The 57671-nt window shown below is 47.0% G+C and carries 59 protein-coding genes, 7 tRNA genes, 2 rRNA genes and 2 other annotated features (1 of these 70 running past the window's edge); of the genes, 4 read left to right on the top strand and 64 right to left on the bottom strand.

Annotation, left to right across the window (positions count from 1 at the left end; genetic code table 11):
- From rpsH to radA, 50 genes are all read right to left on the bottom strand, one after another.
- On the bottom strand, nt 1-142 hold the start of the coding sequence (gene rpsH / locus L7E55_RS04155; RefSeq protein WP_277442872.1) for a 30S ribosomal protein S8. Its footprint begins 257 nt before the window's first position; only the first 142 of its 399 coding nucleotides appear in the window; its start codon is at nt 140-142; its stop codon lies beyond the left edge, outside the window.
- Between the two features lie 21 nt (nt 143-163).
- Nucleotides 164-349 (bottom strand): type Z 30S ribosomal protein S14, encoded by a 186-nt coding sequence (locus L7E55_RS04150; RefSeq protein WP_277442785.1) that lies wholly within the window; start codon nt 347-349, stop codon nt 164-166.
- Between the two features lie 30 nt (nt 350-379).
- The gene (gene rplE / locus L7E55_RS04145; RefSeq protein ID WP_277442784.1) at nt 380-922 is read right to left on the bottom strand and encodes a 50S ribosomal protein L5; all 543 of its coding nucleotides are present in this window, start codon (nt 920-922) and stop codon (nt 380-382) included.
- A 77-nt stretch (nt 923-999) separates the two neighbouring features.
- Nucleotides 1000-1323, bottom strand: coding sequence for a 50S ribosomal protein L24 (gene rplX / locus L7E55_RS04140; RefSeq protein ID WP_277442783.1), 324 nt, complete (start codon nt 1321-1323; stop codon nt 1000-1002).
- A 52-nt stretch (nt 1324-1375) separates the two neighbouring features.
- Nucleotides 1376-1744, bottom strand: a complete 369-nt coding sequence (gene rplN / locus L7E55_RS04135; RefSeq protein WP_277442782.1) for a 50S ribosomal protein L14 — start codon at nt 1742-1744, stop codon at nt 1376-1378.
- Nucleotides 1745-1786: 42 nt separating this feature from the next.
- The gene (rpsQ, locus tag L7E55_RS04130; protein ID WP_277442781.1) at nt 1787-2050 is read right to left on the bottom strand and encodes a 30S ribosomal protein S17; all 264 of its coding nucleotides are present in this window, start codon (nt 2048-2050) and stop codon (nt 1787-1789) included.
- An 85-nt stretch (nt 2051-2135) separates the two neighbouring features.
- Entirely contained in the window at nt 2136-2339 is a 204-nt protein-coding gene (gene rpmC / locus L7E55_RS04125) for a 50S ribosomal protein L29 (protein ID WP_240083095.1), read from the bottom strand.
- A complete protein-coding gene (gene rplP / locus L7E55_RS04120) occupies nt 2329-2760 on the bottom strand; it encodes a 50S ribosomal protein L16 (RefSeq protein WP_277442780.1) in 432 nt (143 codons plus the stop codon). Before rplP ends, rpmC begins: the two co-directional genes overlap by 11 nt.
- Before the next feature lie 2 nt (nt 2761-2762).
- The gene (rpsC, locus tag L7E55_RS04115) at nt 2763-3458 is read right to left on the bottom strand and encodes a 30S ribosomal protein S3 (protein ID WP_277442779.1); all 696 of its coding nucleotides are present in this window, start codon (nt 3456-3458) and stop codon (nt 2763-2765) included.
- Nucleotides 3458-3805: a 50S ribosomal protein L22 gene (rplV, locus tag L7E55_RS04110; RefSeq protein WP_277442778.1), complete on the bottom strand. Its 348-nt coding sequence runs from the start codon at nt 3803-3805 to the stop codon at nt 3458-3460. The genes rpsC and rplV overlap by 1 nt, the downstream gene beginning before the upstream one ends.
- A 110-nt stretch (nt 3806-3915) precedes the next feature.
- Complete coding sequence (gene rpsS, locus L7E55_RS04105; protein ID WP_277442777.1) at nt 3916-4200, bottom strand: 30S ribosomal protein S19; 285 nt, start codon at nt 4198-4200, stop codon at nt 3916-3918.
- A 127-nt stretch (nt 4201-4327) separates the two neighbouring features.
- A complete protein-coding gene (gene rplB / locus L7E55_RS04100) occupies nt 4328-5152 on the bottom strand; it encodes a 50S ribosomal protein L2 (protein WP_277442776.1) in 825 nt (274 codons plus the stop codon).
- A 42-nt stretch (nt 5153-5194) separates the two neighbouring features.
- Nucleotides 5195-5482, bottom strand: a complete 288-nt coding sequence (rplW, locus tag L7E55_RS04095; RefSeq protein WP_277442775.1) for a 50S ribosomal protein L23 — start codon at nt 5480-5482, stop codon at nt 5195-5197.
- Nucleotides 5479-6102 (bottom strand): 50S ribosomal protein L4, encoded by a 624-nt coding sequence (rplD, locus tag L7E55_RS04090; protein WP_277442774.1) that lies wholly within the window; start codon nt 6100-6102, stop codon nt 5479-5481. The genes rplW and rplD overlap by 4 nt, the downstream gene beginning before the upstream one ends.
- An 85-nt stretch (nt 6103-6187) precedes the next feature.
- Entirely contained in the window at nt 6188-6823 is a 636-nt protein-coding gene (gene rplC / locus L7E55_RS04085) for a 50S ribosomal protein L3 (RefSeq protein ID WP_277442773.1), read from the bottom strand.
- Nucleotides 6824-6969: 146 nt separating this feature from the next.
- Entirely contained in the window at nt 6970-7278 is a 309-nt protein-coding gene (rpsJ, locus tag L7E55_RS04080) for a 30S ribosomal protein S10 (RefSeq protein WP_240083086.1), read from the bottom strand.
- A complete protein-coding gene (locus tag L7E55_RS04075) occupies nt 7238-7408 on the bottom strand; it encodes a hypothetical protein (RefSeq protein WP_277442772.1) in 171 nt (56 codons plus the stop codon). Before L7E55_RS04075 ends, rpsJ begins: the two co-directional genes overlap by 41 nt.
- A 117-nt stretch (nt 7409-7525) precedes the next feature.
- Nucleotides 7526-8728 (bottom strand): elongation factor Tu, encoded by a 1203-nt coding sequence (tuf, locus tag L7E55_RS04070; protein WP_277442771.1) that lies wholly within the window; start codon nt 8726-8728, stop codon nt 7526-7528.
- Nucleotides 8729-8816: 88 nt separating this feature from the next.
- A complete protein-coding gene (fusA, locus tag L7E55_RS04065; RefSeq protein WP_277442770.1) occupies nt 8817-10892 on the bottom strand; it encodes an elongation factor G in 2076 nt (691 codons plus the stop codon).
- A gap of 10 nt (nt 10893-10902) precedes the next feature.
- Nucleotides 10903-11373, bottom strand: coding sequence for a 30S ribosomal protein S7 (rpsG, locus tag L7E55_RS04060; protein WP_277442769.1), 471 nt, complete (start codon nt 11371-11373; stop codon nt 10903-10905).
- A 38-nt stretch (nt 11374-11411) separates the two neighbouring features.
- Nucleotides 11412-11786 (bottom strand): 30S ribosomal protein S12, encoded by a 375-nt coding sequence (gene rpsL / locus L7E55_RS04055; RefSeq protein ID WP_277442768.1) that lies wholly within the window; start codon nt 11784-11786, stop codon nt 11412-11414.
- Between the two features lie 39 nt (nt 11787-11825).
- Nucleotides 11826-12077: a L7Ae/L30e/S12e/Gadd45 family ribosomal protein gene (locus L7E55_RS04050; RefSeq protein ID WP_277442767.1), complete on the bottom strand. Its 252-nt coding sequence runs from the start codon at nt 12075-12077 to the stop codon at nt 11826-11828.
- A gap of 194 nt (nt 12078-12271) precedes the next feature.
- A complete protein-coding gene (gene rpoC, locus L7E55_RS04045; RefSeq protein ID WP_277442766.1) occupies nt 12272-15922 on the bottom strand; it encodes a DNA-directed RNA polymerase subunit beta' in 3651 nt (1216 codons plus the stop codon).
- Nucleotides 15923-15942: 20 nt separating this feature from the next.
- Nucleotides 15943-19737, bottom strand: a complete 3795-nt coding sequence (gene rpoB / locus L7E55_RS04040) for a DNA-directed RNA polymerase subunit beta (RefSeq protein WP_277442765.1) — start codon at nt 19735-19737, stop codon at nt 15943-15945.
- 519 nt (nt 19738-20256) lie between these two features.
- The gene (rplL, locus tag L7E55_RS04035; protein WP_277442764.1) at nt 20257-20637 is read right to left on the bottom strand and encodes a 50S ribosomal protein L7/L12; all 381 of its coding nucleotides are present in this window, start codon (nt 20635-20637) and stop codon (nt 20257-20259) included.
- Between the two features lie 52 nt (nt 20638-20689).
- Nucleotides 20690-21217 (bottom strand): 50S ribosomal protein L10, encoded by a 528-nt coding sequence (gene rplJ, locus L7E55_RS04030; RefSeq protein WP_277442763.1) that lies wholly within the window; start codon nt 21215-21217, stop codon nt 20690-20692.
- 112 nt (nt 21218-21329) lie between these two features.
- Nucleotides 21330-21469, bottom strand: a sequence feature (ribosomal protein L10 leader region).
- A gap of 104 nt (nt 21470-21573) precedes the next feature.
- Nucleotides 21574-22272 carry a 50S ribosomal protein L1 gene (gene rplA / locus L7E55_RS04025; protein ID WP_277442762.1) on the bottom strand — a complete coding sequence of 233 codons (699 nt, stop codon included), beginning with the start codon at nt 22270-22272 and terminating at the stop codon, nt 21574-21576.
- Between the two features lie 65 nt (nt 22273-22337).
- Entirely contained in the window at nt 22338-22766 is a 429-nt protein-coding gene (rplK, locus tag L7E55_RS04020) for a 50S ribosomal protein L11 (protein ID WP_277442761.1), read from the bottom strand.
- Nucleotides 22767-22791: 25 nt separating this feature from the next.
- A complete protein-coding gene (gene nusG, locus L7E55_RS04015; RefSeq protein ID WP_277442760.1) occupies nt 22792-23319 on the bottom strand; it encodes a transcription termination/antitermination protein NusG in 528 nt (175 codons plus the stop codon).
- 55 nt (nt 23320-23374) lie between these two features.
- Nucleotides 23375-23728, bottom strand: a complete 354-nt coding sequence (secE, locus tag L7E55_RS04010) for a preprotein translocase subunit SecE (protein WP_277442759.1) — start codon at nt 23726-23728, stop codon at nt 23375-23377.
- Nucleotides 23729-23834: 106 nt separating this feature from the next.
- Complete coding sequence (rpmG, locus tag L7E55_RS04005) at nt 23835-23984, bottom strand: 50S ribosomal protein L33 (RefSeq protein ID WP_240084340.1); 150 nt, start codon at nt 23982-23984, stop codon at nt 23835-23837.
- A gap of 277 nt (nt 23985-24261) precedes the next feature.
- Nucleotides 24262-24338 (bottom strand) — tRNA-Met (locus L7E55_RS04000).
- 112 nt (nt 24339-24450) lie between these two features.
- Nucleotides 24451-24526, bottom strand: a tRNA-Thr gene (locus L7E55_RS03995).
- 116 nt (nt 24527-24642) lie between these two features.
- Nucleotides 24643-25083, bottom strand: a complete 441-nt coding sequence (locus tag L7E55_RS03990; protein ID WP_277442758.1) for a Crp/Fnr family transcriptional regulator — start codon at nt 25081-25083, stop codon at nt 24643-24645.
- 59 nt (nt 25084-25142) lie between these two features.
- Nucleotides 25143-25218, bottom strand: a tRNA-Met gene (locus L7E55_RS03985).
- Nucleotides 25219-25246: 28 nt separating this feature from the next.
- Nucleotides 25247-25322: transfer RNA gene (locus L7E55_RS03980), tRNA-Thr, on the bottom strand.
- A gap of 168 nt (nt 25323-25490) precedes the next feature.
- Nucleotides 25491-26135 carry an RNA polymerase sporulation sigma factor SigH gene (sigH, locus tag L7E55_RS03975; RefSeq protein ID WP_240084342.1) on the bottom strand — a complete coding sequence of 215 codons (645 nt, stop codon included), beginning with the start codon at nt 26133-26135 and terminating at the stop codon, nt 25491-25493.
- Nucleotides 26136-26349: 214 nt separating this feature from the next.
- Nucleotides 26350-26862 carry an NYN domain-containing protein gene (locus tag L7E55_RS03970; protein ID WP_277442757.1) on the bottom strand — a complete coding sequence of 171 codons (513 nt, stop codon included), beginning with the start codon at nt 26860-26862 and terminating at the stop codon, nt 26350-26352.
- Nucleotides 26840-27601, bottom strand: coding sequence for a 23S rRNA (guanosine(2251)-2'-O)-methyltransferase RlmB (gene rlmB, locus L7E55_RS03965; protein ID WP_277442871.1), 762 nt, complete (start codon nt 27599-27601; stop codon nt 26840-26842). Before rlmB ends, L7E55_RS03970 begins: the two co-directional genes overlap by 23 nt.
- Nucleotides 27602-27710: 109 nt before the next feature.
- Nucleotides 27711-28535 (bottom strand): FAD-dependent thymidylate synthase, encoded by an 825-nt coding sequence (locus tag L7E55_RS03960; RefSeq protein ID WP_277442756.1) that lies wholly within the window; start codon nt 28533-28535, stop codon nt 27711-27713.
- Between the two features lie 2 nt (nt 28536-28537).
- A complete protein-coding gene (locus tag L7E55_RS03955) occupies nt 28538-28975 on the bottom strand; it encodes a Mini-ribonuclease 3 (protein WP_277442754.1) in 438 nt (145 codons plus the stop codon).
- A 2-nt stretch (nt 28976-28977) separates the two neighbouring features.
- Nucleotides 28978-30438, bottom strand: a complete 1461-nt coding sequence (gene cysS / locus L7E55_RS03950; RefSeq protein ID WP_277442752.1) for a cysteine--tRNA ligase — start codon at nt 30436-30438, stop codon at nt 28978-28980.
- 94 nt (nt 30439-30532) lie between these two features.
- Entirely contained in the window at nt 30533-30706 is a 174-nt protein-coding gene (locus L7E55_RS17665; RefSeq protein ID WP_420852005.1) for a four helix bundle protein, read from the bottom strand.
- 176 nt (nt 30707-30882) lie between these two features.
- Complete coding sequence (gene gltX, locus L7E55_RS03945) at nt 30883-32382, bottom strand: glutamate--tRNA ligase (RefSeq protein ID WP_277442751.1); 1500 nt, start codon at nt 32380-32382, stop codon at nt 30883-30885.
- 434 nt (nt 32383-32816) lie between these two features.
- Entirely contained in the window at nt 32817-33293 is a 477-nt protein-coding gene (gene ispF, locus L7E55_RS03940; protein ID WP_277442750.1) for a 2-C-methyl-D-erythritol 2,4-cyclodiphosphate synthase, read from the bottom strand.
- A gap of 306 nt (nt 33294-33599) precedes the next feature.
- A complete protein-coding gene (gene ispD / locus L7E55_RS03935) occupies nt 33600-34307 on the bottom strand; it encodes a 2-C-methyl-D-erythritol 4-phosphate cytidylyltransferase (protein ID WP_338091157.1) in 708 nt (235 codons plus the stop codon).
- On the bottom strand, nt 34294-35436 hold the full coding sequence (locus L7E55_RS03930; protein WP_277442749.1) for a PIN/TRAM domain-containing protein: 1143 nt from the start codon (nt 35434-35436) through the stop codon (nt 34294-34296). Before L7E55_RS03930 ends, ispD begins: the two co-directional genes overlap by 14 nt.
- A gap of 134 nt (nt 35437-35570) precedes the next feature.
- Nucleotides 35571-36047 carry a CarD family transcriptional regulator gene (locus tag L7E55_RS03925; RefSeq protein WP_277442748.1) on the bottom strand — a complete coding sequence of 159 codons (477 nt, stop codon included), beginning with the start codon at nt 36045-36047 and terminating at the stop codon, nt 35571-35573.
- Nucleotides 36048-36180: 133 nt separating this feature from the next.
- Nucleotides 36181-37260 (bottom strand): DNA integrity scanning diadenylate cyclase DisA, encoded by a 1080-nt coding sequence (gene disA, locus L7E55_RS03920; protein ID WP_277442869.1) that lies wholly within the window; start codon nt 37258-37260, stop codon nt 36181-36183.
- Between the two features lie 6 nt (nt 37261-37266).
- Nucleotides 37267-38616, bottom strand: coding sequence for a DNA repair protein RadA (gene radA / locus L7E55_RS03915; protein ID WP_277442747.1), 1350 nt, complete (start codon nt 38614-38616; stop codon nt 37267-37269).
- Between the two features lie 210 nt (nt 38617-38826).
- Between radA and L7E55_RS03910 the strand changes: the two genes are divergently transcribed.
- Nucleotides 38827-39021: a DUF6485 family protein gene (locus L7E55_RS03910; RefSeq protein ID WP_277442746.1), complete on the top strand. Its 195-nt coding sequence runs from the start codon at nt 38827-38829 to the stop codon at nt 39019-39021.
- 98 nt (nt 39022-39119) lie between these two features.
- Here the strand turns inward: L7E55_RS03910 and L7E55_RS03905 are convergent, their stop codons facing one another.
- Entirely contained in the window at nt 39120-39956 is an 837-nt protein-coding gene (locus L7E55_RS03905; RefSeq protein WP_277442745.1) for a DUF2889 domain-containing protein, read from the bottom strand.
- A gap of 275 nt (nt 39957-40231) precedes the next feature.
- On the opposite strand from L7E55_RS03905, the gene L7E55_RS03900 reads away from it, so the two are divergent.
- Entirely contained in the window at nt 40232-40384 is a 153-nt protein-coding gene (locus L7E55_RS03900) for a hypothetical protein (RefSeq protein ID WP_277442743.1), read from the top strand.
- A 243-nt stretch (nt 40385-40627) separates the two neighbouring features.
- Here L7E55_RS03900 and L7E55_RS03895 read toward each other — a convergent pair.
- Nucleotides 40628-40704 (bottom strand) — tRNA-Arg (locus tag L7E55_RS03895).
- Nucleotides 40705-40841: 137 nt separating this feature from the next.
- Here L7E55_RS03895 and L7E55_RS03890 point away from each other — a divergent pair.
- Together L7E55_RS03890 and L7E55_RS03885 are read left to right on the top strand one after the other, a co-directional pair.
- Nucleotides 40842-41747 carry a glycosyltransferase family 2 protein gene (locus L7E55_RS03890; RefSeq protein ID WP_277442742.1) on the top strand — a complete coding sequence of 302 codons (906 nt, stop codon included), beginning with the start codon at nt 40842-40844 and terminating at the stop codon, nt 41745-41747.
- 105 nt (nt 41748-41852) lie between these two features.
- Entirely contained in the window at nt 41853-43589 is a 1737-nt protein-coding gene (locus tag L7E55_RS03885; RefSeq protein ID WP_277442741.1) for a copper amine oxidase N-terminal domain-containing protein, read from the top strand.
- 119 nt (nt 43590-43708) lie between these two features.
- Here the strand turns inward: L7E55_RS03885 and L7E55_RS03880 are convergent, their stop codons facing one another.
- From L7E55_RS03880 to L7E55_RS03825, 12 genes are all read right to left on the bottom strand, one after another.
- A complete protein-coding gene (locus L7E55_RS03880; RefSeq protein ID WP_277442740.1) occupies nt 43709-44296 on the bottom strand; it encodes a transposase in 588 nt (195 codons plus the stop codon).
- A gap of 254 nt (nt 44297-44550) precedes the next feature.
- Complete coding sequence (locus tag L7E55_RS03875; protein WP_277442739.1) at nt 44551-45087, bottom strand: transposase; 537 nt, start codon at nt 45085-45087, stop codon at nt 44551-44553.
- Nucleotides 45088-45375: 288 nt separating this feature from the next.
- Nucleotides 45376-48729: a restriction endonuclease subunit S gene (locus L7E55_RS03870; RefSeq protein ID WP_277442738.1), complete on the bottom strand. Its 3354-nt coding sequence runs from the start codon at nt 48727-48729 to the stop codon at nt 45376-45378.
- A gap of 651 nt (nt 48730-49380) precedes the next feature.
- Nucleotides 49381-49474: transfer RNA gene (locus tag L7E55_RS03865), tRNA-Ser, on the bottom strand.
- A gap of 37 nt (nt 49475-49511) precedes the next feature.
- Nucleotides 49512-49601, bottom strand: a tRNA-Ser gene (locus L7E55_RS03860).
- A gap of 93 nt (nt 49602-49694) precedes the next feature.
- Nucleotides 49695-50963, bottom strand: a complete 1269-nt coding sequence (gene serS, locus L7E55_RS03855; RefSeq protein WP_277442737.1) for a serine--tRNA ligase — start codon at nt 50961-50963, stop codon at nt 49695-49697.
- 272 nt (nt 50964-51235) lie between these two features.
- Complete coding sequence (serA, locus tag L7E55_RS03850; protein WP_277442736.1) at nt 51236-52819, bottom strand: phosphoglycerate dehydrogenase; 1584 nt, start codon at nt 52817-52819, stop codon at nt 51236-51238.
- Nucleotides 52820-52822: 3 nt separating this feature from the next.
- The gene (locus L7E55_RS03845) at nt 52823-53974 is read right to left on the bottom strand and encodes a pyridoxal-phosphate-dependent aminotransferase family protein (RefSeq protein ID WP_277442735.1); all 1152 of its coding nucleotides are present in this window, start codon (nt 53972-53974) and stop codon (nt 52823-52825) included.
- 64 nt (nt 53975-54038) lie between these two features.
- Nucleotides 54039-54263 (bottom strand) — a binding site (T-box leader).
- 65 nt (nt 54264-54328) lie between these two features.
- Nucleotides 54329-54895 carry a pyridoxal 5'-phosphate synthase glutaminase subunit PdxT gene (pdxT, locus tag L7E55_RS03840; RefSeq protein WP_277442734.1) on the bottom strand — a complete coding sequence of 189 codons (567 nt, stop codon included), beginning with the start codon at nt 54893-54895 and terminating at the stop codon, nt 54329-54331.
- A gap of 56 nt (nt 54896-54951) precedes the next feature.
- The gene (pdxS, locus tag L7E55_RS03835; protein WP_277442733.1) at nt 54952-55836 is read right to left on the bottom strand and encodes a pyridoxal 5'-phosphate synthase lyase subunit PdxS; all 885 of its coding nucleotides are present in this window, start codon (nt 55834-55836) and stop codon (nt 54952-54954) included.
- Nucleotides 55837-56538: 702 nt separating this feature from the next.
- Nucleotides 56539-56653: ribosomal RNA gene (gene rrf / locus L7E55_RS03830) — 5S ribosomal RNA — on the bottom strand.
- Nucleotides 56654-56860: 207 nt separating this feature from the next.
- A 23S ribosomal RNA gene (locus L7E55_RS03825) occupies nt 56861-57671 on the bottom strand; the annotation flags it as partial.

Raw genomic sequence — 57671 nt, 5'->3', positions numbered from 1 at the left:
CTTTAACAAAGCCTTCGTCTTTCAGAATGTTGGCGATTGCTTTTTTAACCTTGGAAGCAGGCGCCTCTACTTTATCATGATAAAATGTATTGGCGTTCCGGATTCTGGTCAAGAAATCTGCAATAGGATCGGTCATAACCACGTGCAACTACCTCCTTCCTGATCACCAACTGGCTTTGCGGATTCCCGGAATTTCACCTTTGTATGAGAGCTCCCGAAAGCAAATCCGGCAAATCTCAAATTTCCGCATGTAGGCGTGCGGCCGCCCGCAGATTTTGCATCTATTGTGTTCGCGCACCGTGAACTTTGGCGCCCGCATAGCTCTCAAAACCATTGATTTTTTAGCCACCAACTTGCCTCCTTTTCGGTAGATAACTCATTATGCCGCCCGGAACGGCATACCCATCAATCCTAACAATTCCCTTGCCTCTTCGTCTGTTTTAGCCGAAGTTACAAAAATGATGTCCATACCGCGAATTTTATCTATCTTATCATACTCTATTTCCGGAAACATAAGCTGCTCACGAACACCCATGCTGTAATTGCCGCGTCCGTCAAATGACTTGGGCGAGATACCCCTGAAGTCACGAATTCTTGGCATAGCTATGTTAAAAAGTTTGTCGACAAACTCATACATACGTTCCCCACGCAAAGTAACCTTTGCGCCGATTGTCATGCCGGCACGCAGCTTAAAGGCCGCTATTGATTTCTTAGCTTTGGTCGTAACGGGTTTTTGTCCAGTGATGATCATCAGGTCGCTTAAGGCAGAGTCGATTGCTTTAGAGTTCTGAATCGCCTCACCCACGCCCATGCTTACAACTACTTTTTCCAATTTGGGAACCTGCATGATATTCTTGTACCCAAACTTTTTGAACAGGGCTGGTACCACATCATTCTTGTATTTATCTTTCAATCTGGACATCTTCACTACCTCCCTTCTCAGATGTCAGTCGTCAGACATCGGAAATCGGATAACCACCAACCGCTAACCGCCAACTACTAGATTGCTTCTCCACATTTTTTGCAGACGCGCTCTTTTTCCCCGTTTTCAAGGACTTTGTTGCTAATCCTGGTTGGGGTGTTACACTTATTGCAGAAAAGCATCGCATTCGAGCTGTGTATTGGGGCTTCTTTCTCCAATACGCCCCCTTGCGGTAGTTTCTGGGTAGGCTTGGTATGGCGTTTAACTATATTTACTCCTTCAACAACTATCTTGCTTTTACCCGGTATCACTTCAAGAACCTTGCCCTTTTTTCCCGCATTTTTACCAGTGACGACTAAAACTGTGTCTCCTTTACGGACGTGGACGCTGGGTTTTACCATATATTTTGTGTCACCTCCGAACTCACCGTCAATATTTTAAAGATATCCGGCGCTAGAGTACTTCCGGCGCCAGTGAGATAATCTTCATGAACTCACGGTCTCTCAATTCCCTGGCCACAGGCCCGAAAATACGCGTTCCCCGCGGACTCTTATCATCCTTGATGATCACAGCAGCGTTTTCGTCAAACTTGATGTAGGATCCGTCCGGGCGCCTTACTTCTTTTTTCGTGCGGACCACCACGGCCTTAACTACATCACCTTTCTTAACAACGCCGCCTGGCGTGGCTTCTTTAACGGAACAAACAACAATGTCGCCAACGCCTGCATAGCGCCGCAACGATCCACCCAAAACACGGATGCACATCAGCCTGCGAGCCCCGGTGTTGTCAGCCACGGTGAGCAAAGACTGTACCTGAATCAAAGCTGCAACCTCCTCACACTTCCTACTTACGACTATTAAACGCTAAATCTGTTCCGCCCGCTCCAGGATCTCAACCACGCGCCACCGTTTTTCTTTCGACAGCGGCCTGGTTTCCATTACTTTCACTTTATCGCCGATCCGGCAGGAGTTTTCTTCGTCATGCGCTTTAAACTTACGGGTGCGTCGAATGATGCGCTGGTACATTGGATGTTTGACCAGAGTTTCAACGGCCACAACCACAGTCTTTTCCATTTTGTCACTTACCACCCTGCCGGTAAGAACCTTGCGCATTCCACGTTCTTCCATTCACAATACTCCTTCCTAAACTAAGAGCATTTCTACCAGTTGATATCCCTTTATTAGCCTGGCACATTAAAGCCTGATGCTAGTCTTACGCCCGCTGGATCCCCAACTCACGCTCGCGAATTACCGTCTTGACACGCGCGATCCTGCGGCGGATTTCCTGCAGTTTCATCGGGTTATCCAACTGTCCGGTGGCCATTTGAAATCTCAATTTAAAGAGTTCATCCTTGGAGTCGTCCAGTTTCTTATATAGCTCGGAATCAGTCAACTCTCTAATATCCTTAGTTTTCAACGACCTCACCTACTTCCCCGCGTTTCACAAATTTTGTTTTAATCGGTAACTTGTGAGACGCCAAACGCATCGCTTCGCGAGCCACTTCTTCGGTAATGCCCGCTAACTCAAACATAATCCGGCCCGGTTTGACAACGGCAATCCAGTATTCAGGAGTACCCTTGCCTGAACCCATCCGGGTTTCAGCCGGCTTTGCAGTTATTGGCTTGTCAGGAAAAATTCTGATCCACACCTTGCCACCCCGCTTGATATAACGCGTCATGGCAATACGGGCCGCTTCTATTTGCCTGTTGGTAATCCAGGCCGACTCCAGAGCCTGAAGGCCAAACTCACCAAAACTGACTTCCTTGCCGCCTTTAGCCCTGCCAACTGTCCCAGGGCGGTGCTGTTTGCGGTATTTAACCCTTTTCGGTATAAGCATCCCTATACGCCTCCTTCACCAGGTGCGGCCTTTCCTCCCCTGGCCGGGGTTTTTACGGCATCCTTGGCTGCCGGTAATACTTCGCCTTTATAAATCCATACTTTGATGCCGATCTTTCCATAGGTGGTGTTCGCTTCGGCAAAACCGTAATCAATATCGGCACGCAAGGTATGAAGAGGAACTTTGCCTTCGCTGTACCATTCGCTGCGGGCAATTTCAGCGCCGGCCAATCTACCGCCGCACGCAATTTTGATCCCTTTCGCTCCCATCTTCATGGAGCGGGTGACAACTTGCTTCATAGCCCTTCTGAACGAAATCCGTTTCTCCAGTTGAGAAGCCACATTTTCAGCTACGAGTTGAGCGTCCACCTCAGGAATCTTTATCTCCACAATATTAACACTGACCTGCTTGCCGGTTATCTGTTCAAGCTGTTTGCGCAAATTTTCCACTTCCAAACCGCCCCGCCCGATGACGATACCCGGTTTGGCAGTGTGGATAAATACTTTTATCCGGTTGGCTGCCCGTTCTATCTGAATGCGCGAAACGCCCGCCACGTAAAGTTTCTTTTTAATGAACTTGCGTAATTTTAAGTCCTCATGCAAGAGGCCGGCGTAGTTTTTTTTGTCAGCAAACCACTTGCCTTCCCAATCCCGGATAATGCCAATCCGCAGGCCCTTGGGATTTACCTTCTGCCCCACTAAGATCTACCCTCCTTTTTGTCACCCACCACGACAGTAATGTGACTGGTACGCTTGCGTAAAACATCCGCGCGGCCCATGGCCCGGGCCTGGAACCGCTTCAACGTAGGTCCTTGATCAACATATGCCGCGGTTACGAACAACTCATCCTTATCGGCTTGCTGATTGTGTTCGGCGTTTGCGGCTGCAGATTTAACTACCTTTGTTACAGCCTCTGAGGCCCGTTTGGGTGTGTATCTTAAAATTGCAAGGGCCTCCTGAATTTTTTTACCCCGGATCAGGTCCACTACTGTGCGCACCTTTCGCGGGGAAATTCTTATAAATTTAGCTGTGGCCTTAGCTTCCACAGATTATTAACCCCCTTCGTTAAGATGCCGGAACTGAAAGCCGGAGGCTACATATCGGGGTTATCAACCAAAATAGTTTGCATCGCCTCTGACTTCTTGTTTTACGGCTTCTACTTCAGCGCTGTAGACCTTTCCGTATGGTGACCATGCCCCCGAAAAAGCCTGGTAACCGCAAATTCTCCCAGTTTGTGACCAACCATATCTTCGGTGATATAAACAGGGATATGTTTCCGCCCGTCATGTACGGCTATGGTGTGCCCTACCATTTCAGGGAAGATGGTTGAGCGCCTGGACCAGGTCTTAACAACTCTTTTTTCGCCCGTCTCATTCATGGCCTCTATTCTTTTGAAAAGCCGTTCTTCGCAATACGGCCCCTTTTTCAATGACCGGCCCAAAATAGCAGACCTCCTTTCACTTCTGGTTGTTAGTTGTCAGTTGTTGGCCGCTAGATTGTTTGTTGGAATTCGCCTTGCGAATTCCTTCCATCCTAACCACCAACCACTATCCAATAACCACCAACCGCTATTTGGTTCTTCTTTTCACGATTAGCTTATCGCTCGGTTTTCTTTTCCGTGTGCGGGCGCCCAAAGCTGGTTTACCCCACGGAGTAACAGGATTGCGGCCGATAGGTGAGCGGCCCTCACCACCACCGTGCGGGTGGTCAACCGGGTTCATCACTATACCCCGCACAGTGGGCCGGATGCCCATCCAGCGTTTCCGGCCGGCTTTACCGACTGTTATATTTTCATGATCAACATTGCTTATCTGTCCAATGGTGGCACGGCAGTCAAGCAATAAAAGCCGCATTTCACCGGATGGCATTCTTATATTGGCATACTTGCCTTCCTTGGCCATTAGCTGCGCGGACCCGCCGGCCGAGCGTACCAATTGACCGCCGCCACCGGGGTACAATTCGATATTATGAATTACTGTGCCTAATGGGATATTACGTAACGGCAGACAATTACCCGCCTTAATATCCGCATCCGGACCCGATACGACGGTTTGCCCGACGCTGACACCAATAGGAGCGAGTATGTATCTCTTTTCACCATCCGCGTAGTGCAACAGAGCTATTCTGGCAGAACGGTTCGGGTCATACTCCACACTGGCCACCTTGGCCGGAATACCGTCTTTATTACGTTTAAAATCGATAATCCTGTACATCCGCTTGTGCCCGCCGCCCCGGTGTCTCACTGTCAGCCTGCCGTACGCGTTGCGGCCGGCGCTCTTTTTTAATGGTTCCAGCAACGACTTTTCGGGTTCCGAACGGGTAATATCCTTAAAGTCCGAAACGGTTACAAACCGGCGTCCCGGTGACGTTGGCTTAAAACTTTTAGTAGCCACAGGGATTCACCCCCTCAATAAATTAATGTTATCGCGGCAAAACTACATTCCTTCAAAAATCTCGATTCGATTGCCCTCTTTAAGAGTGACTATCGCCTTTTTCGTATCAGGGGTTTTGCCGGGGATTCTGCGAACCCGCTTAATTTTTCCCTTAACGCGCATGGTATTTACTTTTTCCACTTTAACTTTAAACAAATTCTCGACAGCCTGCCGGATTTCCACTTTGTTAGCTTTTAGATCAACCAGAAAAGTATATTTATTGTCCTTTAACAAGGACGTGCTCTTCTCGGTCACTACCGGTTTCTTTAAAACATCGCGCGGATTTTTCATTGCGCGAGCACCTCCTCAACCCTGGCCACCGCATCCTTAGTCATGATCAGCTTGTTATACGCCAGGATGTCATATACATTGAGTCCGTTGGCAGTAAGCGGCTTGATCCCCGGTATATTACGGGCTGACTTTTCCACCGCCTGATCAGCTTCCGCTGTTACCAGCAGTGCGTCATTGATTTTGAGGTTGTTTAATATTTTAGCCATATCCCTGGTTTTTGGCTGCTCCATCTGCAATTGCTCCACAACCAGAATGTCACCGGAATGGACTTTAGATGAGAGGGCTGATTTCAAAGCCAGCCTCCTTACCTTTTTAGGCAGACTATATTGGTAGTCTCTGGGATGTGGCCCAAAAACAATCCCGCCGCCACGCCAGATTGGTGAACGGGAGGTGCCGTGACGAGCTCTGCCGGTGCCTTTTTGCCGCCATGGCTTGCGGCCACCACCGCTCACATCAGCCCTGGTTTTAGTAGCGTGGGTACCCAGGCGACGGCTGGCCAACTGCATCACAACGGCATCATGCAAAACAGATTCATTAACTTCAACGCCGAATACCTCATCTTTCAGCGTTAGTTCCCCGACCTGTTCGCCGTTAATATTATAAATTGCTACTGTAGGCATGAGTGTCCCCTTTCTGAGCCGTAAGCCTTTTCGGCCGCAGGTGCGCAACATGCCACGCCCTGCGTCTTCGGCTTAAGTCTCTTTTCTAGCGCTGCCGCGCCTTTGTCGACGGTATCACCAGCACCAGACCGCCCTTGGGTCCGGGTATGGCTCCTTTAACGGCAAGCAGGTTGCGATCGCCGTCAACTTTTACCACTTCAAGGTTCTGTACCGTTATTCGCTCCGAGCCGTATTGCCCCGGCAATTTCCTGCCTTTATACACACGGGCCGGACCTTTCGCCCCTAGCGAACCTGGACGCCTGTGGTACTTGGAACCATGGGCCATCGGGCCGCGGTGAAAACCGTGACGTTTGATCCCGCCGGAAAAGCCGTGCCCTTTACTAGTACCAACCACATCTACTTTTTCCCCCCGGGCAAAAATATCAGCTTTAATTTCCTGGCCTACCTCGTATGAATCCGCATCTTCAACCCTCAACTCACGCAGGTAGCGCAACGGCCGCACGCCGGCTTTGGTAAAATGGCCTTTCAGAGGTTTAGTAAAAAGACGCTCCCTCTTCTCTCCGAAACCGATTTGGATCGCACTGTAACCGTCAGTTCCCGGGGTCTTCTTTTGCACTACGAGGCAAGGACCTGCTTCAATTACAGTGACCGGAATGGCCAGACCTACTTCGGTAAAAACCTGTGTCATTCCAACTTTTTTCCCCAGAATACCCTTTGGCATTAGATAATGCACCTCCGTTTTTCAAAGGCCGGAAACGAAAACTGCTCCGCATTTGCCCCCGGCCTCCGAATTCTGTGGCAATTGGTTGAGCTGGTTCTCAACATTACCTCTATCTAAACCGGAAATAATCTTACTCCTTCTTCCAACTATAGTTTGATTTCAATGTCGACACCGGCCGGCAGGTCTAGCCGCATAAGAGCGTCCACCGTTTTCGGGGTAGGCTCGATGATGTCAATCAAACGCTTATGGGTCCGCATTTCGAACTGTTCGCGAGAGTCCTTGTTAACATGAGGGCTACGTAAAATGGTATATATATTTTTTTCAGTTGGCAGCGGAACCGGACCGGCGACAGAGGCGCCCGTCCTTTTCGCGGTATCTACAATTTTCAACGCCGACTGGTCTAAAATATGATAGTCAAAGGCCTTTAGCCTGATCCTGATTTTTTGGCTTTTCATCAATATCCTGCTCTCCTTTTCGCCCGATTGCCGGACTTTCTCGGTGAAAATTCCCCATCCCGGTAGTTTGTTGTAGTCGCTTGCCGGCAGTCTGATTGCCCATTAATATCGTCTTTACGCGATCTTTCATTTATTCTGACTACTGACTACTGACTACTGACTACTGATTTGGCAACCTCTCACCTCATCGCGTTTGCCAATAACAACATAAACGCACTAACAAATAATTAAGCTGGTCGAATACAAACTACTCCCTAATACCGGTAACAACGCCCGCGCCCACAGTGCGGCCACCTTCACGGATGGCGAAGCGCAGCCCTTCTTCAATGGCGATCGGGGTAATCAGGTCGATGTCAACTTTAATGTTGTCTCCCGGCATTACCATTTCAACGCCATCCGGCAGGGTGATCACGCCGGTCACGTCGGTAGTACGGAAATAAAACTGGGGACGGTAGCCGTTGAAAAACGGTGTGTGCCTGCCGCCCTCTTCCTTGGTCAGTACCAACACTTCGGCAGAAAAGTTTTTGTGCGGCTTGATCGAGCCGGGTTTTGCCAAAACCTGCCCGCGCTCGATCTCCTTCCGATCGACGCCACGCAGCAGGCAGCCGATATTGTCGCCGGCTTGGCCGCTGTCAAGAATCTTCCGGAACATTTCCACACCGGTCACCACGGTCTTCCGGGGCTTGTCGGCAAGTCCCACGATCTCGATTTCATCCTGCACTTTGACCATGCCGCGCTCGACCCGGCCGGTGGCCACGGTACCGCGACCGGTAATGGAAAACACATCTTCGACCGGCATCAGGAAAGGCTTGTCGGTATCCCGCACAGGTGTTGGAACATGCTCATCAACGGCGTCCATCAACTCCCAGATGGACTTGCACCATTCACAGTCTTTCTTGCCACAGGCGCATTCCATCGCTTTTAACGCCGAACCGGTAATGATGGGGATTTCATCGCCTGGAAATTCATAAGTAGTCAGCAATTCACGCACTTCCATGTCGACCAATTCCAGAAGTTCCGCGTCGTCGACCATGTCAGCTTTGTTAAGGTATACTACGATGTAGGGAACATTGACCTGGCGGGCCAGCAAGATATGCTCGCGGGTTTGGGGCATCGGGCCGTCCGCCGCGGACACGACCAGGATCGCCCCGTCCATTTGAGCGGCGCCGGTAATCATGTTTTTGATGTAGTCGGCGTGGCCCGGGCAGTCGACGTGGGCATAGTGTCTCTTATCGGTTTCATATTCGACGTGGGCGGTATTAATGGTAATGCCGCGCTCACGCTCTTCAGGAGCGTTGTCGATTTCTTCGAACTTTTTAATCGTCGCCTGACCGACTGTATTCAGGACCATGGTGATTGCCGCAGTCAGGGTGGTCTTGCCGTGGTCAACGTGGCCGATGGTGCCGATGTTAACGTGGGGTTTAGTCCGCTCATACTTTTGTTTTGCCATAAGTTTTATCCTCCTTTAAATTTTTTAACTGCAAACAATTCATCCTACTTGCTGACAATTGTTAAGCCAGATTCCGGATACCCATATTTTACCCTTGCCGTCTGGCAATAATTCCTTCTGCGATATTTTGCGGCACTTCAGTATAATGGCTAAACTGCATGCTGTAGGTGCCGCGTCCCTGTGTGCGCGAGCGCAGGTCGGTGGCATAGCCGAACATCTCCGCCAGCGGCACGAGCGCGTGGATTATCTGCATCCCGTTACGCGGCTCCATTTCCTCGATCCGCCCTCGACGGGAGTTCACATCGCCGATCACGTCACCCATATACTCATCGTTCACCACGACTTCCACCTTCATAACCGGTTCCATCAAAACCGCGCCGGCTTTTGCGGCGGCATTCTTAAAACCAATGGAACCGGCAATCTTAAACGCCATTTCCGATGAGTCCACATCGTGGTAAGAACCGTCCAGCAGGGTGACTCCGATGTCTACCATCGGGAAACCAGCCAAAACGCCGTTTTCCTGGGCCTCCTTAACGCCCGCGTCAACTGCCGGAATATACTCTTTGGGGATGACCCCGCCAATGATTTTGCTGGTAAACTCATATCCGGAGCCCGGCTCCCGCGGCTCAATTTCCAAAACAACATGGCCGTACTGGCCGCGCCCGCCTGACTGGCGGACAAACTTACCTTCCGCCTTGACCTTTTTCCTGATAGTTTCTTTGTAAGCAACCTGCGGCCGCCCTACGTTTGCTTCCACATTAAACTCACGCAGCATCCGGTCGATAATTATCTCCAGGTGCAATTCACCCATACCCGATATCAGCGTTTGCCCTGTTTCAGGGTCGGTATTAATCCGGAAGGTGGGATCTTCCTCAGCCAGCTTCTGTAGGGCAATCCCCATTTTCTCCTGGTCCATCTTGGTTTTCGGTTCGATGGCCACATGGATGACCGGTTCAGGAAAATCCATAGATTCAAGAAAAATCGGCGCTTTTTCATCACACAGGGTGTCTCCTGTGCTGGTGGCTTTCAACCCCACTGCGGCAACAATATCACCGGTAAATACTTCGGTGATATCCTCCCGGTGGTTGGCATGCATTCTCAGAATGCGCCCGATTCTCTCCCGCTTGTGCTTGGTTGAATTGTAGATATACGAGCCGGACTGCAAGTTACCGGAATAAACCCGAAAAAAGGTTAACTTGCCCACGTAAGGGTCAGCCATGATTTTAAAGGCCAGAGCGGCAAAAGGTTCATCATCGCTCGCCGCCCGTTCTTTTTCTTCGCCGCTTTCCGGGTCAACCCCGCGCATGGAAGGCACTTCCGTGGGCGCGGGTAAATAATCCACAATCGCGTCCAGCAAAGGCTGCACTCCTTTGTTCTTAAAAGCGGAACCGCACAGCACCGGGATCATCTGCACAGCCAGAGTAGCTTTGCGAATGCCTTCTTGAATATCTTTCTCCGAAAGTTCTTCGTTTTCAAGATATTTCATCATCAAATTTTCGTCAGATTCGGCAACCGCTTCAATCAACTTGTTTCTAAATATATTCGCTTCTTCAGCAAGCTCCGGCGGGATGTCGGTCTCCTTACTGTCGACGCCCAGTTCATCAATATAAATAATCGCCTTATTCCTGACTAAATCAATGACACCATGAAATTTATCTTCCATTCCGATGGGTATTTGCAAAGCCACCGGGTTAGCGCCTAAACGCTCTTTAATCATTTTCACTCCACGGTGAAAGTCGGCCCCCACGCGGTCCATTTTATTTATGAAGGCTATCCTGGGGACACCATACTTGTCGGCTTGCCGCCATACTGTCTCGGATTGTGGTTCGACGCCCCCAACTGAGCAAAAAACCGCTACTGCGCCATCAAGCACGCGCAGAGAGCGTTCTACCTCGACAGTGAAGTCCACGTGCCCTGGCGTATCGATAATATTAATCTGGTAATCACGCCACCGGCAGCTGGTCGCCGCGGAAGTAATGGTAATACCCCGTTCCTGCTCCTGGACCATCCAATCCATCGTTGCCGCGCCATCATGCACTTCCCCGATTTTATGCACTTTACCGGTATAAAACAATACCCGCTCGGTAGTGGTGGTCTTGCCGGCGTCAATATGTGCCATTATTCCTATGTTTCGAATTTTATCCAACGAAAACTGACGCGCCATAAGCTCCCCCTTACCACCGGTAATGCGCAAATGCTTTATTAGCTTCCGCCATTTTATGAGTGTCTTCTCTCTTCTTTACGGAACCGCCTGTATTTGCAGCCGCGTCCATAATTTCACCGGCAAGCTTTTCGGCCATGGTCCGGCCGGCCCGCTCCTTGGAATACCGGGTCAGCCAGCGAATGCCCAGCGTCTGCCTGCGGTCATGCCGCACTTCTATCGGAACCTGATAGTTAGCCCCACCAACCCGGCGGGCCTTTACCTCAAGCACCGGCATAATATTTTTCATCGCCTGTTCAAATACTTCTAACGGGTTTTTACTCGTTTTTTCTTGGATTATATCCAACGCACCGTAGACAACCGCCTCGGCAAGACTTTTTTTACCATCTAACATCACTTGGTTGATCAACTTGGTTAAAACCTTGCTCCGGTATACGGGGTCCGGTAGGATTTCCCGTTTGGCAATAGCCCCTCTTCTCGGCAAAAAATTTCCCCCCTTTGCCACGAATATATAGTCAACACTTATTTTTTAGGCCGCTTCGAACCGTATTTTGAACGTCCCCGTTTCCTGTTCTGAACGCCTGCGGAATCCAGTGAGCCGCGAACAATATGATATCTGACACCCGGTATGTCCTTTACCCTGCCGCCGCGCACCAGAACAACCGAGTGCTCTTGCAGGTTATGCCCGATGCCCGGAATGTAGGAGGTTACCTCAATGCCGTTGGTAAGTCTGACCCGGGCAACTTTACGTAAAGCGGAGTTGGGCTTCTTCGGTGTAGTCGTGTATACCCTGGTACAAACGCCCCGTTTCTGAGGGCTCTCCTTTAGAGCCGGCGCGGTAGACTTTTTAATAATTTCCTCCCTGCCCTTTCGGATCAGTTGGCTAATAGTTGGCACTTATAAAACACCTCCTTCCCGGCTCTAATCATACAAAATTTATTCCTCAATAACAGCCGCAGAAGCACAGCGTACTTCAATACCACAGGCCTTTCCCAGCGCCTGCATGGATTCTGCCTGGATTACTCGGATACCCTTTGAAGCGCAAATCCGGAAGATTGGTTCGACCACATGCTTGTCAGCGTTTTGAGCTATATATACCACTTTGGCCTGCCCCCGCTCAATGGCTTTCAATGTCTGTTTAGCGCCTACGGTTTTTTTTCGCGCTGATAGCAGCAACTCATAAGCCATAACAGCTTAACCCCCTGAAATCCGGACACTTTAGTATCTTATCACCACAAGATGCCATTGTCAATATTGTACTGTTCAGGCATTCAGAATTCAGTAGTCAGAATTCAGAATGCCGCGGTGACGATAAAACCGTTCTCCCATTCCAACTACTGAATACTGACTACTGATTACTGACTACTGACCCTCAAGTAGAGCTATACAGTAGTCGTCGTCAGAAAATCATCCTGCACTTGATCACTTTCGAGGATATCTTCATCACTTTCATAATCCTGATCTTCCATGCCTTCTTCATCTAATATACTGATACTGATGTTGCGGTAGCGGGACATCCCCGTGCCGGCAGGAATAAGCTTGCCGATGATCACGTTTTCTTTCAGGCCGATAAGCGGGTCCAACTTGCCCTTAATGGCCGCTTCGGTAAGCACCCTGGTAGTCTCCTGGAAAGATGCGGCGGACAGAAATGAATCTGTAGCCAGAGAAGCCTTGGTAATCCCCAGCAGCACCGCCCTGGCGGTGGCGGGTTCGCCTCCTAACGCTTCAATCCGGGTATTTTCATCTTCAAACTCGAATATATCAATCAGACCACCCGGCAGCAGGTCGGTGTCACCGGAGTCATCCAGTTTAACTTTCCGCAGCATTTGTCTAATCATTACTTCAATATGCTTGTCGTTAATATCCACACCCTGCAGCCGGTAAACCCGCTGAACCTCTTGAAGAAGATAAATCTGCACGCCCTGAACCCCTTTGATCTTGAGCAGGTCATGCGGATTTACCGACCCTTCTGTCAGCTCGTCACCGGCGTCGACCCGGTCGCCGTTTTTAATTTTAAGACGGGCGCCGTAAGGCACTTGATAAACGGCTTTCTCGCCGTCCTCTGTGGTAACTTCAATTTCTTTGCGTCCTTTAATTTCCCGCACTTCGACCACGCCGTCCGCCTCGGCAATGATAGCTTGACCTTTGGGGCGCCGGGCCTCAAAAAGTTCTTCCACACGCGGCAAGCCCTGGGTAATATCATCCCCGGCCACGCCGCCGGTATGGAAGGTGCGCATGGTAAGCTGGGTGCCCGGCTCGCCGATGCTCTGAGCGGCGATGGTGCCAACGGCCTCACCGATGTCGACATTGCGGCCGGTAGCCAGGTTGCGTCCGTAGCATTTGATGCATACGCCATAACGGGTCTTACAGGTTAAAACGGAACGAATCTTTACTTTTTTTATACCTGCTCTAACAATTCGATCAGCGTGTTCTTCAGTGATTTCTTCATCAGCGCGTACCAGGGTCCTTTGCGGCAAGGCGACGCCGGCCTGCCGTATTTTATTCAAATGCTCCTGATCAATAATTGTGTGTTTTCGCACCAGCACCTCACCGGTCGCCGGCATGATAATGTCCTCTTCCAGCTCGTCGCCGGCGTCTATCTCCACCTTGATATCCTCAATCGCTACCCTTCCGATAATCCGGTCTTCAATCTTTTCAATAACTTCGGTGCCGTCTTTAATCTCCTCAACTGTAATGCCCTGCGAAGTGCCGCAGTCAATTTCCCTGACAATCACATCCTGGGCGACGTCCACTAAACGGCGGGTCAGGTAGCCGGAGTCAGCCGTGCGCAGCGCCGTATCAGCCAAACCTTTCCTGGCGCCGTGAGTAGAAATGAAGTATTCCAAAACGGTAAGGCCTTCCCGGAAGTTCGCCTTGATCGGCAGGTCGATAATCCGGCCGGAAGGATCGGCCATCAAACCACGCATCCCGGCAAGCTGGCGGATCTGCTGGATATTTCCGCGGGCGCCGGAATTGGCCATCATATAAACCGGGTTGAACCGGTTAAGCGTTTCAACCAGCGCGTCGGTAACATTTTTCGTCGCGTCGTTCCATATCCCAATCACTTTCCGGTACCGCTCATCTTCCGTAATCAAGCCACGACGGTACTGCAACTCGACTTTTTCAACCTGTTTTTCGGCATCTCTGAGAATTTCTTTTTTCTGTTCCGGAATTGTTATGTCTTGAATGCCAATGGTGACTCCCGCCCTAGTGGCAAAAGTAAAACCGAGCTTTTTAATTCCGTCAAGCAATTTGGTGGTAGCCGAGAAACCCAGTTGCCGGTAACATTCATCAACAATCCGGCTCAGCACTTTTTTATCCGCTATCTGGTTAATATAACCTAATTCAGGAGGTATAACCTCATTAAAAATAACCCTGCCGACAGTAGTTTCAAGCATGCTTCTGTCGGGCATCCGCACTTTTATCCTGGCATGCAGCGAAATAACATCGTTGTAATAAGCCATTACAGCCTCTTCACTGTCTTTAAAAAACTTTCCTTCACCCTTTACTCCGGGCTCTTCCGAAGTTAGGTAGTAGATGCCTAAAACCATGTCCTGAGTAGGTATGGCTACCGGGCGGCCGTCCTTAGGGTTCAAAATATTATTCGATGAAAGCATCAGCAACCTGGCCTCGGATTGCGCTTCCGCGGACAGGGGCACGTGCACGGCCATTTGGTCGCCGTCGAAGTCAGCGTTATAAGCGGTACAAACCATCGGGTGGATCTGAATGGCCTTTCCCTCCACCAGCGTTGGTTCGAAAGCCTGGATGCCCAAGCGGTGCAAGGTTGGAGCACGGTTAAGCAGAACAGGATGTTCGCTGATAACATCTTCAAGCACATCCCAAACCTCCGGACGCACTCTCTCAACCATGCGTTTAGCGCTTTTTATGTTATGGGCATGACCGTCATTCACCAGGCGTTTCATGACAAAAGGCTTAAACAACTCAATAGCCATTTCTTTAGGCAAGCCGCACTGGTGGATATTCAGATTCGGACCGACGACTATAACTGAGCGGCCGGAGTAATCAACCCGTTTGCCCAGAAGGTTCTGGCGAAAACGGCCTTGCTTTCCTTTCAGCATATCGCTCAGCGATTTCAACGGGCGGTTGCCCGGGCCTGTAACCGGCCTACCCCGGCGACCGTTGTCAATCAGGGCATCAACAGCCTCCTGGAGCATTCTTTTTTCATTTCTGACAATAATATCCGGAGCGCCGAGATCCAGCAATCTTTTTAGACGGTTGTTGCGGTTAATCACCCTGCGGTATAAATCATTCAAGTCGGACGTGGCAAAACGTCCGCCATCCAGCTGAACCATCGGGCGAAGCTCGGGAGGAATAACCGGAACAACATCCAGCACCATCCACTCGGGCCGGTTTCCTGACTTGCGGAAAGCTTCCACCACTTCCAGACGCCTGATTGCCCTGATTTTACGCTGGCCGGTAACGTCTCTCAATTCCTGGCGAAGCTCTTTAGCCTGTTCCTCCAGATCAATTTCCTCCAAAAGAACTTTAATGGCTTCAGCACCCATGCTCGCTTTAAAAGTGTTGCCGTATTTTTCCCTGTTTTCCCGGTACTCCGTTTCGGTAAGCAACTGCTTCTTGATTAACCCGGTATCGCCGGGATCAGTCACAATATATGAAACAAAATATAATACCCTTTCCAAAGCGCGTGGGGACATATCCAGCAACAGACCCATCCGGCTGGGAATACCTTTAAAATACCATATATGTGAAACCGGAGCGGCAAGTTTGATATGACCGAGGCGCTCCCGGCGCACTTTGGAACGGGTCACCTCTACTCCGCACCGGTCGCAAACCACTCCCTTGTAGCGGACACGCTTATATTTGCCACAGTGACATTCCCAGTCACGGGTCGGCCCAAAAATACGCTCACAGAACAACCCGTCCCTTTCCGGTTTCAAAGTACGGTAGTTGATTGTTTCAGGTTTTTTAACCTCGCCGCTGGACCAGCTAATGACTTGCTCGGGAGATGCCAGGCCGATACGAATACGGTCAAAATTATTTAATTCCAGCAAAAGAATCCCTCCTTCAGGAGCTACTCATCTTCCAGTTCGAAATCATCTTCCTGATAATCATCATTAAACTCTTCTTCATCTATATCGCCGTCGTAATCTTCGTCACTAACGACTTCAGGCAATTCTTCTTGCTGTATGTCTATACCCAGTTCTTTCGCGGTTTCAGTGATATCCTCTTCAACTTCCTTAATTTCGATTTCCCGGTCGTCTTCGGATAATACCCTGACGTCCAGTCCAAGGCTCTGCAACTCTTTTATCAGTACCTTGAAGGACTCAGGGACACCTGGCTCAGGCACATTTTCGCCTTTAACGATGGACTCGTAAGTTTTTACCCGTCCCACCACGTCGTCAGATTTTACGGTCAGGATCTCTTGCAAAGTATAGGCCGCACCATAAGCCTCCAACGCCCACACTTCCATCTCACCGAAACGCTGTCCGCCAAACTGGGCTTTGCCGCCCAGCGGCTGTTGGGTAACCAGAGAGTAAGGTCCGGTGGAACGCGCGTGAATCTTGTCGTCTACCAGGTGGGCGAGTTTAAGCATATATACGTAACCCACTGTCACCGGATTGTCAAAAGGCTCTCCAGTGCGCCCGTCGTACAACGTCATCTTACCGTTTTCCGACAGTCCTGCTTCTTTCAATTTATCAAGAATATCTTTTTCCGAGGCTCCATTAAACACCGGCGTGGCCACATGATAACCAAGCGCCTTAGCGGCCCATCCAAGGTGCGCCTCCAAAACCTGCCCTATATTCATCCGGGAAGGCACGCCCAATGGGTTCAGAACAATTTCTATCGGTGTGCCGTCCGGCAGAAAAGGCATATCCTCTTCCGGCAGGATACGGGCAATAACACCTTTATTACCGTGGCGGCCGGCCATCTTGTCGCCTTCAGAAATTTTCCTTTTTTGGGCTATATAAACCCGCACCAACTGGTTCACGCCAGGCGGCAGTTCATCTCCGTTATCTCTAGAAAAAACCTTCACATCGACAATTTTACCTGCTTCACCATGCGGCACCCTAAGAGAAGTATCCCTTACCTCCCGCGCTTTTTCACCAAATATAGCACGCAAGAGACGTTCCTCGGCGGTTAATTCAGTTTCCCCTTTTGGTGTTACCTTGCCGACTAGAATGTCACCCGGCCGCACTTCCGCACCTGTCCGGATAATCCCCCGCGCGTCCAGGTCTTTTAAAATCTCCTCGCCTACATTGGGAATATCTCTGGTAATCTCCTCGGGGCCCAACTTGGTATCGCGGGCGTCACATTCATATTCTTCAATATGAATCGAAGTAAAGAAGTCCTCTTTTACCGCTTTCTCACTTACAAGTATAGCGTCTTCATAATTATAACCTTCCCAGGGCATAAAGGCTACCAGAATATTCCTGCCAAGCGCCAGTTCGCCGTAGTCGGTGGAAGGGCCGTCGGCTATAACCTGTCCCGCTTCCACACGTTCACCTAGCTGTACAATGGGCTTTTGGTTGATACATGTGCCCTGGTTGGAGCGAGTAAACTTCAATAATTTGTATCTATCAGTGCCCGGTGGCCGGTAAACCAGATTCAAACCAACTGTTACCGAAAGGACCTTGACTCCGGCCTGATCCAGACGATCTAAACTCCCTTTGCTTATTTTTTCATCTTTTTTAATGAGAATCTCTGCGGTTTCAGGCGCATAAATATCATTCAAGGCTTTAATTTCTTTAATTTCAGGCACATGGTATTTCTTTTCATCCATAACTTGTGAAACTGGAACATTATACACTTTCAGCCGGTACATAGTTTGTCTCGAATGGGTAGTGATTTCTTCCAGCAAACCTTTTTTCTTCAGCAGTTCTACCGCCGCTTCGGTAATTATATCGCCTTTATTAGCCAACGGTTCCTTTGTTTCGGTTGATATATCGTAAGGCCATGTTCCCTCATACCTGGCATCAGTCTGAATAATAATGTCGTTTGCGGTCACTTGCCCGACGACACCCGGATTTTTGGCAATTACCACCACACCGGAATCCCTGGCGGCTTTATATTCAATCCCGGTGCCGACCAGGGGCGCCTGTGTTTTTAATAAAGGCACGGCCTGGCGTTGCATGTTTGCTCCCATCAAGGCCCGGTTTGCGTCATCGTGCTCAAGAAACGGAATTAGCGCCGTCGCAATACTGAAGACCTGTTTTGGCGACACATCCATGAAATCCACCCGGTCAGCGGGAACTACCACGATTTCAGGGGATCGGGCGTTGACCCGGTTTTCCTGAAAACGACCTTCTTCATCCAAAGGCGCGTTGGCCTGGGCTATGACGTAACCTTCTTCTTTATCGGCGGTGAGATAAACTATTTCGTCGGTAACCCGTTTATTATTTTTATCGACTTTGCGATAAGGCGTTTCAATGAAACCAAGCGGGTTGATCCTGGCATAGGTGCTGAGCGAGCCGATCAAGCCGATGTTGGGACCTTCAGGTGTTTCAATCGGACACATCCGGCCATAGTGTGAATTATGAACGTCACGCACCTCAAAACCCGCCCGTTCCCGCGACAAACCACCCGGTCCAAGGGCGGAAAGACGTCTCTTATGGGTAAGCTCGGCAAGCGGGTTGGTCTGATCCATGAACTGCGACAATTGACTCGACCCAAAGAATTCTTTAATGGCGGCAACCACCGGGCGAATGTTAATCAATACCTGCGGCGTAATCACGTCTACATCCTGAATTGTCATTCTCTCTCGGACTACCCGCTCCATTCTGGACAAACCAATCCTGAACTGGTTCTGCAACAACTCGCCAACTGAACGCAAACGCCGGTTACCAAGGTGATCGATATCGTCCACGTGGCCTTCGGAATTCACCAAACCCAGCAAGTACCTGATTGTCTCAATAATGTCTTCCCTGGTCAACTCTCTTATGAATTCACGTTCTTTAGGCAATTCCTTTTTTAAATAAGGATCAAAATCTGTTTCCCCTTTGGCGTTTTCGCCGTAACGGTAAAGAATGCCATGCTGCAGTTTTTCTTGAATCTTATAACGGCCGACATTAGCCAAATCATAGCGTTTAGGATCAAAAAAGAGCGCTTCCAAAAGCGATTTCGCGCTTTCAACTGTTGGCGGTTCCCCAGGGCGCAAGCGCTTGTAGATTTCTACCAGCGCCTCTTCTTCGGAATCGCAATTATCCCGGGACAAGGTTTCCTGAATACTTTTATCACCGTTAAAAAGCTCGTTAATCACTGTATTGGTGCTGTAACCGAGCGCGCGCACCAAAACAGTGGCCAATATTTTCCTGGTACGGTCAATCCTAACAAAGACATGGTCATTAATATCAGTTTCAAATTCCAGCCAAGCGCCCCGGTTAGGTATTATCGTGGCCGTGTAAAGTTTTTTTCCGGTTGGATCAATAATTTCATTAAAATAAACACCGGGTGAACGGACTAACTGGCTTACAATCACACGCTCAGCTCCGTTGATGATAAAAGTGCCCTTTTCGGTCATCAAGGGGAAATCTCCCATAAAGACTTCCTGTTCTTTGACCTCCCCGGTTTCTTTATTGATTAGACGCACCTTGACCCGTAAAGGCGCGGCAAAGGTCACGTCCCTCTCTTTACACTCCTCCACCGAGTATTTTGGATCGCCGAGGGTATAATCTAAAAACTCAAGAACGAGGTTTCCGGTAAAATCCTGTATGGGAGATATATCCTGGAAAACCTCTCTTAACCCCTCTTTTAAAAACCAATCGTAGGAATTGCGCTGGACCTCAATAAGGTTAGGCAGTTCAAGAACCTCTTTTAGCTTAGCGAAACTCTTTCGGCCCCTGCCCCCCACCTTCTCGGGATAAATCATCTAGCGCCTCACACCCCCGTCTCAAAATAAGAAGAATACTTGTACCGATTACTTTTCCATGGGCGCTACTACCGGCCAGTTAGCAAAAAACAGCACTGAAAAACCGCTAGCGTGTCCTATTACTCACAAATCCCAAGAGGGATTTTGCTACACGTTTAAACCGAGACAATGAAAAGCAAGGCTTTGTTTTCTTTACAATACCTCGCTTTATACAAAATCAGACTATCTTAAATATTATTGCCAAAATAATGAAAAAATACATTATTTTACATAGATTTTATGCGCCATCATAAATTATAATCCAATACATAGATATACTACAATTTTTAATGACATTTTGTAATTTTAGCATATCAAATTATGTTTGTCAAGGTATTATTTGATAAAAAAGAGAACTAATTTACTGAACCTTTCTGTGACCTTTGGACATACAACACGGCTCATGTTCGGCCTCATAATTGTTGGATTCCACTAAAAAAGGGGCCGGAGGCCCCTTTTCGGATTATCGCATCTGGCTGCCTACTTGATTTCCACAGTGGCGCCGGCATCGGTAAGCTTGGCTTTTATTTCCTCAGCCTCTTGTTTATTAATCTTTTCCTTGACGGCTTTCGGCGCCGCGTCGACCAGATCTTTCGCTTCTTTCAGGCCAAGTGTGGTGATTTCCCTGACCACCTTAATCACATTAACCTTTTTGTCGCCAACGGCGGTAAGGATTACATCAAATTCTGTCTGTTCCTCCACTTCAGCGGCTGCCGCCGGAGCGGCCCCGGGAGCGGCTGCAACAGCCACCGGAGCGGCTGCGCTCACGCCGAATTCCTCCTCAAAAGCTTTGACTAATTCAGATAACTCCAGAACAGTCATACCTTTTACTGCTTCAAGAATTTCTTGCACCTTGGACATTTACGTAACCTACCTTTCAATAATAAGTCTTTTTTATCAAAATAAAATCCAACTAAGCTTCACCTGCGCGCTGTTTGCGAACTGCTTCCAGTGTGTAAACAAAACTACGGATAGTACCTTGAAGCACACTTGCAAAACCATAAAGCGGAGACTGCATGCCGCCCAGCACTTTAGACAGAAGAACTTCACGCGGGGGCAAATCAGCCAGATTTTTAATACCCCTGGCGTCAATTACCTTTCCTTCCAGAATACCAGCCTTAATCTCCATTTTTTTAGTCTCACGGATAAAATCGGCAAGTATTTTGGCCGGCGCCACCGGATCCTTTCCAAAGGCAATCGCCACAGGACCCTCCAGGTATGGTTCAATACCTTCAATGCCAAGACGTTTAACCATCAAGCCGGTCAAGGTATTCTTTGCCACCTTGAATTCACAACCCGCTTCCCGGAGTTTCCGGCGCAGCTTCGTCGCCTCGCTGACATTCAAACCACGGTAATCAGCAAAGATCGATACTGTAGATCCCTCAAATTTTTCTTTTAAATCTAAAAGAATTTCATCTTTTTTTGCTTTTGAGATAGGCACTCTTTGATAACACCTCCCCTCTTGGCGGTTGGTGGTTAGTGGTTGGTGGTTGGGATAGAAGGAATTCGCAAGGCGAATTCCAACAAACAATCTAAACGACCAACGACCAACGACTCACAACCAAAATGGCCTCTGTGGACAAAACACAGAGGCCTCGTAATTTATACGCAGTAAAGAGATAGGCCTCGGCCGGCGGCTTTCGGGCCATTATGCAAACGCACCGGCTGTCCACAGCTTATTATTGAGTTGTACGTTCCCTCGGCTATTCCGAGGGTTCTCTCTTTTAATCAGGCCTTAAAATCGCCCCTCATGCAAGTCCATAGGATTACACAATATCTATAACTTCATATAGAACGCTAGAAAGAAGCTTTTTGAGTATTAACCTTGATTCCAGGTCCCATAGTAGATGACAGAGAAATGCCTTTGAGATACTGACCTTTAGCAGAGGCAGGTTTAGCCCTGTTCAGGACGTCCATCAAAGTGCGCAGGTTTTCCTGGAGCTTTTCGACGCTGAAAGAAACTTTGCCGATCGGGGCGTGAATAATGCCCGCTTTATCTACCCTGTACTCTATTTTACCAGCCTTTACTTCTTGTACGGCTTTGGTGATGTCAAAGGTAACGGTTCCGGTTTTTGGATTGGGCATCAGGCCGCGGGGCCCCAGAATCCGCCCCAATTTGCCTACAGTGCTCATCATATCCGGGGTTGCAATAGCTACATCAAATCCCAGCCAACCTTCTTGTTGAATCTTGGCTATCATATCTTCCGCTCCTACAAAATCAGCGCCAGATTCTTCAGCTTCTTTAGCCTTATCACCCTTTGCAAACACTAGTACGGTGCGGGTTTTACCTGTTCCATGCGGCAGTACAACCGCGCCACGCACCTGCTGATCGGCGTGGCGGGGATCCACGCCCAGCCGGATGGATACTTCAACAGTTTCATCGAATTTTCCGGGGGCTATTTTTTTTACCAGTTCAAGCGCATCAGCCGGTTCATAAACCGCATTGCGTTCAAATTCCTTCACTGCATTCAAATATTTTTTACCATGCTTTGGCATAACATTATTCCTCCTTGTGGTCTTAGCGGAAATTTTTCCTCCCACTTGCCATACACATTAATTTGTCAACCTTCCACGATTTCAATACCCATACTGCGGGCAGTTCCTTCAACCATCCGCATTGCCGCCTCGATACTGGCGGCGTTAAGGTCAGGCATCTTTATTTCAGCAATCTCACGGACTTTGGCGAGAGGAAGTTTCGCAACTTTTTTACGGTTTGGTTCGCCGGAAGCTGTTTCAATCCCTGCCGCTTTCTTAAGCAGGACAGCCGCGGGCGGAGTTTTGGTCACAAAAGTAAAGGAACGATCTTCAAAAACAGTAATCTCAACCGGAATAATCAGACCGGCCTGAGAAGCGGTACGTTCATTATATTCCTTTACAAAAGCCATGATATTAACACCATGCTGTCCCAGAGCCGGACCCACCGGCGGCGCCGGGGTGGCCTTGCCTGCCGGAACTTGCAGTTTTATTATGGCTGAAACTTTTTTTGCCATTTGCATTACACCTCCTGTTCAAAAGTTAAGAAGTCTTCTCTATCTGACTAAAATCCAGTTCAACCGGGGTCTCCCGTCCAAACATGGAGATTAATACTCTTACTTTTTGTTTTTCCGTGCTGACATCTTCAATTATCCCGATGAAATTTTCAAAAGGGCCTGATATAACGCGAACATTTTCACCTACGGAAAGAATAATCCGCGTCCGGGGCTCGTCAACTCCCATCTGTCTGATAATCTGCCTGGCCTCATCGTCATTCAAAGGGATAGGTTTTGAGCCTGAACCTACAAAACCTGTCACCCCGGGGGTGTTGCGCACGACATACCAGGAATCGTCAGTCATAAACATCTCAACCAGCACATACCCCGGAAAAACTTTTCGCTTGGAGATCTTCTTTTTACCGTCTTTTATTTCAACTTCATCTTCCATCGGCACGAGTATACGGAAAATCTTTTCTTCCATCCCCATGGAATCGATCCGTTTTTCGAGGTTTGCTTTTACCTTATTTTCATAGCCGGCATAGGTATGTACAACATACCATTTCTTTATCATAAAATACAAGGGACCCCTTTTCTTGGCCTTAGGTCCCTAACCCCCTTAAGGAAAATTATCTTTGCATTATCAGTTTCAGGACCACACTCAACACTGAATCGAACAACCAAATTAAGCAACCTACAAATAAAACCGCCAACAATACTACCGAAGTGTATATAACAACCTCACGGCCATTTAGCCAATGGACCTTTTTTAACTCATTCATTACTCCCCGCGCAAACTTCTTTATCTGTTCGACCCGGTTCACCCTGTCTTTCTTAGCGACAACCTTACCGGAATCTTTTTTTACCAACACTTTCTTTTCTTTACTATCTGCAAGGGTTTTTTTTGACGCTTCTTTCAGGTTGGTTTCTTTTTTGTACGATTCTTTTTTATTATTGTTATCCTGTTTCTTCATTAAGGCCATATAACGCCACATCCTTAACTTTTATCTAAAACGCGCCCGACCTGAAATAATACCGGCGTATACCATCAGACCAGAATGCGGCTAGTATTCCAAAAGATAACCGTTCCTACCTTGTTTCCTTGTGCAAGGTATGGGTCTGGCAAAACCTGCAGTACTTCTTCATTTCGATCCTGCCGGGATCGTTTTTCTTGTTCTTCATAGTGGTGTAATTTCTACGTTTACACTCAGTACATGCTAATGTAACTCCTACTCTCACTAAAGCCACCTCCCCCAAAACTAAAAAAAAATTCTGCACCTTTTTGAGAATTAACCTTACTGAATTTATCACAATTAAATTGTCATGTCAATAGTTTCCCCGGGCACCTAGTCTTATTTTAACAATCTTTCTGCCTATTTATACCATACGCTTGATTATCATCAGCAAATCAGACTTCGCTGACCTTTCTTAGCAAGTGATAAGGAATAAATTTGCCTTTGGCGACCTTTGTTCATAAAAACAAAAACCAGTGATCATATCACTGGCTTCTCTTCATTGGTAGCGGCGCAGGGACTTGAACCCCGGACACCACGGGTATGAACCGTGTGCTCTAACCAGCTGAGCTACGCCGCCTTATCAGTAGTCGGATGTCCGATGTCGGATATCAGATTGTTTATTGGAAATCGTCTTTAAACGATTTCTTTCTTAATCTGACTTCTGACCTCTGACCTCTTGTTTCCGTTTTTGGAGCCACTAACCGGGATTGAACCGGTGACCTCATCCTTACCAAGGATGCGCTCTACCTACTGAGCTATAGTGGCAAAAATTTAGCAGCTATTTTTTTTCATAAACTTCAACTCTCGCTTAGCCGCATACCGTAGTTTAGCATAATTCAGAAACATATGTCAAGCCCCAGCGATAAAAAGGCTGACCGCTATCAGCTCTGTCCCAGCTGTTCGTCAGCGGTCCTCAACCTCAGACTTAGTGTTTCGATGATCTTTAAGGCCACGGGAAAATTAGATTTTAAGAAAATTTGAAAATCCTGCCGGGACAAACTAAATAAGATACTATCTTCCCCAGCTATCGCTGTGGCCGATCTGGGCTTTCCGTCAAGCAAAGTCATTTCACCCAGCATATCCGGGTGCTCCAACTGGGCTAATATTCTTACTTGTCCATCCTTGCCGGTCCTGGAAATTTCCACCTTTCCCTGCACAATGATATACATCTTGTCACTAGTTTGACCTTCCCGAAAAATCATTTCGCCCTTTTTCACCTTTATAAGGGTCGCACAGCGGGCAAAGAATTCCAATGTCCGGGCATCCAGGCCTTCGAAAAAAGGTATCTTTTTTAAAATCCTAACGATTAAATCAGTGCTCATGTTGATCTCCCGAATTGCTTAAAATAAAAAACCTCGCAATCGCTGCGAGATATCTCATCTGGTTGCGGGGAGGGGATTTGAACCCCTGACCTTCGGGTTATGAGCCCGACGAGCTACCAGCTGCTCTACCCCGCGATAATAACTAACTTGAAATCAGCATTTGTGGAGCCGGCGATGGGACTCGAACCCGCAACCTGCTGATTACAAATCAGCTGCTCTGCCAATTGAGCTACGCCGGCAGTGACACAATAAACATTATAAGTGATAATCTTACTGCTGTCAATACCATGCGGGCAAAACAACAAAACCCCTCCCACCCCGGCAGAATCTACTCAAAACCGGAAATACAGGCAAAAGGAGTAAATCATTATTTAGTTAGATATTGGTTAGATAATTAATTATTTGATTCACACTTCGCGCTTTTCCAGATAGCGCTCCAATTTTCGCTTAACCCGTTGCAAAGCATTATCAATGGACTTAACATGACGTTTTAAGTCTTCGGCTATTTCCTGGTATGATTTTCCTTCAAGATAGGACATCAATACTTTCCATTCCAGCGAACTCAGGATTTCACCCATTTTTTCCTCTATATTATCAAATTCTTCTTTGGATACAATTAATTCTTCAGGGTCAGCAATCTTAGAACCGGAAATGATGTCCAGCAAAGTACGGTCAGAGTCTTCATCATAGATAGGTTTATTTAAAGAAACGTAGGAATTTAAGGGGATATGCTTTTGCCTGGTCGCTGTTTTGATAGCGGTGATAATTTGCCTTGTTATGCACAACTCGGCAAAAGCGCGAAAAGATGAGAGCTTGTCCGCCCGGAAGTCCCTGATAGCTTTATACAAACCAATCATGCCCTCTTGGATGATATCCTCCCGGTCTGCCCCGATTAGGAAGTAGGATCTAGCTTTTGCCCGGACAAAATTTTTGTATTTATTAATTAAAAATTCCAGCGCGTCATCGTCACCTTCACGGGCAAACTCCACTACCTCCTCATCAACGCTTAGCTGATACACGTTCAGAATTTCCCTTTGGGCTTGAAGACTCACATTATCCCCCCGCTCTGTCTCTTTTACCGACGGTAAAAAACAAAAAACCTCTCCCTTATCTGATAATAAAGTCCGGGCTAATAACCCGGAACTATCTTTTATTTCCACTGGTTAAGGCATCAAAACTATTTAGTTTTCCCGTTCCTTTACCATACTATTATAGCGAAGGGGCGGAAACTCGTCAAGGAAAATTAAACAAGCCTAACATTGACGGTTACCCCTTTTCTCTTCGCCACTTTTCCAATTTCAAGCGAACCTTTTCTAATAGCCGGTTCTCCAGATAACTGTCCACCGGTTTAGACTCTGACCATAGTTCTTCGTTTTCCTGTTTGACATGGTTAACTTGCATTCGCAACTCACCGGGGGTAATGCGATAAGCTCCCCGGCCAAATATAATCCCCTGCTCCGCCCAGTCCGAAGTGGCCACATAAACCAAGCCGTCTTTTGAGAGATCTCCGGCCAACCGCTCAATTAAAGTGTCTGCCGTCTCTCCATGCTGCGTATAAACAACCTCCACACCGTCGATAAATTCCGCTTTGCCGGTAATATTTTTTTGCTGATAAGCGTCAAAGACTACTACAACCTTTTGCCCGGAGAGCGGCGAATAATTGGCTAAAATTGCCACAAGTTTTGACCTGGCATGATCAAGACTTGATTCCTTGAATTTTTCAAATTCAGGCCAGGCGAATATTATGTTATAGCCGTCAACTATGAGATACTCCTGCATGCTCCAAGGCCTTTCTCCTCTGCCGGACTACCTCGTAGGCAAGCAGGGCGGCAGCAACGGAAGCGTTTAACGAATTAACCTGGCCCGACATCGGTAACCGCACTAAGATATCGCACTTTTCCTTCACTAACCGGCCCAGGCCTTTATCCTCACCGCCAATCACCAGCGCGAGCGGCCCGTCCAGCCGGACATCCCAGTAAAGCTCCTGACCGCCCGCATCAGCCCCGATGAGCCAAATCCCTCTTTTTTTCAAGGTTTCGATTGTTTGGGCAATGTTTGCAACCCTGGCCACAGGCACATATTCAATTGCACCGGCGGACGATTTGGCCACGGTGGGCGTTAACGGGGCAGAACGGCGACGCGGGATAATCACCCCATGCGCACCCGCTGCATCCGCTGTACGCAGGATCGCCCCCAGATTATGGGGATCGCTGATTTCATCAAGCAGGATTAAAAAAGGCTCCTCGCCCGGCTGTACCGCCTCTATGATGTCTTCGACCGCCACATAAGCCTTGGGCGATACCAAAGCGATAACTCCCTGATGAGAGGTTTCCGATACAAACTTATTCAGCCCTTGTTTTTCCACCTTTTGCACAAGGATGCCTTTACCCCTGGCTAAAGCAAAAATTTCCTGCAAGGGTCCCGAATTACTTTCCTTAGACATCAATATCTTATTAATCGGCCTGCCGCCCCGCAGCGCTTCACGCACCGGGTTGCGGCCCGCTATAATGTCGTCCAGGTGACTCTCTCCTTAATCAGTAGTCAGAATTCAGAAGTCAGGAGTCAGAATAAAAAATTTCTTAATCTTTTTTAGTTATTCTGACTCCTGACTCCTGACTCCTGAATACTTATTTTTTTATCCTAGCTTCCTTTAGTAATTTCATCGCTTCAGCTTTAATTATAACCTTCCCCCGGCAGTCTTGATGCTGCATTTCATTTTCGGGACAATAGCCCAAAACCTTACAATTTGGCCCGGCATTAATAAATAAGTCAGGCGCCGCCGCTTTACAAAGCGCTAACATTTTATTTGCCAAATCCCTAATTTCATCTTGCGCTCTTTTACAACAACGAATACTGAACCAGTCTGATAATGCATGCGCGTTCATGCCTATTATTGCTTTGAATTCTGTCGCTTGTGGTTTTAAGTACCTCAAGTCCTCTTCCGGAAAACCATCTCTTACTCCGGCCTCGTACCAATTTTCTATCATATCCAGAATTTCATCCACACCAATATTATAGTTTAGTTCGACTACTTCATCAGGCAGATAATTTTGCAAGGGCGTTCCATCAGTTAGAGTTAACGCCCCTACCGGCAACTTATAGCTAACTCTGTTATTCTCAATATTTTTTGGTATAACGATATCGAACGATCTTTTTCCATCTTTATTCAAACGTCCGGTTTTAATCATGTACGAAGCTATTCTTTTTCTGACCAGCTGAATTTCTGTGACCCTGGCAAAACCCTCTATTCCAAAAATAAAATAATCAAATTCAACAGCTGCTTTATGCCCGCTGTTCACAATTCTTAGAACCAATTCCTTAGAGTAAGGCCTGGCGATAATCTCATCTAAGGATTTCTCAGAACCAACAAACCTGGCAGCAATATCTGTATAAATCTTACCCCCGCCGGCAATAAGCTGAACCTTACCTTCACCGACATAATTTTTATTCAAGCTTATTCACTCTCCCATGGCACTTCTTCGCCCGCTGCTTCCAGTGCCGCTTTAATGATCTCGCCGAGCCGGGCGGTATCTCCTTTCAAATAGAGGTAACCGATCAGGCATTCCAGAGCAGTGCTTTGCCGGTATTCGATTACCCCGGCGCTACGTGGAATGTGGGGTGATTTTGCGTTCCGGCCGCGGCGTGATATTGACGCTTCTTCTTCGGTAAGTCTTCCTTCCAGGGCGCGCAACACCCGGGCTTGCGCCATGGCATTTACATATTTAACCGCTTCTTTGTGCAGCCGGTTTACTTTAACAGCACCGCGCCCGACAAGATGGCTGCGCACTGCCAGTTCATAAACAGCGTCCCCTACATAAGCCAGGACCAGCGCCGGCAGTTCACCGGGGCGTTCGACCTGACCAATTCCAATATCCGTTAAGCTTAACAGCAATCCTATCCCTGCTTTTTCCAACGAACTCCCTGCGGGGTATCCTCCAGAATAACGCCAAGTTCTTTAAGCCCATCCCTGATCCGGTCGGCTGAAGCCCAATCCTTCTTTTTGCGGGCTTCCTGCCGCACCTCAATAACCAGGTTGATCAGCCCTTCGACCAGCCCGGCGCTGTCATCCGGCACATTATCCAGGATTATATCACCCGTGTTTTTGTCAACCTTGAAAATACCGATCACATCGTTAAACGAGATGAATAATTCCTTCGCTTTCAGCAGAACCTCGCGGTCCGAAGGTGACAATGTCCCTCCCAACCGCTGGACGGCGGTGTTCACTTCTCTGGTGAGGTCAAAAATAACACTAATGGCCAGGGCAGTGTTAAAGTCATCGTCCATCGCGGCTTCAAACGAGCTTTTTAGAGAATCCAGCGCGGCGCCGAGCTCCGCTGACACCAGCGTATCCCCTTCTTTCCGGGGTTTGCTCAGGGCTTCGGACAGTAAACGTAAGCCGGTCTTGATCCTCTCCAGCCCCCGCCCGGCAGCGGAAAGTTTTTCATCATCAAAGTCCAGCGGGCTCCGGTAATGAGTGGACAACAAAAAGAACCGGACCAGTTCCCCAGGATATTTCCCCAAAATATCACGCACCAGGAAAAAGTTCCCGAGAGACTTGGACATTTTCTCCTCATTTACAGTGATAAAACCGTTATGCATCCAGTAGCGGACAAAAGGCTCGCCAGTGGCCGCTTCACTCTGGGCTATTTCATTCTCGTGGTGTGGGAAAACCAGGTCAAACCCGCCCCCGTGGATGTCGAAGTTTGAGCCAAGGTATTTCAGCGACATGGCGGAACATTCAATATGCCAACCCGGCCGTCCAGGCCCCCAAGGGCTGTCCCATGACGGTTCGCCAGGTTTGGCGGACTTCCAAAGGGCGAAGTCCATCGGATCACGTTTCCGCTCGTCCACGTCGACACGCGCCCCGGCCTGCATATCCTCAAGGCTCCGGCCGGACAGTTTGCCATAACCGGCGAATTTCCGCACTTCAAAATAAACGTCGCCGTCAACCACATAAGCCGTCCCGTTTTGCACCAGCTTATCCACCATATCGATGATATCCGGGATATGCTCGGTTACTTTCGGGTTTTTATCCGCGCGCCAAACATTCAGATTATCCGCGTCCTTAAAAAATTCAGAGATATACTTACTTGCCAGGTCAGGGGGATTCATCCCTTCCTCCCCGGCACGCTTAATAATCTTGTCATCCATATCGGTAAAATTTTGTACATATGTCACGTCGTAGCCTTTATGTTTCAAATACCGTCGGACAGTGTCAAAAAAAACCAACGGCCGCGCGTTGCCGAGGTGAATGTAGTTATAGGTAGTGGGACCGCAGACATATATGCCTACCTTGCCGGGTTCCCGCGGTTGAAAGGTCTGCTTGCGTCTGGTAATGGTATTGTAAATCTCCATCGTCCGGCCTCCTTCAATTCAGTAGTCAGTATTCAGTAGCCAGTAGTCAGAATAACCCGTTCAAATGCTACAGGAATTACTAACTTTTTGTAAATTAAAGTTTTGTTTTTGGAAATATCATTGTATCCAATATTTTCGCAAGAATCAGGTAATACCGGTATTCTTCAACAGAACCCCGTACAATATTTAGATAGCAGATTTTATTCGTTTTGCTACGTTTATGGAAATATACTGCAATGTTCGCTGTTATAAGACGGCGACACCCCAAAATTGCGACGACGAACCGTATATCTTATGCTTCGGAAACACCCGGATAGACGATAAACCGTTCTCTTATTCTCCTTCAAAATAAACATTACCAATTTTCATCGATATGATGGTGAAGCGAAGCTTCATAGTCGTCTGACTACTGAATACTGACTACTGTCTACTGACAAATTTGCTTCATCGTGAAATCATGTCCAACGCCCTGTCAAGGCGGCTATAAATTTTATCTTTGCCGAGGATGACCATAACCTGATTGAGTTCGGGTCCGTGGGTGCTGCCGGTCAGCGCTACCCGCACTGGCATAAACACCTGCTTGCCTTTGAAACCGGTTTCCTTGCCGACTTCTTTTAACAAAAGCTTCGCCTCGGAATTAGTCAACTCACCGCTGCCGGCCACTTTATTGCGCAAGGCGGCCAACACTGCCGGCACCTGCTCACCTGACAGAATTTCTTTTGCCTCATTCTCTTTCACCTCAATCATGTCCGCAAAAAAGAAAGCTACATGGCCGGTAATCTCCGATAAACAGGTGAGGTATTCCCTGACGGCATCCACCACCATTTTAACCCATTCGTATTTTGGCTGCGATAACGGTGTCGTAATATACCCGGCTTTTTCTAAATAAGGGATGGCCAAATCCGTAATTTCTCCCAAGGGCGCCTGCCGGATATAATGCCCGTTCAGCCAGTTCAATTTATCAAGGTCAAATACAGCGGGGCTTTTAGCCACTCTTTCCAGGGAAAACTGCTGTTTTAAAGCTTCAATAGTAAGAATTTCCTCTTCACCCCCGGGCGACCAGCCCAGGAGAGCCAAAAAGTTATCCAACGCCTCGGGCAAGTACCCTTTTTCCTGATATTGCTCAACCGCCGTAGCGCCGTGGCGCTTGCTCATTTTACTCCGGTCTTTCCCCAGAATAAGCGACACATGGGCGAATTCAGGTGAAGGCCAACCAAGAGCCTCGTACAACAAAATCTGTCTCGGAGTGTTCGGCAAGTGCTCTTCCGCCCGGATTACGTGGCTCACCGACATTAAATGATCGTCAACAACCACGGCAAAATTGTAGGTGGGAATACCATCAGACTTTAATATAATAAAGTCTCCGATACCGTTGCACTCGAAAGACACATCTCCACGTACCAAGTCATTGACGTTGACCACTTTACCTTCTGGAACCCGGAAACGTATAACGGGCTGACGGCCGGCAGCCTCCAACCAGGATTGTTCTTCCGGGGACAAGTTGCGGCAACGGCCTAAATATCTGGGCATCTCGCCTTTCTTCAAAAGCGCGTCCCTTTCCGCCGCCAGTTCTTCCTCTGTGCAATAACAGCGGTAAGCGAGACCTTCTTGCAGCAAGTGTTCAATATACTCCCGGTAGATACCGAGTCTTTCTGTTTGCCGGTAAGGTCCGTGCGGTCCCCCGACTTCCACTCCCTCGTCCCAGTCCATGCCGAGCCAGCGTAAAGCCGCAAGTATATTTTCCTCCGACTCCTTGGTGGAACGCTCCATGTCGGTATCTTCTATTCTTACAATAAACGTACCGCCGTAACGGCGGGCAAATAGCCAGTTAAACAACGCCGAGCGCGCCCCGCCGATGTGGAAGGGACCGGTAGGACTGGGCGCAAACCGCACACGAACGGATGACAATATCAGTTCCTGGTTTCTGAAATCTAAACAAATCATCTATTTAGATTTCTCTCCCGCCCGACTATACGGGAGGCAGTTTCACAGGATTCAACTGCTTAGCTATGGACTCTCGTCCATATTCCGGGTGGCAGACATGCCGCCTGGCTTTACAGTTCTGCCCGGAAGGGGGTGTTACCCACCGCCTGGTTGATTTAACCTCCGCGCCCGACTTTCACCGCGTGTCTTTGCGACGCATCATCGGATTTAACTGCTTAGAAACCTTTTCCTCTCTAAATTTTACTTAACACTCATATGCCACGCACCTCCTGTATCCATCATAGAATAGAACAGGTGTTCGTGTCAATGATTTATTATTATTTATATACTTTTATTAAACTATTTTGTAGCTGTTAACATGCTCATCCCATAATATATCGCCGATTATCACGGCGTAGTAGGTGTAATAATTGTAGCTTATTATAACACCACATTCAGCGGGCTGGCAACACCAGGGCTATCGCGTAAGCGGCAATGCCTTCACCGGTGCCGGTAAAACCAAGTCCTTCGGTGGTAGTGGCTTTGACATTTATCCGGTAGGGCTCAGTACGCAAAGATTTTGCCATTTTTATTTTCATCTCATTCATGAAAGGCGCCAGTTTAGGCGCCTGGGCAACGATAACAGAATCGATATTCCCAACTGTCAGCCCTTTTCCGTTAAGGATATGCTCAACTCTGGACAGCAGGCTCAAACTGCTGATCCCTTTATATTGCGGATCGCTGTCTGGAAAGTGCCTGCCGATGTCACCTTCCCCGGCGGCCCCCAATAGGGCATCCATCACGGCATGCGCCAGCACGTCCGCGTCGGAATGCCCCAAAAGCCCTTTTTCATAGGGTATGTTTACCCCGCCTAGCACCAACGGCCTGTCCGCCACCAAACGGTGCACGTCATAACCAAACCCTATCCGCAATTGTTACTCCCTCCGAATTCGCCTTTAGTGACCTTGGGTATATATAAACGGCGATTTTGAGGCCTAATTAAAAGAGCGAGAGAAACGAGCGAGTTTGACCGAACCCGAGGGCGATAGAGCTCAAACAATTATAAGGGCCGAACATGAGCCGTGTTATATACCCAAAGGCCACTTACCCATTTCCTAAATAATAACAAATTCGCCACTTACGTATACCCAAAAGTCCTTATCCAAAAAACAATGGATAGTATCATTTCTTAAGCAAGAACAAAATGTCGCCAATTTACTCTTGTCTAGCCCGTTTACTTAGCCACTCGCGCGTCTGGCCTTGATTATGGCAGACGCGACAAGTAAATCTTCCGGCGTGGTTATCTTCAAGTTCTCGTAAGAACCGGCTACAATTTTGACCGGCTGCCCCAGTATTTCAACCAGCCCGGCATCGTCGGTTCCGGTATATTTCCCCTGCATCGCTCTTTGGTGCGCTTCAATAATCAGTTGATAACGAAAGGCTTGAGGCGTTTGAGTCAGCCATAAGCGTTCCCGCGGCAGTGTGCCCGCGACAAATTCATCTTCCCCAGACAGTTTTACCGTATCTTTCACAGGTACCGCCAAGGTTGCCGCGCCGTATCTCGCACCGGCGTCCACAATAGCCGGCAACTCCTCCGGCCTAAGCAGCGGTCTGGCGCCGTCGTGAATCAGTACGATGTCCGTATCGGCAGAAAGCGCCAGAAGGCCGTTGTAAACAGACTCCTGGCGCTCACTTCCCCCCGGTACAATAGCTGCAATCTTACGGATACCAAACCGCTCCACAATCGCGTTGCGGCAATAAGCCTCTTCTCCCGGACTTGCCACCAGGACAATATCGTGGACAACCGGACTGTCTGCAATTACCTTCAATGTGTGACCGATTACCGGAATACCCTCCAACTGAAGAAATTGCTTCTTCACCGGCAGCCCCATCCGGGCGCCGCGGCCGGCAGCCGGTATAACTGCCGCCACTTTAACCAATAACATTCACCTCATTATAATGGCCGGGGCCAGGTTCACCTTTTCTTTCAAACTTAGGCCTGGCAAAAATCATCCGCCCGGCGGCTGTTTGAAGCACACTGGTCACCAAAACAGACATAGTCTGGTTCATATAACGCTTGCCGCCTTCCACCACTATCATCGTGCCGTCATCAAGGTAAGCCACTCCTTGTCCAGTTTCTTTCCCATCCTTGACAACCTGAACAACCATTTCCTCACCTGGCAGCACAACCGGTTTGATGGCATTGGCCAACTCATTGATATTTAATACTTTAACACCCTGCAATTCAGCTACTTTATTCAAATTGTAGTCATTTGTAATAATTTTGGCGTTTAATTTCTGACCTAATTTAACAAGCTTGGAATCCACCTCAACAACGCTTTCAAGCCCGCGATTATTGTCATAAATCTGCACTTTGATATCCAGCCTTTTTCGCATCTTATTCAAAATATCCAGGCCCCGCCGCCCCCTGTTCCTTTTCAGGAGATCAGAGGAATCAGCAATGTGGCGCAGTTCCTCAATCACAAAAGCAGGAATAATTAATGTCCCTTCAATAAAACCACTTTCACACAGATCAGCGATTCTGCCGTCAATAATCACGCTGGTATCAAGTATTTTAGAATTACCGCTGCGGTTATCCGACTTGGGGCTGCGCTCCTTGCCGAATTTGGAGAAACTAGCAAAAAGAGCAAGCAGATCCTCCCTCTTTTTTATGCCGATACTTAATCCCAGGTAGGATAAAAGCAACGTGACCAGCAGCCAGATTACTTTGCCGATCCAGCCCATATAAGATAGAATAGAACCCATTAAATTAGCTATGATAAGTCCAATAATCAAACCAATCGAACCCATTACCAAATCCTGAGTCGGTGTACGCTGGAGATATTGTTCAATAAATACTGTCAGCCGTACAGCGCCACGCATAAGCAGCGGGGAAACAGGAATCCCGGCAAACAAACCGATTAATGTTGAAAGACCAATAAGACCAAACTTGAGCTGTTGGGGCAGATTGTTAATAAAAGCAACCAAACCGCTATCGATTAAACTCAGGCCGGCGGCGAATCCCAGTCCGGTAAAACCGGCTACCAGAACAATATAAATAACCTTTTTGACCATTTTTTCACCTCCTCCCACGAAAATATTATTTGCTCCATAACAATATTATATTTCTTTTTATATTACTACTTCAACCGTAAATATTACCGTTTTATGGGAAATAAAATAAATAACGCCAGCGATAACTGACGTTATCAAGCGAAGGCACCATCAAGTAAAGATTGAGCTTTATCCTCCTCGAGTTCTGTAGCAAGCACCAGTTCGCTTATTAGAATTTGCCTGGCATTTTCCAACATCTTTCTTTCACCGGAAGACAGCCCTTTTTCCCGATCTCGCTTGATCAGATTGCGCACCACTTCAGCGACTTCATAGATGTTACCGCTTTTTATCTTTTCCAGGTTGGCGCGGTATCTCCGGTTCCAATTGGGTGACATTGCCGAAGATTGTTCGCGCAGGATGTGAAAAACTCGCTGCACCCCTTCCCGGTCGATAACTTCTCTTAGACCTACACCCCCGCCGTTGGTTATTGGAATCATTACTTTCATATCACCAACCGGGAGCCGTAGTATATAATATTGCCGTTTTTCCCCCAAAACCTCTTTCTCCTCAATGGCCTCAATAACACCGGCGCCGTGCATCGGGTATACCACTTTATCACCAATTTTGAACAAGGCGCTATCCTCCTTCGAATATTTCCCATGTATAAATTATAGCATAGAGTCTAGCCCCTGTCAAATAAACTATAATTTTAGCATAGCCGTACGGCACTGTCAACATGTTTAACTGATAAGGATTAAAAATTTGTTACCCGTGACGCTCTTGCATCAATTGCTCGTGGTAACGGCTCAACCCTTCTTTAATCGATCTGGCGCGGACCTCGCCAATGCCTTCCACTTCGTCCAGTTCCTCAATCGTCGCAACCAGGATTCTTTTCAGATTATCGAAAGTTTTCACCAGATTATCAATTACCGGCAAGGGCAACCTGGGTATTTTCTCCAAAACACGGAACCCCCGCGGGGATACATGCTGTTCCAGAATACTGGCATTGCCGGGATAGCCCAGAGCGCGGGTAATCAACGACAGGTCCAGCAAATCCTCCGCGGGCCAACTGCCGATTACGTTAAGAATACTTGAAGGGTGCTTTTCACCGGCCATAGTCGCGTAATCTTGAATAACCAGCAATCCTTCTTCTTTCACATTAACCGTCAATTCTTCCACCTGCATGGTAATTAAACGCCCCTCAACACCTAGCTCGCTAGTATATCTTTCAACTTCATTAACCACGCGCAAAACCATTTCTGTCCGCTGAATAGCCTTGGCAACATCATAAAGCATTACTGAATCCTCAAACTCAAGAATGCTAAGCCCTACCAGAACCTTGTTCAAAACTGAACGGTATTTCTCCAAAGTTTGAATCGCCTGGTTTGCCTTGGCCAAAACAACACCCAGGGCGCCTAGCACATACTTTAAAGCGCCTTGATAAACAGTGATTACACTACGGCGCTGGGAAATGGCTATTACCATATTTCCAGTTTGTTTGGCAGCCCTTTCAGCCGAGCGGTGACGAATGCCTGTTTCGCTTGAGGGTATATTCTGATTGGGGACTAACTGAGCGTTGAACCTTAATATTTTTTTCGCATCATTACTGAGAATAATTGCGCCGTCCATTTTAGCCAACTCATATAAATTGGCCGGGGTATAATCCGCATTGACATAGAACCCGCCTTCCGTTATTTCCATTACCTCCGGCGAGTCCCCGATAACAATCAGCCCGCCTGACTTGGCCTTTAAAATATTCTCTAAACCTTCACGCAGCAGAGTTCCAGGCGCTACCGCGCGCAGGACTTTCAGGAGTTTGTCTTCATATTTCTCTTCTTTCACTATTCCACCTCACAGCTTGATAGCCACTTCCAAGGCTTCGGCCAGTGTAACCGCCCGCAAAACCTCGGCTTCTGTCTTATTTTGAATTTCACTTTGCGCAGAAAGTAAAAAACGGTTGAAACCCAGTTTAAAAGCCTCGTTCACCCGTTTTGCGGCACCCGGCACCGGGCGAAGTTCCCCGGCCAGGCCAATCTCACCAGCCGCGGCAAGACCGGATTCCACAGGGACATCCCGAAAACTCGAAGTCAGCGCCAGGGCAATGCCCAGGTCAACCGCAGGTTCATCCAGTTTAACCCCCCCGACGGCATTAACATAAATATCATTGCTGCCAAGGTTCAGTCCGATTCTTTTTTCCAACACAGCCGCAATAAGGGCTACCCGGTTGTGATCCACACCAGCCGTCATCCGCCGCGGGACGCCGTAACCGGCAGGCGATACCAGCGCCTGTATTTCAACGAGCAAAGGTCTCGATCCCTCAAGACTTGACACTACTGCTGTGCCGGGTACGCTTTCACCAGGGTACTGGTTCAAAAAAAGGAGCGAAGGGTTGGCGACCTCAACCAGTCCTTGTCCGCGCATTTCGAAAACACCTATTTCATTGGTAGACCCGAATCTGTTTTTTACTCCTCTCAGAATGCGAAAAGACTGGTGCCGGTCGCCTTCAAGGTAAAGAACAGTATCTACCATATGCTCAAGTACGCGCGGCCCCGCCAACAATCCCTCCTTGGTCACATGGCCGACCAAGAAGACGGATATCCCGGTAGCCTTGGCTAAACGCATTAATTGTGCTGTACACTCACGAACCTGCCCGACGCTACCGGGAACCGATCCGAGATCGTTCTTAAACATGGTTTGGATAGAATCAATAATTGCCACAGGCGGGTTTACATCATTAAGATGCCGCTCAATTAGATCAATATCGGTTTCAGCTACCAGCAATAAGTTGGGTGACAAAGCTCCCAACCGGTCGGCCCGTATTCTGATCTGCCGGACCGATTCCTCACCGGACACATATAGCACTTGCAGCCTATCGCTGAACCGGTATGCAATCTGCAACAGCAGAGTGGATTTGCCGATACCAGGATCGCCGCCGACCAGAATCAAGGATCCCGGAACCACTCCCCCCCCGAGAACACGGTCCAGTTCATCAATCCCAACAGGCAGCCGTTCCTCCCCCAGGGCAGGAATTTCTGTCACCGGACTTGGAATAACTTCTCTACCAGGGGTCCGGCCAGCAATCTGGCGGCTGCCCAACTCTTCCACCAAACTGTTCCACGCGCCACAGCCTGGGCAACGCCCCAGCCAGCGGGTAGACTGATGTCCGCACACACTACATTGAAAAAACGACTTCGCACGCATGGCAAAAGCACCCAGTTCTGTTTAATTATTAATTATAACATTTGGGACACTCTACAACAAGAAAATATCGGAAAAAATCGACAAAGAATAACAACTACGGCTCGAAAACCAGCAGGGATTAAGCGCAACATTATCGAAGCATAAAAATACCGCGAAAACCAGAAAAACGATACTCGCCCGATCAGGCGAATCTTTAAAGGAGGTATCTTCATGGAATGTAAGCAAGAAAAAAACAAGGCAAACTGCAGTTGCACTTACAAAACGTGTTCAAGAAAAGGACTTTGCTGCGAATGTATCAGCTATCACCGTGAACACGGCGGAGCGCCAGGTTGCTTATTCCCGCCGGAAGCGGAAAAAACATACGACCGCTCAATGGAGAAGCTGGCCCGCTGCTTCCGTGTATAATTCTATATACCTAAGGATCACTAATCCAAAATCACGAAAAATTTCTACCAACATAAGACAGCCGTGTACAATCTGCACGGCTATCTTTCACAAATGTATCATATTTCACGGTTCATTCCCAGGGATACCGCCACAGCTTTGCCGATCCCGTGGACAATATCAACCAGGTGATTGCAACCATGGGGCCCGCCAACCAGTTCACCAATTTCTTTCTTTTCCATACGAGCAATCTTTTTACCAATAAGCTTGAGCACATGCTCCCTGTTTTCAAAACAAACCTGGTCCGGAGCCCGCAGGAAATTGCCCGTACAATCAACAACAGTTCCCCCGTCGTTTAGATCAACACATACACCCAATTCATGGAACGAGTCGCTAAAACTCCCGGAGGCAGTTAAGTGTCCGTTATCAAGGCCGCAAACCCGGCAACACAAAAACCTGTTAAAAAGGTTTCGTTCACGATGACAATAACCAACGTAATCAAACCACCTGCGCGCGATGCGCTCCAGATTGCTATAATAACGGCATGCGTTCAAATATATTTCATCCCAGTAATCCTCGTAGGCCTTGGCGGATGGATAACCCCTGTCGATAAAAACAAAGGTTTCAGCCTGTATTAATCCTTTGACGCATTCCGCCAGCAATTCTCTTGGCAATCCGCCCGCCTCATCACCAACCACGCGCCGCAAGAACCCACCGGCGCTAAAATAGGCCTCTACCCCGGCAAGTTCCGGCAGTTCCTTGCCACCGTTCATGCTGCCGTCCGGCGAACGGTAGATATCCCACCGCGCCTTTTTAATCCTGAAGCTTTTAAGATCGGTTACCATTTGGCCGACCGCTTCAAAATCAGTACTGATTAAAGAGCTATTAACCAACAATTCATCGCCATGATTAACTTTTACAGTGGAAAAAGAATTACTTTGGTATAATATTTTCACATTTCCACCCCTTTCAATAAACGCTTAATAATATACTATTAAATTTATTATTTATTGTAAATCACTGTTAATTTATATAAAATTCACACACCCCACCGCCTCAGTCACATACCCGTAGCGGAAATTTTTTTCTCAACGAAAAGTATCACTTAACTTAATATTCACCAGGTAAATTATTGATGGAAATGGGTATGCTATATCAAGGACTGCCTCTGCCATTATTTGGCTTGATCGGGACAGTCCCAATCTATTGTCACACAAACAGGGGGTAACCTATGTTTTTGGCACTGCCATTTTTTAAGTCTAATTCGAACAATAATCCCATTCTAGGCGACAACGGCTTGATTATTTTAACGGTATTATTTGTAATCGCTCTTTCAGTAGCTTTTTTATATTACATCAGCAAGCGAAAGCTCCTAAAAAAATAACGATTACAAATCCCACCAAATACTTCTATTAAAGCTCAAAACTTTGTGTTCACCGTCACAGAATCAAGCCTGGAAATTTTGTATGCTTTATAAAAACCTCGGGAAAAATCCTCCTCCCTAATAATCTCGCCTAGATGGCGAGTTTTTTCTTTGCATATTTTTTGCCAATGGGCAGGCAATCCCCAAATTATCGCCCAGGAAAATCAAAGCTTCCGGAATAAATCCCGGAAGCTTTGATTTTCCTGGCGCGCCCGAAGAGATTCGAACTCCCGACCTTCTGATCCGTAGTCAGACGCTCTATCCAGCTGAGCTACAGGCGCATATTTCACCGTTTTCTATGCGAATTTTATTTTAACAAAATCATTATAGTTAGTCAAGTTAATTGCTTTGTCAATTGCTTTGTGGCTTTTTCTCACTGTGCTTAATACGTTATTATAAAACCTATGGCGGGTGTTTTATGTCCACTATCAATGAAAATTATCAAATGGAAGCGTCAATTATTATCCCCTGCAAAAATGAAGGTTCAAATGTTAAGATGACCGTGGATTCGATTCTCGCGGCCGCATCCAGTGATGATTATGAAATCATTATCGTAGACGACGGTTCCGCAGACGGTTGCTGTCTTTTTTTACAAGAGAACCGCGTCTATCAGAAAGTGAAACACATCCATACTCCCGGACTTGGAGCCGCACGGGCACGAAATCTTGGCGCCTCAGATGCTCATGGTAAATTCCTGATCTTTTGCGACGCGCATATAACCGTACCGGAAAATTGGCCGCGCATCCTCCTGGATACCTTTCTTCAACACCCTGAAGCCGATGCCGTATCCCCGGCAGTTGGCTCGTTGGATAAGCCGGCTGCGGCAGGCTACGGGCAGACATGGAACAATCGTCTGGAGACTGTCTGGCTGCCGTCACCAACTAATTTGGAGATTACAACCGTACCTCTGTTGCCGGGTGGGTGCCTGGCAGTCCGTGCCGAAACATTCCGCCAAGTAGGTGGGTTCGACAGCGGCTTCATTGTTTGGGGGTATGAGGATGTAGAAATTTCTCTTAAGCTATGGCTCTTCGGATACAGGTTATATGTAAATCCGTCAGTTAAAATACTACATTTATTCCGGAATAAACATCCTTATTCCGTAACATTTGACCATGTACATTACAATCTGCTGCGCATGGCTTACTCACATTTCAATTTTAATCGCATCGGTAAAACTCTTGAACTAGTTCAATTCAAAACTAGACTTAAAAAAATAACAAGGAGAGTTTTACAAGACGGCGCGATGGAACAGCGGCGCGCTTTCTTCGCCCGGCGAAAATTCGACGACGACTGGTTCATGCACCGTTTCAAAATAGATTTTTAAAGGTGACGCCGTAATAGTACTTAATTTTTATCTACAATGTTTGCCCAATCTATGGTAAAGTGTATCCATAGGAATTTATTAACATAGGAGGGACAGACAAACTCTATGAAAAATAAACTTGCTTTATTAATGTTGTTCTGTTTTATTTTTTGTCTTGGCATTATCAATCCCGTCCAGGCGGAATCAGCGCTAACGGCAAAACAACTGTTACTTAACGGCATTCAAAAATCAACTTTCAGCCCGCCGGACGGGCTCTTTGAAAAATCTTCAGGAACTGCAACCCTGTTTTTAAAAACACTCGGCGGTTCACTTATTTCGACTGAAGAAACGTTAAAATATTTAAACGGCTCTCAGCTGAAATTTGATACCAAACTCAATTCCCCCGAAAAAAAGATGGAGATAGACTATAATTTATCTTACAATCATAACAACTATTCCGGCAGCCTGTTTATTGATAACAACAAGCTAATCCTGTCAACTGAAGCCCTGTTATTACTTAAAGATATCGACCCGGATTTTAAAACCGATAGACTGATAAGTATCCCAAAATACGTTTATTATACCGGAAGCGAAATAGGTGATATTTGGAACTCATATACTTACCACGAAGGGCAATACCTACCGCCGGGGTTCAAGGATTTACTGGTTTTCGTGATTGAAGCTATTCCGGATAAGTATTTTTCTGCCTCGTTAGTCAACCAGAAAGTTACCTTTAGTATAGACCAGCAAGGCCTATGCGATATTATATACTCGCTTATGCAAAAAACCGTAAATGAAAAGGAAAGATTCGCTTCCATATTAGCCGACATAGACTCCGCTATTGAACCCGGTGTAAACAAGGAAAACATTAAGAGTGAAATAATAGCCGGAATTGAACACAGCGTCAGTAAAGGCGAATATCCGGAAAAACCCGAAAAAATACAGGAGAATCTGGCAAGAATTATTGATTTAGAAGAACTAAAATACGAGGTTTCCTTATTGCCGGCGGGACAGCGTAAGCTAGTCGCGGTGGCGAACTTCATCGACACTCCGGAATCAACCGCCAAGCTTACGGTGAACACCGATTTTACCGGCGGCAACGAAAACTTGAATGGAACATACAGTATAATTTTGTCCGTGCAGGATAAGGAGGAAGCGATGGATATTACCGGGCAAATTGAAGGGCAACTGCGGCAAACCAGCAATAATGCCAAGAGCAATGGTTCATTCAAGTTAAACGTAAAAGACGTGAGTAAGAACGCTACTTTAATAGATTTGAATTTAGAATGCGGTTCCGAGGACAAAGTAGACAAGAATGTCCAGACAAATATTCCCGTGCTAACCAAATTAAACAGCTCAGATATTGAGTCTTTGGTAAATAACAACTCATTTAAAAAACCCAATAATTCAACGAGAATCCACGTGCTGGTCGAAGGCAGGCCGGTTGCTTTTGACGTCCCCCCGTGCGACGTGGAAGGCAGGACGATGGTGCCGGTAAGAAACCTGTCGAAAGCACTGGGATGCGAAGTTACTTGGGTTGATCCGGATCAGATAAATATTTGCCGCGAAGACACCTCTATCACCATGTATATTGGCCAACAAACGTACACCGTCAACGGCGTTGAAAAACAATTTGACGTACCCCCGTTTACCAGGGATAAAACGATAACAATGGTCCCTTTAAGGACAATTGCCGAGGAACTCGGCTTCCAGGTTAGATACGACAGTGCCTCAAAAACGATTTTCATCAGCCGGGCTAAAGATTCAATAAAACAAGCAGGACCCGTTTTCTCACAGGGTCCTGCTTCCCTAGGAGAGTGTTGCATAAACCCTGTTTTTTTGAAGGCCACAGCAACTTTATAAATTTTAAAAATCAAGACATATATAAAATGGTAATAATCTTGGTTAAGCCTTACAATTAGCTTTATTTTTGAGGCATTTATCCATCTATTCCTTCTTTCAAACAGTCTAACCCTATATAGCTAAATTTTGAATTCTTCGGTTTGCTGAAAGATACGCGCTTCCTGCAAGTGTCGTTCATATTGGTTTACTGTGATGGTACGTCTGCCTTTTTTGCTTTTGGTACACTGATTTAGCAGAGGGCAGTTTTGACATTGTTCCTGTGAAAATACAAACACTTTCAAGCGATTTGTTTTCTTATCATATATTTTCTCAGTCACTATTTTACCGGCAGGACACTGGCAGGTTTGGGCATCTAAATCTATTTTAAATGCTGACTTGGGAAAACAGCCGTTTCGTCCGGAGTCTGTGGGTACGGGACAAATTATTTTAACCTGGCGCTTTTCCATATCTTCTCTGTTTTGACCTGTGCCATAGGCCATGTCACACAAGACTGTATCCGGTTTTCGCTCTTCGGGTTGCTGGTCCACTAACGGAGCGGCTGCTTCACAGTCATGAACGTTACCTGGTGTGACTTCGATTTCGGTAATAAAGTTATTATCTGTTTCCATGGCAGTATGGGTTTTGTAACCATCAAATTTGCGGGCACTGGATTTGCGGCCGTGCCGCATCTCCGGGTCGTTGGTGGAAATAATCCGGTCTTTGACCACTCCTTGTTTTAGTTTGACTGTATCGTCCTTTTGTTGTTCTATATCCTGGATGGCTACCGCAGCTAAAATATCTCTTAATTCCTGTTCTTATTTGGTAAGTTTTAGTTTGTCAACTGTCTCAACAATCTGCAAGGCATCTTGGCACAATTCATTAAGTAATTTATTGCGCCCGGCGGGATCTTCCCAGTTGATTTTTGGTTTGTTTTTGCTCTGATAATCAAGATTTAAAGGCTTTGGCAGCAGTGTGCTCAGGTTTAACCGCTTGTTGTTTGAAGTTTTCTGATAGCCATCCGGATTAAGGTATAGGTGTCCTGTACAGCACCGGCTCCGAGTACGTAGGTTGAATCCATTATTTGTCTGGCGCAATTGCCGGGGAGTAGCCCTTTGGCTATTACCGCATCCAAGATCTCTTCAAAAGCAATATGTTCTTTCTTGTGTAATAACAATCTTGCCCGGAATCTGGATAACGCACTGTAGTTAAAACCGGATTCTGCAATGTAAATACCCAAAGCTACCTTCCAGCGCAAGTCGTAGCGGGCTCGGTTTTCTGCTTCTCGGTCGGAAACTTTATCGTAAAATTGCAGTAAAAGCACTTTAATTAAACGGCTCGGTGGTATGGATGGCCGCCCGGAGAAGGAATATGCATCGGCAAACAGTTCGTCTTTAAATATCTCGTTTGCTTGGGACAGACCATAGTAAACGCTGTCTTCAGGGACTATGGGTTTTTGCTCCCATGCTTGTAGTATATCTATATCTGTGAATTTGAGTTGGTTGTTTTTATGCCCCAGCATTTTAGATCACCACCTTGTAGCTTCTTATATCTTTAATATTCGCCGGCATACTGGGGATTCCCTGCTTTTTAATTGGTCTCTTGCTAGATTTTTATGGGGTTAGTGTGCCTTTTATGGGAGTTTTGCAACACTCTCCTAGACTTATAAATTATGGAAAGTTAGGTGAATATAGATGCCAGTGTTCCTCTTCGCATTATGCCCATCATTTGTATTTTTGAAATCATTATTTCCAATTATAGTTGGTCGTAGCTTTATTAATTATGGTGATTATGTTGGCATCACATAAAACTACAAATACTTTTTTAGCACACCGTCTTTTATGGATTTCAGTTCACCCAGTCTGCCTTTTAGTGTCCCGATTTCCGCTTCGTGTTTCTCTATCTCCGATACGATTTCTTTTTGCTTTTCAAGCAGAGGAAGTGGGATTTGATAATTCAAGATGGTATCCTTTTTGGCGCGAGGCATTTTAACTCCTTTGATATTCTGCATTTCGTAATCAAAGAAATCATTAGTTGCTAAGTTGTAATATACATACTTTGGTATGATATCTTTGGAAACCACAGTTAATACGAGTACATCGTTTGAACTGCCACCATCATTATTTGCAAACCAAATTTTCTTCAAATATGGACGTATATTAGACAATAATATGTCACTTTGTTTATAAGCTGTCACACTCCCTGTTGTGGGGAGATATTGAGAATCAACTTTCCCACCTATGTTAGGCAGCAGATTATCGACACCAATATAATTTTTCGCAGATAGCTTTTGGTAATCAATTCGCTCTTCTGAATACTGCACAATACTACCCAATTTTGTCATTGCAAAACCGCTATTGAAGCAATTATCTATAATTAAGTTAATATTGTCTTTTCCAGATTCAATCTGCTCTTTTGTGGCGTTTTCTTCATTCTCGATAGCTTCAATTTCCGCAACAATTTTTTTCTGCACTTCAAGCGGTGGGATCGGGATTTTGATTTCCGATACTTGTGGAACAGTAAGTTGAGGAATGTTTACTCCAAATTGATTTACACCCATATGGGAGATGATGTATTCCAAATATTTGCTAATTGCAAAATCTTTCTTTGGTACTAAAACAAGCAACCTAACAATAGGATAAAAAGGCGCTTTTCTTGCTTTTACAAAACCGATTGTTCCTCTAGCCGATATTGTTACACATTCTTCGTCTACTTTAGCAATGTCAGTATAACCGTATAACCCATCTTTTTCTACAGAATTAGCAAAAATAGGAATCTTATATTCGGGTGTTTCATTTAAAGAATATCTACCTTTTGGTAAATCTCCCCCAGCAAATAACTTCTCAGCTACTTCACTCAACTTTACCATAGGATAGCTAGAAACTATTTTGATTCTTTTATTTAAATTGACAACTCTGTCAAACTTGCCCGTCCCATAGTCAATAAACCCACTCATGCGGCCATAAGACACATTTTGGGACAAACTTTCATCTATATCCACTTCTTTACCAAGGAACGCATTATAAATATAACTATTTGCCTTTTGTGGGTTAAGCAAATCGCCGGATTCATCATATAGCTTCGTCCCGCCGGGCAATCGCTTCATACCCTCGTGGCCCCGGCGTTCACTAAATTCATACCCCAAAAATTCTTTTTCTTTCTGTTTCTTGCCTGTCTTCACCAAAACGATGTTTTGTGAATATGTAAGAAGGAAGTAGAGCATTTTTTCTTTCTCTATCTCAAATGCCTTTGCATAAACATCATCGCCAAACACTTTTGCATAATCCGCAAATAGCTCATGCTTCACCATCCGGCTACTGGCATTGCTATTCAGAAAAGATATGTAGTCCTCGAAATATAAATCATCGTACACATTCGTAACGTATTTTGAAAAAGCATATTCTATTCCGGCAACGGTAACATCCTTCTTATTGGCAAAGAAAGTATCTATCGCCCTTGAAATAGCAATACTATCGTTATCGGAACGGCGCTCAAGGAAAAGAACAACGGTATTCGTCCCGGTTTTCATGAACGTGCCTGAGCCCAATTCTACTATCGCTTTTACATTGAAATACTTGAATATGATTTCACGCGCTCTCGAATGGATGCCGCCGTTGGATAGTATGGAACTTGGCAGAATTATACCCGCCCAACCTCCAACTTTCAGCAACTGTTTCATGCGCTCGATAAAGAGGCATTCGATTTCGGAACTGTTATCAGTTATATGGTCAAAAAGCTCAAACGTTTCGCTTCCATATTTGAGCATACTTTTAAAAGCCTCAACAGAGTATGGCGGGTTTGAGATAAGGATATCAAATTGTCCGTTGTTCTTCCTGTCGAGGGTGGATATTTGCTTCAGTTTACCTCTATATTCATCTGATTTTTCAAAATTGCCCAACCCGTTAGCCCACACAATAGTGGCCTCTCCATCGCCGTTGAAAAAGGCGCTGACCTTTGTGGTTTTTACGAGCCTGTTATCCAAATCAATACCGTAAACTGAATCTCTCGCCCATAAAAACTTAGTCAAGCCTTGCCATGATTGAAAATAATTTCTTACGCTAGGCAACGCTTTGGAAATATTGATTTTTGTATCAATTATATCCTGCATCTGCGACATGTATTCGGTTAAAAAATGTCCGCTACCGCAAGCGTAGTCCATCACAACAGGGAGCGTATCACGTTCCCTATTGTCAATTCTTTTTTGAACAAACTCTTTCAATGGGAGTGAAGATATAATGAAACGGGTTATCGGAACCGGGGTAAAAAACTGCCCCGCTTCCTGTTTCATGCTGGCGTTTAACAGTAGTTCAAAGAAATTGCCCAAGAATTCGTGTTTTTGGTCATACCTAAACTTGTAGACCTGCAAAAGCTCCACGATTTCACGAACTATTTTCGCGTTCAATTCAAAGGTCTTGTTGTCCAAAACCTCAACAAACGCAAAATTTGGGCTTTTCTTCAACCTAGCGTCCCTGAACATATCCTTCAGCCGTTGCTTCTGCGCTTCGTTGTCAATACCCTCTAAAGCTTGAGATACCTCATCTTCCGAATGGTCAATGACATCTATCTCAAGAAAACGCCACATACCTTCCTTGTATAAATCGTTAAGCCGCATTTGCAGGCTTTCATCGCTATCCGTTTCCAACCACTGAAACTCTAGCTCATCGTCCGCGTTCTTGTTCTCATCAATGATTTTGCATACAAACAAATTTAGGAGTTTATTAAAAGCGTTGGGTTTATCAGATATTGCGTTGTGGCGCAATATCTCCATAATTTGATTATAGATTTTCCCGCTGTCCTCTTCTTTGAGCGTCCTGAGCATCCCATATGTAAGCGCCTTATGCTTGACATCATAAGGCGCGGAGTAGTTCTCAAAAATACCGTTGTCCTTAAAATTTTTGTTCCAATATTCGTAGATTTCTTTCGTGCCGGATAACTCGCGCCAGTTATCCTCAACTACAACGATGCTATTTTTATATTCAACCGTCTTCCCGAGGCGGGAAGTATAAAGGCATAGATATTTTGTAGCTCTGTCTTGCGTGTAGTAAGAAAATAGCTGCCCGCCGTCCCTGAGCATCTTTTTATGCTCTCTTTCGTACTCCTGCCCCCAAGTCTTACATTCAATCATAAGAAAAGGAACATCGCCATCATAGACAAGGATATCCAATTTTCCCTTCAGATTCCGGCCTAATGGATATTTCTTTTCTAATTCGATGTTATACGGTTTGTACCCCTTTTCCAGCAGCCTATCGACGCATTCCAACACCACAAAATTTTCAGGGTTAGAAAAGTTGCTTGTTGTCGCGTCACCTAATCTTATGCAAGCCCCCCGCGGAGTGACCTGCGTAAAATACTCTATCTTTTCTTCGTTAAAGTCAATGCAAATGAAGTACCCGTCGTGCGAAGGATATGATTTAAAATATACATTATTTTTCCCATTTTGAGGAGCAAAACCCAGTGCTGCAATCAGTTTTTTAATACTTTCCGTACTGGATTGCATGTTAGTACCTCCTCATACCCATAGTTATACATAGTTATGGTATCACAAGCAGTGATGATTTCCAAGTATTTTTTGCAGTTTCTGTTCATTTGTTTAGCTTTTTCACATATCCGCCTATCACTGCATTTAGGCTTTTACACATGCTCAAGGGTCTTGTCACCAATTTTCCATCACGGTATGAATAAAGTCTGAATATCAAGAATAAATATTCAGCGGGTAATGGTAACATGTTACCGCGATCTTGTTGTCATTTTTGGCTTAGAGGTATTTGCTGATAAAAAGGCGAAAGCCTACAAACAGACATGTTTGTAGGCTTGGTGGCGGAGAGTGAGGGATTCGAACCCTCGAGACAGTTTAACGCCGTCTACTCGCTTAGCAGGCGAGCGCCTTCAGCCAACTCGGCCAACTCTCCACAACATTACCTTATATACTTCCAATTCCCGGTATTATGGCGGAGGGGGTGGGATTCGAACCCACGGGACCCGCAAAGGACCAACGGTTTTCAAGACCGCCTCCTTCAACCGCTCGGACACCCCTCCATTCAGGCCCTCCAACTGCCGGTTTAATCACATAATAACACATTAATAAGTTTACCATAGATAAAATTATGTGTCAATTTAAGAAAATTGGCATCAACAAATCCTGGATAATCCACCCATATAAGGCCTTAATACCTCCGGTATGGTTACTGATCCATCAGATTCCTGGTAATTTTCCAGAATGGCGGCCACTGTACGGCCAACTGCCAGACCTGAGCCATTTAAAGTATGCACCAATTCGGCTTTTCCTTTCTGGTTCCGGAAGCGGATTCCCGCCCGCCTGGCCTGGTAATCTTCAAAATTACTACAGGAAGATATTTCTTTATAATCCTGATAACTAGGCAGCCATACTTCGATATCATAAGTTTTCGCGGATGAAAAGCCCAGATCTCCAGCGCAGAGAACCACCACCCGGTAAGGCAAGCCTAACAATTGCAGCACTCTTTCCGCATTTGCGGTAAGTTTCTCCAGTTCATCGTAGGATTGTTCAGGCCGGCAGAATTTTACCAATTCGACCTTGTTAAACTGGTGCTGGCGGATTAATCCGCGCGTGTCCCGGCCGGCAGCCCCCGCCTCGGCCCTGAAACAGGCGCTATAGGCGCAATGATAAACCGGCAGTTTTTCACCGTCGAGGATTTCATTACGGTAAAGGTTAGTCACCGGCACTTCTGCTGTAGGGATCAGGTAATAGTCAGTGCCTTCAATTTTAAACATATCCTCGGCAAATTTAGGTAACTGTCCGGTACCCACCATACTGTCCCGGTTCACCATAAATGGCGGAAATATCTCCACATAGTTATGTTCAGAAGTGTGCAGGTCCAGCATAAAACTAATCACTGAACGTTCCAGCCGGGAACCGAACCCCTTGTAGAAGCTGAATCTGGTGCCGGTAACCTTGCCGCCCCGCTCAAAATCAATAATATCCAAAGCCTCGCCGATTTCCCAGTGCGGTCTGGGCGCAAAATCAAATTTACTGGGTTCGCCCCAAGTGCGCACTACCGGGTTATCCGTCTCGCTGCTGCCGGCCGGTACTGATTCATGCGGCACGTTGGGGATATTCAGCAGAATAATCTGCAGTTTTTCCTCAATGACTTTAATCTCTTCATCTCTTTCCTTTATCTGCTGTGAGAGCTCCCTCATTTCCAGAACCATGTCTTTAGTTTCCTTGCCGGACTTCTTCAAACGGCCGATTTCCTCGGACACAATGTTGCGCCTGCTTTTCATTTGTTCTACGATAAACAGTTTATCCCGGCGCTGTTCATCCAAGTCAAGAAAATCATCCAGGGAAACCGGAGAGCCTCGTTTGGCAAGAGCATCCCGCACCAGATCGGGATTACTTCGAACAAATTTTAAATCCAGCATTACCTCTCCCCCCAGTTGAAAATTATAAAATAAACTTATGTAAATGTAAAATATTAGTCGTAGTATTATACTATAAAGGCAATAGTTTGTAAAATAAATCCCACATTTATAGCTCCATGGCTTGAAATAGTAAGGCCTCAAAATCGCCGCTTTTGTACATCCAAAGGTCACTTATCCATAGATCACGAAAAGCATAATCTCCTTAATGACAAGGAAAGGCGCCTCAATTGAGGCGCCAACCGTCCCAAATAACCAAGTTTTTAGTAGAAGTTTTATAAACTTACGTTTTTCACACCCTGCACCCCATCGATTTTAGCGATTTCCGCCATGGTTTCTTCAGGTACGGGAGTATCAACGTTCAAGAGCATTACCGCTTTGCCGCCAATAGATTTGCGGCCTACCTGCATACCGGATATGTTAATGTCATGCGCCCCAATCAGGTTGGCTACCGGACCGATGATCTTCGGCTTGTCGGTATGTGGAACATAAAGCATATGCCCCTCCGGTACCGCATCCACGTGGTAGCCGTCGATAAACACGAACCGCGGGTCGGTACCACCGAAAATAGTCCCAGCCACTGAAATTTCGTCTTTGTCCGAAATAACCTTGACTGTTATCAGATTGGCATAATCGCCCTCTTCACCGGCCTGCTGCTGGATAACATTGATGCCGCGCTCTTTGGCCAGGGTCGGAGCGTTAACAAAGTTGACCATCTCCTGCAGGATGGTGTCCAGGAAACCTTTTAATACCGCTGTAGTAATGGGGGCTACATCCTGGCTTGCCAAGTCCCCGCTGTATGTGATTTCAATCTTTTCAGTCCGTCCGCCGACCAACTGGGCGACAAACTTGCCCAGCTTTTCCGCCAGTGTCAGGTAAGGCTTGACAACTGCCATAACTTTCGGACTCAAGGATGGAATATTAACGGCATTCTTAACGAAGTCCCCTTTCAGGGCAGCCACAATCTCTACTGCCACGTCAAAGGCCACGTTAAGCTGGGCTTCCTCGGTAGAAGCGCCCAGGTGCGGGGTACCAATGAAATTGTTTAATTCGAAGAGTGGGCTCTCCGTGGTAGGCTCTTTTTCAAATACGTCCAGTGCCGCCCCGGCGACTTTGCCCGACTTCATCGCCGCATATAACGCTTGCTCATCCACCACGCCGCCTCTGGCACAGTTAACTAACCGTACCCCGTCTTTCATCAGGCTGAAGGCTTTCTCCCCGACGATATATTTGGATTCCTTGGTTAGAGGCAGGTGATTGGTAATAAAGTCCGCTTGTTTAAATAACTCTTCCAGCGGGAGCAACTGTATTCCGAGACTCTCAGCTTTTTCCTCACTGATATATGGATCGTAGGCGACAACCTTCATCTCCATGCCCTGAGCGCGCTTCGCCACAGCCGACCCGATCCGGCCCAGCCCGATGACACCCAGTACTTTATTCCTGAACTCAACACCCATGAAGGACTTCTTGTCCCACTTGCCGGCACGCAGGGTTGCCCAGGCCTGCGGGATGTTGCGGGTGAGCGCCAGCATCATAGCCATGGTGTGCTCGGTTGCGGCAATGGTATTGCCGTCCGGGGCGTTGACCACCAATATTCCTTTTGCTGTTGCGGCAGCCACGTCGATATTATCGATACCGACACCCGCGCGCCCTATTATAATCATCTTAGAGGCATGTTCAATAACTCTTGCGGTAGCTTTCGTGGCACTCCGCACGATCATTGCGTCATACTCACCGATAACATTGCACAACTCATCCTCGGACATTTTTTCGCCGATAACCACTTCAATATCCGGCTCGCGCCTGAGCGCCGCCAAACCAATTTCAGCAACACCGTCCATTACCAATACTTTCTTCATTATTTATTCCACCTTTCCCAAAAATACTTCCTGGGCGGCTTTAACACCTGTGCCAAGCTCAACAGAATAGCCGACTTGCGCCAGTGCCATTTCCAGCGCGCTGATAGCAATCATAATATCCATTTTATCAGAGAAGCCCATATGAGCAATCCGGAATATCTTTCCTTTCAATTTTCCCTGGCCGCCAGCAAAAGTGATCCCATACTGTTTCTTCAGTACTTTGCGAATATCGTCAGCGCCGATGCCCTCCGGGCTCCAAACGGCTGTGAGTGCGTTAGACGCGCAACGGTCCTCGGAAAGAAGCTTTAATCCCAAGGCCTTGGCGGCAGCCCGGGTAGCCTTGGCCAGCAAAGCATGGCGCGCGTAAACATTGTCCATACCTTCCGCCAGCATCATGTCCAGGGCGGCATCCATCCCCAAAAACATCGACACACCAGGTGTGTAAGCGGTATTCCATTTATCATATACTTTCTTGGCAGCCGGCAGGCTGAAATAAAACCGTGGCGATTGGTTGTCATTTACTACCCGCCAGGCTTTTTCACTAACGGTGATCACAGAAAGGCCGGGCGGCAACATAAGCGCTTTCTGAGAGGCCGTGCACAGGATGTCGACACCCCATTCGTCCGTCTTATGTTCAATAGCGCCAATGCCGCTGACACCATCAACCAGCAGCAGGGCGGGTGTTTTAGATACAAGCGCGGCAATTCCCGCAATATCGTTTTTCACACCGGTAGAAGTCTCGTTCTGAGTCGCCAGTACAACTTTATAGCCGGAATCGGCGGCCAGTTTTTCCTCAACGACCTTTAAATCAACATCATTGCCCCAGCCAAAATCCACCTCGTCAACCTTGGCGCCGTATGCTTTGGCGATATTCGCGAAGCGCTCGCCGAAATTCCCGGTAATCAAGGCCAATACTTTATCGCCGGGATTCACCGTATTTGCAATGGCTGTCTCTAGTGAGCCGGTACCGGAATTAGTAAGTACAAATATGTCGTTATTCGTTTGTAAAACTTTCTTCAATTTACCTACAATCTGCTCATGCAACTTGGCAAAGTCGTCTGACCTGTGGCCTATCAGAGGTTGCGACATAGCGGCAACCACTGTCGGCGGTACAGGTGTGGGACCCGGAATCATTAAATATTTTTTGTCTTGCATTTGAGTCTCCCCTCTCTCATTTAAATTTACACTTTAAAATATTAAAAACCCCTCATCCCTAAAAAATAGGGACGAGAGGTTACTCCCGCGGTGCCACCCTTATTAGCCGGAATAACTCCGGCCCACTCGAGCTTGTGATAACGGGAACTAACCCGGGTTTGCCTACTTCTGCTTTCAGCAAACCTCCTCCAGGGAGCCTGTTTCATCATGCCGCTCTTACCGGTTCACAGCCACCACCGGCTCTCTGAAAAGGATACAGCTGATTACTTTACCCCTTCACAGGGTTTTTATTAACCTGTTAATTAAATATACTATATCCGACCTCAACTTACAATATGAAAAATAGTTGTTTTATTATAAACAATTTTCTATAAAATAACGATGAAGCCGTAAATCTCCGGTTAGTTCAGGATGAAAAGCCGCCGCCATAAACCTCCCCTGACGAGCAAGCACAATTTTCTCTTCATATTTCGCCAGCACCTGAACGTTTCCGCCGACACCGGTAATATATGGCGCGCGGATAAAAACCGCCCGGTATGGTTGCGCCCCCAAAACAGGTATATCCAAATCAGTTTCGAAACTGTCTACCTGCCGCCCGAAGGCATTGCGCTCCACGGATATGTCCATCAAATTAAGACGAGCTTGCTGTGAACCGTTAATCTCCTTAGCCAACATAATTAGCCCGGCGCAGGTTCCGAGTACCGGCAAACCATCTTCGCTCATTTTAATTATGGGCTCAAAAAGCTCGAATTCGTTCATCAACTTTCCTATGGTTGTGCTCTCGCCGCCAGGTATGATCAACGCTGATATACCATCAAGCTGCGTGTTCTTTCTGATTTGCGTCGACTCTACTCCACATTCCGCAAGGATTTTCTGGTGTTCCCTGAAAGCTCCCTGCAAGGCCAGAACACCTATTCGCATAATATCCTAAACTTCCTCCCATGATATTTATTAATTAAATTAATATTATAAGAAAATCACCAGCCACGGTCTTGCATTCTATACTCAGGGGAAATAGTGGCTATCTCAAGACCCGGCATCGCCTCGCCCAGGTTCTTTGAGACTTCCGCCAGTATACCGGGATCGTTGTAATGTGTGGTTGCAACCACAATAGCCTTGGCCCTGGCCGCCGGATCATTCGACTTAAATATCCCTGAACCCACAAATATCCCGTCACAACCCAACTGCATCATCAGGGCGGCATCGGCTGGAGTAGCTATTCCGCCCGCCGCGAAATTCACCACCGGGAGAGTGCCTGTTTCGGCTGCCTGTAACACTAATTCATAAGGCGCACCCATTTCCTTCGCCGCCGCCATCAGTTCCTCTTTAGGCATGTTCTGCAGCCTGCGGATCTCCCCCATGACCATTCGCATGTGACGTACAGCTTCCACCACGTTTCCGGTCCCGGGTTCACCCTTTGTACGGATCATCGCCGCTCCCTCGCCAATCCGCCTCAATGCTTCACCCAGGTTTCTGGCTCCACAGACAAACGGCACCTTAAAAGCATGCTTATTTATATGGTGGTTCTCGTCAGCCGGTGTTAATACTTCACTCTCATCAATATAGTCCACACCAAGAGATTCTAATATCTGGGCTTCCACGAAGTGACCGATACGCGCTTTTGCCATTACTGGAATCGTGACAGCATCCATTATTTTTAATATGACGGTGGGATCGGCCATCCTGGCCACTCCCCCGGCAGCCCGTATATCAGCCGGCACCCGCTCAAGCGCCATCACTGCGCAGGCACCCGCTTCCTCCGCTATTTTGGCCTGTTCCGGGGTGGTAACATCCATGATTACGCCACCCTTTAACATCTCGGCCAGACCTTTTTTAACCAACCAGGTTCCTTTTTCTGCCACCACAATGCCCCCAATACTACTTCTTGTTAACTATCAAATAATTTTACAATATCCTACCTACAAAAACAAGATCGGACGGATTATTAAAGTTGAAGATACCGTTCAATAATAGGCTGTATAAAATGAAACGTTTTATTCAGCAATGCTCCGGCAGCAAAAGAAACGCACAGAGTTATCATAAAAACAAAAATTAGCCGCCAAATCGCTTTCATTGTCGGCCACCTCTCGAGGGTTTATATGTAAATACTACCACATATTGTCAATCTATATATCCTTTGATTTTTTACTTTATTTTACTGAATTATCCTTATTTTCTTTCAAATGCTATCCTGCTCGCTACCCCTGGGTTAAAAAGAAAAGCCACACGAACTTTTATATTTTGATAATATTTATTAAATACGACCGTGTTCGAAAAATATTTGGGGTAGTCGGACCGGGGTTATCCTCCGCTCTCTCCGCAATTTTCATGCTAATTAAAAACACCGTTTTATCAACCGCTGCGACCAGACTGCCATACGCTAGCTACGCGTCTATTTGAGCTTTTCTGCATGCCTGCACGCGCTATAAACCGCACCCAGTGCTCCGCGCCGCTCCGGATAAACACCCGGTCCGGCAAGTCAAGCCTTTTCGAACACTGCTGTTATTCCCAAGCAATAAAGAAAGGGACACACCTTTTTCAAGAGAATGTCCCTTTAAATTTAAATCTGGCAGCGACCTACTCTCCCAGGGGCGAACCCCAAGTACCATCGGCTCAGGAGGGCTTAACTGCCGTGTTCGGTATGGGAACGGGTGTACCCCCTCCGACATTGCCACCAGAAACCTTTTGGAATTTGGATATTAGAAATTGGATATTGGAACCGCTTTCTAATTTCAACTGTTCCTTCAAAACTGTACAGGGTAGTTGAACAAGCTATTGGTTTGCTGGTTGTTGGTCGTTAGCCGTTGGTTTATTTGTAGAAATTCGCTTTAGCGAATTTCCTCCATCCTAACCACCAACCAATAACCAATAACCAATATCTAAATTTAGGTCAAGCCCTCGACCTATTAGTACCGGTCAGCTAAACTCATTACTAAGCTTACACACCCGGCCTATCTACCTGGTTGTCTGCCAGGGGTCTTACTAGCTTTAAGCTATGGGAAACCTCATCTTGAGGGGGGCTTCGCGCTTAGATGCTTTCAGCGCTTATCCCGTCCAGACATAGATACCCAGCGCTACCGTTGGCACGATAACTGGTACACCAGTGGTCTGTCCATCCCGGTCCTCTCGTACTAGGGACAGCTCCTCTCAAGTTTCCTGCGCCTGCGACGGATAGGGACCGAACTGTCTCACGACGTTCTGAACCCAGCTCACGTACCGCTTTAATGGGCGAACAGCCCAACCCTTGGGACCTACTACAGCCCCAGGATGCGATGAGCCGACATCGAGGTGCCAAACCTCCCCGTCGATGTGGACTCTTGGGGGAGATAAGCCTGTTATCCCCGGGGTAGCTTTTATCCGTTGAGCGACGGCTCTTCCACTCGATACCGCCGGATCACTAAGCCCGACTTTCGTCCCAGCTCGACCTGTACGTCTCGCTGTCAAGCTCCCTTCTGCCTTTACACTCTAACGCGCGATTTCCAACCGCGCTGAGGGAACCTTTGGGCGCCTCCGTTACTCTTTGGGAGGCGACCGCCCCAGTCAAACTGCCCGCCTGATACTGTCCACGCACCGGCTTCACGGCGCTATGTTAGAACTTCAATACTCCAAGGGTGGTATCCCAACGTTGACTCCACCAAGACTGGCGTCCTGATTTCCAAGTCTCCCACCTATCCTGTACATGCAATACCAAAACCCA

The sequence above is a fragment of the Pelotomaculum isophthalicicum JI genome (assembly GCF_029478095.1).
In the GTDB taxonomy this organism is placed as follows: Bacteria; Bacillota; Desulfotomaculia; order Desulfotomaculales; family Pelotomaculaceae; genus Pelotomaculum_D; species Pelotomaculum_D isophthalicicum.
The sequence above is the reverse complement of the archived record's forward strand: the minus strand, read 5'-3'. Positions and strand labels throughout refer to the sequence as shown.

Excerpts from the sequence above, each read along its gene's own strand:
- rplE (WP_277442784.1), bottom strand. The coding sequence starts at position 922 with ATGTCCAGATTGAAAGATAAATACAAGAATGATGTGGTACCAGCCCTG.
- rplX (WP_277442783.1), bottom strand. The coding sequence starts at position 1,323 with ATGGTAAAACCCAGCGTCCACGTCCGTAAAGGAGACACAGTTTTAGTC.
- rpsQ (WP_277442781.1), bottom strand. The coding sequence starts at position 2,050 with ATGGAAGAACGTGGAATGCGCAAGGTTCTTACCGGCAGGGTGGTAAGT.
- rplP (WP_277442780.1), bottom strand. The coding sequence starts at position 2,760 with ATGCTTATACCGAAAAGGGTTAAATACCGCAAACAGCACCGCCCTGGG.
- rplW (WP_277442775.1), bottom strand. The coding sequence starts at position 5,482 with ATGAAAAATCCGCGCGATGTTTTAAAGAAACCGGTAGTGACCGAGAAG.
- rplD (WP_277442774.1), bottom strand. The coding sequence starts at position 6,102 with ATGCCTACAGTAGCAATTTATAATATTAACGGCGAACAGGTCGGGGAA.
- rplC (WP_277442773.1), bottom strand. The coding sequence starts at position 6,823 with ATGCCAAAGGGTATTCTGGGGAAAAAAGTTGGAATGACACAGGTTTTT.
- rpsJ (WP_240083086.1), bottom strand. The coding sequence starts at position 7,278 with ATGAAAAGCCAAAAAATCAGGATCAGGCTAAAGGCCTTTGACTATCAT.
- L7E55_RS04075 (WP_277442772.1), bottom strand. The coding sequence starts at position 7,408 with ATGAAAGATCGCGTAAAGACGATATTAATGGGCAATCAGACTGCCGGC.
- tuf (WP_277442771.1), bottom strand. The coding sequence starts at position 8,728 with ATGGCAAAACAAAAGTATGAGCGGACTAAACCCCACGTTAACATCGGC.
- fusA (WP_277442770.1), bottom strand. The coding sequence starts at position 10,892 with ATGGCGCGTCAGTTTTCGTTGGATAAAATTCGAAACATAGGAATAATG.
- L7E55_RS04050 (WP_277442767.1), bottom strand. The coding sequence starts at position 12,077 with ATGGCTTATGAGTTGCTGCTATCAGCGCGAAAAAAAACCGTAGGCGCT.
- rpoB (WP_277442765.1), bottom strand. The coding sequence starts at position 19,737 with ATGATTTATCCCGAGAAGGTGGGGGGCAGGGGCCGAAAGAGTTTCGCT.
- rplL (WP_277442764.1), bottom strand. The coding sequence starts at position 20,637 with ATGTCCAAGGTGCAAGAAATTCTTGAAGCAGTAAAAGGTATGACTGTT.
- rplA (WP_277442762.1), bottom strand. The coding sequence starts at position 22,272 with ATGCCAAAGCATGGTAAAAAATATTTGAATGCAGTGAAGGAATTTGAA.
- rplK (WP_277442761.1), bottom strand. The coding sequence starts at position 22,766 with ATGGCAAAAAAAGTTTCAGCCATAATAAAACTGCAAGTTCCGGCAGGC.
- nusG (WP_277442760.1), bottom strand. The coding sequence starts at position 23,319 with ATGATAAAGAAATGGTATGTTGTACATACCTATGCCGGCTATGAAAAT.
- secE (WP_277442759.1), bottom strand. The coding sequence starts at position 23,728 with ATGGCCTTAATGAAGAAACAGGATAACAATAATAAAAAAGAATCGTAC.
- L7E55_RS03990 (WP_277442758.1), bottom strand. The coding sequence starts at position 25,083 with ATGAGCACTGATTTAATCGTTAGGATTTTAAAAAAGATACCTTTTTTC.
- L7E55_RS03970 (WP_277442757.1), bottom strand. The coding sequence starts at position 26,862 with ATGCAGGAGTATCTCATAGTTGACGGCTATAACATAATATTCGCCTGG.
- cysS (WP_277442752.1), bottom strand. The coding sequence starts at position 30,438 with ATGGAGATTTACAATACCATTACCAGACGCAAGCAGACCTTTCAACCG.
- gltX (WP_277442751.1), bottom strand. The coding sequence starts at position 32,382 with ATGATTTGTTTAGATTTCAGAAACCAGGAACTGATATTGTCATCCGTT.
- ispD (WP_338091157.1), bottom strand. The coding sequence starts at position 34,307 with ATGTTATTGGTTAAAGTGGCGGCAGTTATACCGGCTGCCGGCCGCGGC.
- L7E55_RS03930 (WP_277442749.1), bottom strand. The coding sequence starts at position 35,436 with ATGGTCAAAAAGGTTATTTATATTGTTCTGGTAGCCGGTTTTACCGGA.
- radA (WP_277442747.1), bottom strand. The coding sequence starts at position 38,616 with ATGCGTGCGAAGTCGTTTTTTCAATGTAGTGTGTGCGGACATCAGTCT.
- L7E55_RS03910 (WP_277442746.1), top strand. The coding sequence starts at position 38,827 with ATGGAATGTAAGCAAGAAAAAAACAAGGCAAACTGCAGTTGCACTTAC.
- L7E55_RS03900 (WP_277442743.1), top strand. The coding sequence starts at position 40,232 with ATGTTTTTGGCACTGCCATTTTTTAAGTCTAATTCGAACAATAATCCC.
- L7E55_RS03890 (WP_277442742.1), top strand. The coding sequence starts at position 40,842 with ATGTCCACTATCAATGAAAATTATCAAATGGAAGCGTCAATTATTATC.
- L7E55_RS03885 (WP_277442741.1), top strand. The coding sequence starts at position 41,853 with ATGAAAAATAAACTTGCTTTATTAATGTTGTTCTGTTTTATTTTTTGT.
- L7E55_RS03875 (WP_277442739.1), bottom strand. The coding sequence starts at position 45,087 with ATGCTGGGGCATAAAAACAACCAACTCAAATTCACAGATATAGATATA.
- serS (WP_277442737.1), bottom strand. The coding sequence starts at position 50,963 with ATGCTGGATTTAAAATTTGTTCGAAGTAATCCCGATCTGGTGCGGGAT.
- serA (WP_277442736.1), bottom strand. The coding sequence starts at position 52,819 with ATGAAGAAAGTATTGGTAATGGACGGTGTTGCTGAAATTGGTTTGGCG.
- L7E55_RS03845 (WP_277442735.1), bottom strand. The coding sequence starts at position 53,974 with ATGCAAGACAAAAAATATTTAATGATTCCGGGTCCCACACCTGTACCG.
- pdxT (WP_277442734.1), bottom strand. The coding sequence starts at position 54,895 with ATGCGAATAGGTGTTCTGGCCTTGCAGGGAGCTTTCAGGGAACACCAG.